This window comes from Janthinobacterium sp. AD80 (assembly GCF_002878455.1).
Classification (GTDB): Bacteria; Pseudomonadota; Gammaproteobacteria; order Burkholderiales; family Burkholderiaceae_D; genus Janthinobacterium.
In genome coordinates this window covers 1-55214 of sequence record NZ_NRDQ01000043.1, presented here as the reverse complement: position 1 = coordinate 55214, position 55214 = coordinate 1, and the positions used below count along the sequence as shown (strand labels likewise).

Sequence of the window (55214 nt, the reverse complement as noted above, 5' to 3'; positions counted from 1 at the left end):
TCGATCTGTCGCGCGTGCTGGCCGGCCCGTGGGCCGGGCAAATGCTGGCCGACCTGGGCGCCGACGTGGTCAAGGTTGAACAGCCGGGCCGCGGCGACGACACGCGTTCGTGGGGTCCGCCGTATCTGAAGGACGAGGACGGCCGCGACACGGCAGAAGCGGCCTACTTCCAGTGCGCCAACCGTAACAAGCGCTCCCTGTGCATCGACCTGGCCGCGCCGGAAGGCCAGGCGCTGGTGCGCCGGCTGGCGGCCGAATCGGACGTGCTGCTGGAAAATTTCAAATTGGGTGGCTTGAAGCAATACGGCCTCGACGCGGCCAGCTTGCTGGAGCTGAACCCGCGCCTCGTGTACTGCTCGATTACGGGCTTCGGCCAGGACGGGCCGTACGCGGCGCGCGCCGGCTATGACTTTTTGATCCAGGGCATGGGCGGCCTGATGAGCATCACGGGCGTGCCCGATGGCCAGCCGGGCGCCGGGCCGCAAAAAGTGGGCGTGGCGCAGACGGACATCCTGACGGGCCTGTACGCCACCATCGCCGTGCAGGCGGCGCTGGCCGAACGGGAACGCTCGGGCCTGGGCCAGCATATCGACCTGGCACTGCTCGACGTGCAGGTGGCGGCGCTGGGCAACCAGGCGGCCAATTATCTGTGCGGCGGCAAAGTGCCGCAACGCATGGGCAATGCGCACCCGAACATCGTGCCCTACCAGGACTTCCCGACGGCCGATGGCGACATGATTCTGGCGATCGGCAATGACGGGCAGTTTTCCCGCTTCTGCGCCGTCGCCGGGCACCCGGAATGGGCGCAGGATGAACGTTTCGCCACCAATCCGCAGCGCGTGGCACACCGGGCAATATTAATCCCCTTGATGCGCCAGACCACGGTCATGCGCACGACGGCCGAGTGGATCAGCGCCTTCGAGGCGCAAGCCGTGCCGTGCGGCCCCGTCAACCGCATCGACCAGGTGTTTGCCGATCCGCAAGTGGTGGCGCGTGGCTTGAAAGTGGACATGCCGCATCCGACGGCGGGCACGGTGGCGCTGGTGGCCAATCCCGTGCGTCTGTCGGCCTCGCCAGTGCAATACCGCTTGCCGCCGCCATTGCTGGGGCAGCATACGGGCGAAGTGTTGCAGCAGTGGCTGGGATTGGAGAGCGGGGAGATTGACGGCTTGCGTGAGCGCAAGGTGGTGTAACGATTGAGGGGAAGAACGTAGGTCATTAGCTGCTTGCGCGTAATCCGACTTGCACAGCCAACAATGTGTCGGATTACGCGGCGCTGCCGCTAATCCGACCTACTTCAGCAGCAGCTTCAACGCCGGCTTTTCGCCATAATCCTCATAGCGCTCATTGATGCCGGCAATGCAGAAGGTCATTTCTTCCAGCACATCCGGCGCCTGCACCTTCATGCTTTCCGCATCCTGCACCACGATCTCCAGCACTTCGTTTGGCTTCAGGCGGAACTGCGTCATGTTTTCATCATCGCGCAGGTAGCTGAGGCAATCGACCCAGGCATCCATGCTGTTGCCGTAAAACGCGGGAAAACCGAAGGCTTGCACGCATTGCGCGTGAAAACTGGCGTCGTCGGTGATATCTTTTCCATTCAGGATGGCAGTGGGCATGGTCTTCCTCAGTTCTTCAGCGACAACACGTCCTGCATGTCGAACAGGCCAGTCGGCTTGTCGGCCAGGAAACGCGCGGCGCGCAGGGCGCCGTGGGCGTAAGTGACGCGGCTGCTGGACTTGTGGCTGATCTCGATGCGCTCGCCGATGCCGGCAAACAGCACCGTATGGTCGCCCACGATATCGCCGCCGCGGATGGTCGCAAAGCCGATGGTCGACGGATCGCGTTCGCCCGTCACGCCTTCGCGGCCATACACGGCGCATTCTTTCAGGTCGCGGCCCAGGGCGCCGGCCACCACTTCGCCCATTTGCAGGGCCGTGCCCGATGGGGCATCAACCTTGTGGCGGTGGTGCGCTTCGATGATTTCAATGTCGTAGCCTTCGGACAGGCTTTTCGCGGCCAGTTCCAGCAGTTTCATGGTGACATTCACGCCTACGCTCATGTTCGGCGCGAACATGATGGCGGTCTTTTCGGCGGCGGCGGCAATGGCCGCCTTGCCCGCGTCATCGAAACCGGTGGTGCCGATGATCATCTTGATGCCGTGCTCGGCGCAGTACGCCAGGTGCTGCAAGGTGCCTTCGGGACGCGTGAAGTCGATCAGGTAATCGGCGCCGGCCAGGCCGGTGGCCAGGTCGGACTCGATCAGCACGCCGGCAGGCTTGCCGAGGAAAGCGGCGGCATCCTGGCCCACGGACGGCGCACCGGCGCGGTCGAGGGCGCCGGCCAGCACGGCGTCGGGGGCATTGCTGACGGCTTCGATCAGAATATGGCCCATGCGGCCGCTGGCGCCAGCGATGGCAATTTTCAGTTCAGTCATTTTATTCTCTTGCAACAACTTATTTGGTGGGTTCGACAGCAGGTGCAGGCTCGGCGGCAGGCGCCGGGGCTGGTGCCGGCTCAGGCTTGCTCACCGGAACGGCAGGCGTGGCTTCGGCCGGCACCGGCACGGCGCTAGGCGCCACGGGCGATGGCACGACGGCGGCAGGCACCTCGGCCTTGGCAACTTTCGCGAACGGCGACGGACCGGCGATGCGGTCGATGTATTCTTTCTCGGTCGGCAAGTTGCCGCCTTCGAAGCGTTCCACTTTGCCTTCTTTGTCGAAGTACACGACGACGCGGCTGCTGGTGGTTTCGCCGTTGCCGCGGGCCAGGCGGAATGGATAATCCCAGCGGTCGGCATGGAAGATATCGGTCAGCAGCGCGGTGCCGAGGATGAAGCGGACCTGGTCGCGCGTCATGCCGACTTTCAACTGGGCCAGCATCTCTTCGGAGATAAAGTTGCCTTGTTGAATGTCAGGGCGATACGGCGAGAAAAACCACATGAATTTCTGCAGCGGCGTCACCGTGGTGGTCTGCGCACCTTTTTCTGGCACGACTTCCGTGCCCTCTTTCTGGGTGATGGCCGGCTTTTCGCCGAGGATGCCACGGCTGGCACAGCCGGAGAAAGCCAGCGCGACACAGACCATGCCTGCCACGACTGGGGCTCGAAATGAAAGACGCTGCCAGAGAGATGGCAATACAGCCGGTGTTACGCGCATAAATGACCTCAATTTGATGAACAAAACGCCAGGAGTGACCGGCCAGCCAAAAAATGCATATTTTGGCACTCCCCGCTAAAACGCTATATGATAAAGCACCTGACCCACATACGAGCAACAAACATGAGTAACAATCCTAGTGATCTCAAGGCAAGCGGCCTGAAAGCCACCCTGCCACGGCTGAAGATACTCGATATCTTCCAGAGTAGCCCGGTACGCCACCTGACAGCGGAAGACGTGTACAAAATTCTGCTGGCCGACAATATGGATGTCGGTTTGGCAACTGTCTACCGTGTCCTGACGCAATTCGAACAAGCCGGCTTGCTTAACCGCAACCATTTTGAAACCGGCAAGGCGATTTTCGAACTCAATGAAGGTTCCCACCACGACCATCTGGTGTGCCTCGATTGTGGCCGGGTCGAAGAGTTCTTCGACGAAGACATCGAAATCCGCCAGCAAAAAGTAGCGGAAGAGCGCGGCTTCAAGATCGCCGAACACGCGCTGGCCATTTATGGCAACTGCATCAAGACGGCTTGCCCGCACAAAACCGCCTGAGGCATGCCGGCCGTTTCCACCAGGGAGCGGCTGGCATGGTCTTCAAAACCATCCATCCGCCGCTGCAGCGCCTAGTGCTGGCTGAGCGCGTTGGACAATAGTTTTGCCGTGATATCGACAATCGGAATGACGCGCTCGTAGGCCATGCGCGTCGGTCCGATCACTCCCAGGGTGCCCACGATCTTGCCGTTGACTTCATACGGCGCCGTCACCACGCTCATTTCATCCATCGGCACCAGGTTCGATTCGCCGCCGATGAAAATCTGCACGCCCGTCGCCTTGCTCGACACGTCGAGCAGCTGCATCAGTCCCGTCTTTTGCTCGAACATGTCGAACATCTGGCGCAGCGAACTCATGTTTGATGACAAATCGCTCACGCTAAGCAGGTTGCGCTCGCCTGAAATCACCATGTCGTCGCTGTGGTCGGCCATCGCTTCGCTGCCCGCTTCCACGGCCGCCTGCATCAGGCTGCCCATGTCGTCGCGCAACTGGCGCAGCTCGCCCTGCAGGCGCACGCGCACGGCGTCGAACGACAGGCCGCCATAATTCTGGTTGATGTAGTTGGCCGATTGCACCAGTTGCGCGGGCGTGTAGTCCGCTTCCGTCAGCAATAAACGGTTCTGCACGTCGCCGCCCGGGGCAACGATGACCAGCAGGATGCGCTTTTCCGACAGGCGCAGAAATTCAATTTGCTGGAACACGGATTCGCGGCGCGGGCTGAGCACGACGCCGGCAAATTGCGACAGCGATGACAGCATCTGCGCCGCATTGGCGATGGTGCGCTGCGGCTGCGGCGTCTGCAGGCGCATGCGCGACTCCACCATATGCTCGTCCAGATGCTTGACGGTGAGCAAGGTGTCGACAAAGATGCGGTAGCCGCGCGGCGTGGGGATGCGTCCTGCCGAGGTATGCGGGCTGGCCACATAGCCGAGTTCTTCCAGGTCGGCCATGATGTTGCGGATCGTGGCCGGCGACAGGTCGAGGCCGGAAATTTTCGACAGGGCGCGCGAACCAACCGGCAGGCCGTCGGCGATATAGCGCTCGACCAGGGCTTTCAGCAGTGTTTGGGCACGGGTATCGAGTTGCATGGTGTGTAGAGTTAAGCCAGTATTCTGTTAAGCAAGCGGCAACGAAAGTGGCCAAGCGTGCGTCAACTGCTTCTATTATGCACGTTCGACCGGCCCGCGGCGATCAATCTTCCAGTTGCTGCCGCAGCCAGAGCAGCAATTCATCAAAGTTGGCGCAGATGGCGTCGGGCTGCACGCCGGCCGCCAGGTGGGCATCGCTGCCCTTGCGGTTCATCCAGACGGCGCGCATGCCGGCCCCTTGCGCTCCTGTCACGTCAAAATACAAATCATCGCCCACATACACGGCCTCGCTCGGCGCCACGTCCAGCGCGGCGCATGCGGCCAGGAAGATGCTGGCATCGGGCTTGGCGACGCCGAAATCGCTGGCGGCGATGGAGACTTTAAAATGCTGCGCCAGACCGATGATGTCTAGATCCGCATTGCCATTCGAGATGGAACCGACCAGCATGCGCTGGCCCATCCAGGCCAGGCCGGGCAACACGTCGTCAAAGGGCTGCACGCGGTTGCGCGCGGCCAGGAACTGGGCAATGGCCTGGTCCACCAGTGCCGTATCCTCGCCCGCCGCCTCGAAGGCGGACAGCAGGCCGGCGCGGCGCAATTCGATCAGGTTGCCATGGTAATGCGGCTGCGCATTGAGCATGGCCAGGCGATGCTGGCGCAACACCTCGATGGAAAACTGCTGCGCCACCTTGGGCGCGTGCGTGGCCAGCCAGTCGTGCAGCAAGGTTTCGGCGGCGGCGATCACGGGCGCGATGGGCCACAGGGTATCGTCGAGGTCGAACAGGATGGCCTTGGGCGGCACGGCGGTATTGACAGGAGCAAGAGACATGGCTGATTCACAAAAGAGTGCCACGGCAAGGCGCGCGGCGGAAGGCTATTGTCGCACTGATCATCGCCGCCGACATGGCGGCTCGCCAGCAAAATGGGGCCAGGCCAGCGCTTCTCAAGGAAAATTTGTTACACGGAGATACAAGGCAAGATCAATCGGCATGCCAGATAGACTAAAATAGGCGCCATTCCAATGCGGCGCCAGCGTCCGTGTTGCGCTACCCTACCTAATTCGTTTTGGAGAATGTATGAAAAATTTGTACCTGCGCTCGATGCTGGCGGTGGCTTGCGCCGCCACACTGGCAGCCTGCGGCGGCAGCGGCGGCAATCTGTACCTGGGCGGCCAGGTGAGCGGCTTGTTCAAGGATGGCCTGATCCTTCAGAATGGCGACGAGAGCTTGCCGGTCGCATCGGGCGCGTCCAGCTTCTATTTCACCAAGCTGGTCAACACCGATGACCGCTACAACATCACCATCAAGGAACAGCCAAAAGGCGCCGTGTGCGAGATTAACAATGGCAGCGGCAAGGCATCGAGCTACTCCGTCACGACGGCCTATGTCACTTGCAAAACCAACACCTACCCGCTGAGCGGCGCCATCACGGGCCTGACCGGGGAAGGCTTGACTCTGGTGATCGGCAGCAACAGCGCCAGCCCGCTGAAAGGCAGCACCAGCTACACCTTCCCGGCGATCGCTGACGGTGCGCCCTACAATATTTCCATCTTGACCACTCCTGCGGGCCTGACTTGCCGGTTCGCCGGTTCGGCCAGCGCCGATGGCCACGATATCGTAGGCACCATGGGTTCCGCCGCCACGACCGGCGCCACACTGAACTGCACGCCGCAGCAGCAGTAAGCCTTGCTATCCGTCACTACCCCATTTTGGAGAAATACATGAAGTTATCCTGCCTGCGCCCTCTCGGCGCGCTGCTGCTGACCCTCGGACTGGCTGCCTGCGGCGGCAAGGCCTCGTATGATGTCAGCGGTACCATCGTTGGCTTGAACAATAATGGCCTGGTTCTGGCCAATGGCGGCGACACCGTATCGCCTGCCGCCGGTGCCACCAGCTTCACGTTTGCCAAGCGTATCGACTATGGCACCGACTACAACATCACCTTCCAGAAACAGCCGGCCCACATGACATGCACCATCAACGGCGGCTCCGGTTCGGCCGGCCACTACGTGAGCATCGACGCTATCGTGACGTGTGGCCAGAACGCCTATACCCTGGCCGGCACGATTACCGGCCTGACGGCGGACAACCTGGTACTGATTAACGGCAACACGCAAACGCCGATCACGAAGGATAGCAAGACGTTCACCCTGAACGGCACGGTTGCCGATGGCACCAGTTATGGCATCAGCGTGCTCACCCAGCCAACCGGCCTGACTTGCAGCGTGGTGCCAGGCACGGGTACCGGCACCATGGGCGAAGCCAACGTCACGACCGTGCAAGTGGTCTGCAATCCAGCCACCAAAAGCTAAGCCAAGCATGGCGCCGGCAGCCGCAGCGCGGCTGCCGGGAAGAGATATCATGAAAATCTATAATTGATATTTCAAAGATAAATTGGAGTTATATGTGGCGATGCAGCATAATGCATCTGTCTCCTCCAACTCTTCCAAGAATTGGATTTAGCCCGCTTTTACCAGCGGGCTTTTTTTTGCCCAAAATTCCTCAGGCGGCAGGTTTCTGCAATCCCGGCTGCAGCATCTGCACGATGCTGGAGAAATCCTGCTGCGCATAACCGGCTTGCGCATGCATCTGGTACATCTGGCGCACCAGGCCACCCAGGGGCGTTGGCGCATTTGCCGACAGCGCCGATTGCTGCGCCAGGCCCAGGTCTTTCAGCATCAGCGCCGTGCCGAAGCCGCCGCTGTAGTTGCGCGAAGCAGGCGTACCGTCCATGACGCCGGGCCACGGGTTGTACACTTCCAGGGTCCAGTTGCGGCCCGAGCTCTTGGCCATGATGTCGGACAACACTTTCGGATCAAGGCCATGCGCCACGCCCAGGTTCAGTGCTTCGGCCGTGCCTGCCATCAAGATCCCCAGCAGCATGTTGTTGCAAATCTTCGCCACCTGGCCCGCCCCCGCCTCACCTGCATGGAAAATATTCTTGCCCATTTTTTCCAGCAATGGCCGCGCCTGCTGCAAGGCCGCTTCGCTCCCACCGACGATGAACGTCAGCGTACCGGCCGCGGCGCCCGCCGTGCCACCCGAAACGGGCGCATCGATCATGGCAAAGCCCCGCTCGCCAGCCGCTTGCGCCACTTGCCGCGCCACATCGGCGGCGATGGTACTGCAATCGATGAATAGGGCGCCCGGCTTGGCCGAGTCGAGCACGCCGCCGGCCGCCAGGTACAGTTCCTGCACATGCTTGTTGGCAGGCAGCATGGTGATGACGGCATCGGCCGTCTGCACGGCCGCGCTGGCCGATGCAGCGGCCGTGGCACCCGCTTCAACGAGCGATGCCACGGCAGCTGGCGCCAGGTCGAAGACGGACACGTGGAAGCCGGCGGCCACCAGGTTGCGGGCCATCGGCGCGCCCATGTTGCCAAGGCCGATGAAAGCGATATGTTGCATGTATGTCTCCTGTAGCGCCTAAAAAAGCCCATGGCGTTGTTGCCTTGCCTCGTCGTACTAGTCGTACTGCCTTCGGCAAGGCGCCTAGCCCTGAGCATTTTTATGCACTACTTAAATGTTTAAATGGGTAAATCGGCCAATGGATGCTGTGTCCACGGCGCCGTGAAGTATTCATTCAGATACGCGTCCTTGACGTCGGCCAGGCTGGCCGGCTGCCACTGCGGCGCGTTGTCCTTGTCGATCAGCAAGGCGCGCACGCCTTCGCTGAAGTCCGCATGGGCACAGCACTGCACGGCCACGATGAGTTCCAGCTGGAACACCTGCGCCAGGCTCATGTGCCGCGTGCGCTCGCGCATGGCCCACACCAAAGCGGCCGAAGTAGGCGCACCTTTGGCCAGCGAGTGAGCCGCCTTTTGCAGCCACACCGAATCGCCGTCATACGCGGCAATGGCAGCCACCACTTCCGGCAAGGTGGGCGCTTGCGTCAGCACGGCGATGGCGTCGAAGTTGGCACGCACCTCCGAGGCGGGCAAGGACGTGGCTGGCGCCGAGAAGCCGCGCAGCAAGCGGTCCAGCTGCTCGCTGTTTGCCTGCGCACTGGCCTGCCATTGCGCCAGCGCCAGCGCGTCGAGCACCATGGCGCGCTCCTCCTGGCGCAGGAAATAGTCACCGAGACCCGTGTACAAGGCGTCGGCCGCGTTCATCGGCGCCCCCGTCAAGCCCAGGAACAGGCCGCTGCGGCCCGGCATGCGGCCCAGGAACCAGCTGCCGCCCACGTCGGGGAACAGGCCGATGGTAATTTCCGGCATGGCGATGCGCGTGCTTTCCGTCACCACGCGGTGGCTGGCGCCCGCCATCAGGCCCAGGCCGCCGCCCATGACAATGCCGCCGCCCCACACCAGCAGCGGTTTCGCATACGTATGGATGCGGTGGTCGAGCCGGTACTCTTCGGCAAAGAAAGCCAGCGCCTGCGGATTCGGCACCACGCCCGCTTGTTCGGCCACGGCCGTGCGCAGGCTGCGCACGTCGCCGCCCGCGCAAAAGGCCTTGTCGGTCGACGATTGCAGCACCACGCAGGCGACGGCGGCGTCATCGGCCCAGCGCACGAGGGCGCCATCGATGGCGCGTATCATCTCCAGGGTCAGCGCATGCAGGGATTTGGGCGCATCGAGCGTGATGACGCCCAGCTTCATGCCGCCGGGACAGTCGCGCTCTTCGATCTTCACCGCATCAATCAGGGTGCTTTCAGCCAAGATTTCAGCCATTCTTCCACTCCGCCGGACGTTTTTCCAGGAACGCTTGCACGCCTTCTTTCTGGTCCTGCGTGTCGAACAGACCGAGGAACAGGGTGCGTTCATCGGGCAGGGAATTGACGAGCGGATGGCTGCGCGCCCCCTGGATCAGGGTCTTGCACGCCGTCACGCTGCTGGGGCTCTGGCGCGCCACCTTGGCGGCCAGGGCCAGCGCCGTGGCCGCTCCCTTGCCGGTCGGCACGACTTCCTCGACCAGGCCGATGGCCAGGGCCTTGGCCGCATCGACCCGCTCGCCGCACAAAATCATGCGCTTGGCCCAGCCTTCACCTACCAGCCACGGCAAGTGCTGCGTGCCGCCCGCGCAAGGCAGCAGGCCGACGGACGCTTCCGGCAAGGCCATCTGCGCATGTTCCTCGGCGATGCGGATATCGCACGCCAGCGCGCATTCGAGCCCGCCGCCCATGGCATAGCCATTGATGGCGGCGATGCTGACGCCGCGAAACGCGGACAACGCCTCGAACGCTTCGCCAAAGGCGGCCGCCATATTGAAGGCCATGTCCTTGTCGCCATCGGCGAACACTTTCAGGTCGGCGCCGGCCGAGAAGAACTTGGCGCCGCCGCCCGTGATCACCAGCGCGTACACGTCGGCGTCAGCGTTCAGGTCGGCCACCAGTTCCTTCAGGGCGCGCAGGCTGGCCAGGGTCCACGTATGGGCGGGCGGATTATCGAGAGTCACCAGGGCCGTGTGGCCGCGGCGTTCCAGCAGCAAATTTGTATACACTTTAGTCATCGCAAGGTCTCCGTGGCGCCGTCTTTCAGAATCGCTCGCGCGACGATCAGGCGCATGATTTCATTCGTCCCTTCCAGGATTTGATGTACCCGCGTGTCGCGCACATGGCGCTCGAGCGGATACTCGCGGATGTAGCCGTAGCCGCCATGCAGCTGCAGCGCATCGTTGGCGACATTAAAACCCACATCCGTGGCAAACCGTTTTGCCATGGCGCAGTAGGCCGTGGCGTCCGGGCTTTCCTGGTCGAGTTTCCAGGCCGCCAGGCGCACCATCTGGCGCGCCGCCACCAGTTCCGTCAGCATGTCCGCCAGCTTGAATTGCAAGGCCTGGAATTGCGCCAGCTCGCGGCCGAACTGCGTGCGCTCCTTCATGTACGTCTGCGCCCGCGTGAGGGCCGCCTGCGCCGTGCCCACCGAGCACACGGCGATATTGATGCGTCCGCCGTCTATGCCCTTCATGGCAATGGCAAAGCCTTCGCCTTCCGCGCCCAGCAGGTTGGCAGCCGGCACTTTCACTTGGTCAAAGCTGATGATGCGCGTGGGCTGGCTGTTCCAGCCCATCTTTTCTTCCTTCTTGCCATACACGATGCCAGGCAGGTTGGCCGGCACGGCAAAGGCGGAAATGCCGGCCGCGCCCTCGCCGCCGGTCCTCGCCATGACGATCAGCATGTCCGTCTGGCCCGCGCCGGAAATGAAAGCCTTGGTGCCGTCGAGAACGTAAAAGTCGCCATCCCTGACGGCTTTCGTGCGCAAGGAAGCCGCGTCGGAACCCGATTGCGGCTCCGTCAGGCAATAGCTGGCCAGCTTCTGGCCGGCCGCCAGGGCTGGCACCCATTCGTCGCACAGGGCTTCCTGGCCCCAGCGCGACAGCATCCAGGTGGCCATGTTGTGGATGGTGATGTAGGCCGTGGTCGAGGTGCAGCCGCCGGCCAGCTCCTCGAAGACGACGGCCGCGTCCTGGCGCGACAGGCCCAGGCCGCCCCAGCGCTGCGGCGTGTACAGGCCGCAAAAGCCCATCTCGCCCGCCTTGGCGATGGTTTCTACCGGGAAGATCGATTCCGCATCCCAATGCGCCGCCTGCGGCGCCAGTTCGCCTTCGGCAAACGCGCGCGCCGCCTGCTGGAACTCGCGCTGCTCGTCGCTCAGTTCAAAGTCCATGCCAGCTCCTTATTTGAGGCTGATGGTGGTGTTGACCTTGCCCACCGAAGCCGCGTCCGTGAACCAGCGCTGGGTAATCGTCTGTGTCTGCGTATAGAACAGCACGACCTGCTTGCCGAACGGGCCCAGGTCGCCCAGCTTGGAACCGCGCGACCCCGTAAAGCTGAACAGCGGGACAGGCACGGGAATGGGCACGTTGATGCCGACCTGGCCCACGTCGATTTCTTCCTGGAAGTAGCGCGCGGCCGCGCCGCTTTGCGTAAACAGCGCCGTGCCATTGCCGTTCGGATTCGCGTTCACGAGGGCAATCGCTTCATCCAAAGTGTCGACTTCGACGACGATCAGCACGGGGCCAAAGATTTCCTGGTCGTACACGACCATGCCGGGTTTCACGCCAGACAGAATCGTCGGCCCGACGAAGTTGCCGTTCGGATAGCCATCGACCTTGACGTCGCGGCCATCGAGGGTCAGCACGGCGCCCTGTTCGATGCCTTTGGCGACCAGGCTGAATACGCGTTCCTTGGCTGCACACGAAATCACGGGTCCCAGGTCAGGATTGTCCTTGCCCGCGCCCACGGTCAAAGTTTGCGCCTTGGCGGCCAGTTCCGGCAGCCATTCGCGCGCTGCACCTACCAGCACGGCGACCGAGGCGGCCATGCAGCGCTGGCCGGCGGCGCCGAAGCCCGCGCCCAGCAACTGGTTCAGGGTTTGTTCTTTATTGGCATCCGGCAGCACCACGGCGTGGTTCTTGGCGCCCATCATGCATTGCGCGCGCTTGCCGTTCAGGCTGGCGCGCTGGTACACATGCGTGCCCACCTTGCTCGAGCCGACGAACGAGATGGCCTTGATGTCCGGATGGTCGCACAGGGCGTTGACCACGTCTTCGCCGCCGTGGATCACGTTCAGCACGCCAGCCGGAATACCCGCCTGCAAGGCCAGGCGCACGAGTTTTTCCGTCACCAGCGGATCCTGCTCCGATGGCTTCAAAACGAAGGTGTTGCCGCAGGCAATCGCCATCGGGAACATCCACAGGGGGATCATGGCGGGGAAGTTGAACGGGGTGATGCCGGCGCACACGCCCAGCGGCTGCATCACGCTGTAGGTATCGACGCCGCCGGCCACGTTTTGCGCATATTCACCCATCTGCAGGGTGCCGATATTGGCCGCGTGCTCCACCACTTCCAGGCCACGGAAGACGTCGCCTTCCGCGTCAAGCAGGGTCTTGCCCTGTTCCATGGTGAGCGTCGCGGCCAGGTCGGCCATGTTTTCGCGGATCAGCTGCTGGAGTTTGAGGAAAATGCGCGCGCGCGCGCCGATCGGCGTCTTGCGCCAGGTTTTGAACGCGCGCTGGGCCGAGGCAATGGCCGCGTTGACTTCGTCCGGCGTGGCGAACGGTACGCGGGCCAATACTTCCTGCGTGGCGGGGTTGACGACATCGCGCCAGACGGTGGTGCGGGATTCAACCCATTCACCGTTGATCAAGAGGGGAACGGTCGGAATTGCAGTTTGCGTGGTCACTCGGTGTCTCCTGGTGTGGGTATAAGTCTGTTTGCATTATTCGCACAATCGCCGCCGCAAACAAGGCGTGAAAATGCGAGATAATGCAAAGCTGAATCTGTTAATCTGCAAATATTGTAAATTTGCAGATTCCACAAACCACGCAAGGAGAAACGCGATGGCGAAGGTTTTCATGGGCGTGCGCCTGCAGCGCCTGCGCGAGGAACGGCGCATGACGCAGGTGGCGCTGGCCAAATCCCTGGGTATATCGCCCAGCTACCTGAACCAGATGGAACGCAACCAGCGCCCGCTGACGGTGCCGATCCTCTTGCGCATCGGCACGGTACTGGGAGTCGACCCGCAGATCTTTTCCGAGCACGACAGTGCCAGCCTGGTGGCCGACGTGCGCGATGTATTCGGCGAATTGCCCGATGCGCCGCCCACCTCGATGGCGGAATTGAAAATGCTGGTGGAAAACATGCCGGAACTGGCGCGCTCGATCCTGTTGCTGCAGCGGCGCTACCGGGTGATGGCGGAACGGGCCGATACCCTGGCGGCCCGCCTCGACGACGGCAGCCGCGGCGCCAGTTCGGCGGCGCCGTCCACGGACGAGGAAGTGCGCGAATACCTGAACCGGCGGCAAAACTACATCGATGAACTGGACCGGGCGGCGGAACTGGTGGCGGGCGAGTTCGATCCCGCCCTGCGCACGCTCGACGCGCTGCAAGGCCGCTTGCTGGAGCGCCACGGCATCGAAGTGCGCCTGTCCGACGGCGACGCGGGCATGGTGCGCAAGCACCGCTACGACGCCCAGCAACAGATTTTGTGGCTGCCCGACACCCTGACGGGCGGCCAGCGCGCCTTCCAGATGGCGGCGCAAATCAGCCTGCTCGAGCACAGCGACCTGATCGATGCCCTGGTGCTGGCGGCGGGACTCTCCGGCGCGGCCGCGCAAACGGGCGCGCGCCTGGCGTTTTCCAATTATTTTGCCGGCGCTTTGCTGATGCCGTATCAACGCTTTTTGCAGGCGGCGGAAACGCGCGCCTACGATATCGAGCGCCTGGCGCATCAGTTCGGCGTGGGTTTCGAAGCCGTATGCCACCGCCTGAGCACCATGCAGCGCCCCGAGGCGGCGGGGCTGCCGTTTTTCTTCGTGCGTGTCGACCGCGCGGGCAATGTCTCGAAGCGCCAGTCGGCCACGGACTTTCACTTTTCCAGGGTGGGCGGCACCTGTCCGCTGTGGATCGTCTACGATGCCTTCAGCCACCCGGGCCAGGTGCTCACGCAAGTGGCCAGCATGCCGGACGGCTGCACCTATCTGTGGATCGCGCGCCAGGTCAGCACGGCGTCGCCGGGTTTCAGGGCGCCGGGGAAAACCTTTGCCGTGGCGCTGGGCTGCGACATCTCGCAGGCGCACCGGCTGATCTATTCGAAGGGACTCGACTTGCACGACCCCACCAGCGCCACGCCGATCGGCACGGGCTGCAAGGTATGCGAGCGCCAAAGCTGCCCGCAGCGGGCGTTTCCATCCTTGCTGCTGGCCGTGCCTCCCGTATCTGCTTAAGACTCGTCGATCACGCGCGCGCGCAGCGCATCGAACTCGCGCGCAAATTGCGCGCGCCAGTCGCGCCGCACGCTGTCGTCGATCCAGGCCGCGTCCAGGCCATTCAGCATGAAGCCGCGCATGTCGTCCAGGCCGAAACCGAACTCGCGCATCATCATCCAGGCGCCCGTCGGCGTCACGTGGTGCAGGGTCGGATCGTCCGTGTTCGGATGCAGTTTCAGACCCAGCTTGGCCATGGCGCGGATCGGGTGGTCCAGGGCCCAGCGCTCGGGCGCCAGGGTGCGCAGATAATAGGAATTGGTTGGTACCACGGTAAACACCAGGCCGCGTTCCACGCAGCGCTGCGCCAGGGCCGGATTGTCGACGATGGTGTAGCCGTGGTCGACCCGGTCCACCTGCAGCTGCTCGATGGCCGTTTCCACGTTCATCCACGGCATGCCGAATTCACCCGCATGCGCCGTGCATTTGAAGCCGGCGGCGCGCGCGGCGCGGTAGGCGTCGATGAACAGCTCGGGCGGACGGTCGTTTTCGCGGTAGTCGATGCCGATGCCGATGACTTCCGGCGCACGGTAGGCCTTCATCCATTCCACCATCTGCACGGCTTCGGCGGGACTCGCTTCGCGGTCGATGCTGGGAATCAAACGGCCGATCACGCCGAAGTCGCGCTGCGCATCGCGGATGGCGGCGACGATGGCGTCTTGCGCCGACTCGTAGCGGATGCCCGACACGCGCACCGTGCCGGTCGGGTTCCAGAAGAACTCCGCATAGCGCACGCCATGCCCATGCGCGTCTTCCAGGTATTCATACGCCAGGCAATACAGGTCCGTGGGCGAAACGATCAGGTGCGCATCGAGCGCGCGCAGCACGCGCAGCACGCCGACGGGCTTGTCGCCGCGCGTGTAGAACGCGTCGATTTCTTCCGCGGTGACGACATTGCCCGTCTTCGCGGCCAGCGCGCGGAAAGTGGCTTGCCGCACCGTGCCGAACAAATGGCAATGCAGCTCCACTTTGGGCATGGCGCGTAAAAACTGTTCAATCGTCAGGGCAGGCACGGTGTCGACAAGGTTACTCATGAAGCTCGCTTCGCTAGTGGATAAACGCTAAAAATCAGTGCAGGATGGCCGTCAGGCGCTGCATCAGCAGCGCGATGGCGGCCGGGCCATCGGCCAGCATCGCCACCTGCGTGTTGATGGGCGCGCGGCGCGGCACGCGAAACTCGCACACCGTCATGCCGCGCGTCAGTTCGCCCGTCAATTCGATGGCCACGTGGGCGCTCTGGAACTGGAACAGCTGCGGCGCTTCCAGGTACAACGCCACCACGGGGTCGTACATGGGCATGGGCACGGAACCGTCCGCGCTGCGGATGCGCACATACGCTTCCAGGTAGCCGGCCAGACGCTGCGCGCGCGGCGTGCCGATGGCGCGCAACTGCTGCACTTCGGCGTTCGTCACCAGGAGCTGGCGGCACAGGTTCAGGCCGAACATGCGCAGCGGGATGCCGGCCTGGAAAACTTGCGCGGCCGCTTCCGGATCGGCATAGATATTGAATTCCGCCGCCGCCGTGTGGTTGCCCTGGTCGGTCGAGCCGCCCATCAAAATGATTTCGACGATTTTTTCGGCGATGTCCGGTGCACGGCTCAAGGCCGTGGCCAGGTTGGTCATCGGCGCAATGGCCATGATGGTGATCTGGCCAGGGTGGGCGCGCACGGCATCGATCAGCGCGTCGACGGCGTGACCAGAAGCATCAACGGCGGCACCCGGCGGCAGGATTTCTCCCGTCGTCGGCATGCCGCTGTCGCCGAGGATGCGCTGCGCCGTTTCGATGACGCCGGCCAGCGGCTTTTCGCAGCCGCGGTAGATCGGCACCGTCAAGCCATCATGGGCCTTGATGCGCAAGGCGTTGTCGTAGGTGATGTCGACGGGCGCATTGCCCGCCACCACGCTCACGCCCAGCCATTCGATGCCGGGGTTGCTGCCCAACAGCAGCATCGTCAGCCAGTCGTCGAAACCGGGATCGGTATCGAGCCAGATCTTTTTCAAACGCTTGTCCATGATGGTTCCAGTAGAAGTTAGGCAGCCAATCAAGCAGCCAAGCACAGGGCGCTATCGGCCGGCAGCACGAACGAGACAGCCGTGCCTTCACGCCAGGCGGCGCCACCGGCCGCGCAGATGCCCTTGACCTGGCCCAGCGGCGTTTGCAGCAGGTATTCGACGGTGTCGCCGAGGAAGCCGCGCGCCAGCACGGTGCCCGGATACTGGCCCGCCGCGTCGTCGGCCGCGCAGACGCGCACCTTGTCCGGACGCCAGCCCAGCACCGTGGTACCGCTGCTCACCGGCGCCGTGTACGGCAGGCTGGCGCCCGCATGGTGCAAGCCGCCGTCGCGATAGTCGAACAGGTTTTCAAAGCCCATGAAGTTGGCAACAAAGCGCGTCGACGGCGTATTGAAGACGGCTTCCGGCGCGGCCAGTTGCTCGATGCGCCCGCCATTCATGACGACGATGCGGTCAGACAGGGCCAGCGCTTCTTCCTGGTCGTGCGTGACGTACAGCATGGTGATGCCCAGCTCGCGCTGGATGCGGCGCAGTTCGGCGCGCATCTGCACGCGCAGCTTGGCGTCCAGGTTCGACAGCGGTTCATCGAGCAGCAGCAGGGCCGGTTCGACGACGATGGCGCGCGCCAGCGCCACGCGCTGCTGCTGGCCGCCGGACATCTGCGCCGGCAAGCGGGTTTCAAACCCCGTCAGTCCCACGGCGGCGATCACCGCTTCCACCTTGGTTTTCAGCAGGGCCGGCGCGACCTTGCGCAGGCGCAGCCCAAACGCGATGTTGTCGTAGACGTTCAGGTGCGGGAACAGCGCATACGACTGGAACACCATGCCGATATTGCGTTTATTCGGCGCCAGCTTGCCGATTTCGCGGCCGTCGAGCACGATGCGGCCCGACTGCAGCGGCATCAGGCCGGCAATGGCGCGCATAGTGGTGGTCTTGCCGCAGCCGCTGGGGCCCAGCAGGGAAATCAGCTCGCCCTGCTCGACGTGCAGGTCCAGGTCTTTGACGGACGTCGTGTTTTTGGCGTAGCCGAGGTTCAGCTTGTGCAGTTCCAGATAACTCATGGTGTGTTGCCTCTTACATGTATTTAGAAATGCCCAGCACCTTCTCGGTCACCATCACGAACGCCATGGTGAACAGGACCAGCAAGGTCGACAGGGCAGCGATCGACGGATCAAAACTGTTTTCCATATGGCCCAGCATCTCGATCGGCAAGGTGCTGATGCCGGGACCCGTCAGGAACAGCGAGACGGGCACCTGGTTGAACGAGGTGACGAAGGCGAGGAAGAAGGCGGCGATCACGGCATTGCGGATATTCGGCAGCACGATCATGAAGAAGGCGCGCAGGCGCGACGCGCCCAGGGTGATGGCGGCATCCTCGATATCCACGCGCAAATTCACCAGGCTGGCGTACACCACGCGCACCGAATACGGAATCAAGAGCGCGATATGGCCGATCAGCAGGCCCGCGTAGACGGGCGCGTTAATCGTCAGCACCAGGTGGTGCAGCAAACCCAGGCCAACCAGGATGGCGGGAATGATTAGCGGCGACGTCAGTACCTGGCGGATGGCACCGATGCCTGGCGGCGGCATGCGCGAAAACGCATACGCGACGGGTATGCCCAGGGCCAGGGCGATGACGGTGGCGATCAGGCCGATTTCAAGGCTGGTCTGGAAGGCGCGGCGGAACTCGGGCGCCGACCACACTTCGATGATCCAGCGCAGTGAATACGACTCGGGCGGGAAGGCCAGGGTTTCGCCGCCGGAAAAGCCCGCCAGCACGACAATGGCGAAAGGCCCCAGCAGGAACAAAAACACCAGCCACAGGACGGCGCGCGAGAACAAGCTTTCTTTCATACGGAGCTCCGGCTCGAGGAAATACGTTTAAGGCCGGCATTCACCAGCAGGGTCATGCAAACGAGGATGACGGCGATGACATTCGCCGCGCCGAAATCGCTCTCCACGCTGACCTTCTGATACAGCAGGGTTTCCAGCATCAGCACCTTGGTGCCGCCCAGCAGGGCAGGCGTCACGTAAGCCGTCACGCAGCCCGTAAACACCAAGGTGCCGCCAACGACCAGGCCTTCCTGCGTCAGCGGCAGGGTGACCTTGCAAAACACTTGCCATGGATTCGCGCCCAACGTTGCCGCGGCCGGTTCCACGTCGCGCGGCAGGTTTTCCAGCGCGCCCGCCAGCGACATCAGCATCAAAGGCAGCAGCAGTTGCAGCAGGCCGACAAAGACGGCGAACTCGCTGAACAGCAGGCGCAGCGGTTCTTCCGTGAAGCCCATGTTGACCAGCGCCGCGTTGACGGCGCCGTTACGGCCCAGCAGCACGATCCAGGCGTAGGTACGCGCGATCGGCGAGACCATCAGCGGCAGGATCATCATGCCGACCACCAGGCCGCGCCACTTCGGCGATACGCGCGCCACGGCCTGCGCGGCCGGGTAGCCGAGGATGACGGAGGCCAGGGTCACCAGCGCGGCGATGCGCAGGGTGCGCCAGAAGATGGTGCGGTTGAATTCCTGCGAGAAGAATTCAATGAAGCGGTCAAAGCCCCACTGCATGCCGTCGCCGACGCGGAAGGCGTCGACCAGCAAGGCCAGCACGGGCAACAGGAAGCAGACGACGATAAAGATCAGCGCGGGCAGGACCAGCAGCAGGCCCAGGCGCTTTTTTGGATCAGCAAACATGGTGTTTTCTCCTCGTCACCACTATTTGCTCATGGCCTTGTTCCACTGCGTCATCCAGTTGCTGCGCTGCTTGAGGATGGTTTCCGGCTTGACGAATTTGAGCGAATTGATCTGGTCAGGGCCGTAGGTATTGAATTGCGCGGCCGCCGTCGACAGGCGCACTTCCTTGTTGACGGGCGAATCGACCAGGTTGGTGGCCAGCTGCGTCTGCACTTCCTTGGACAGCCAGAAATCCATCAGCTGGTAGGCCAGGTCGGCGTTCTTCGAACCGGCGACGATGCCCATCACGTTCATGCCGGCCGCCTGGCCTTCGGCCGGGATGCTCCATTTCAGGGGCAGGCCTGTCTTGAGCATTTGCGACCAGGTAAAGCGCGCCACGGGCGCGGCCCAGATTTCATCCTGGGCAAACAGGGCCGCCAGCTGCGCGCTGTTTTTCGAGAAAGTGACGACGTTGCCCTTCATGCCGACGATCTTCGCAAAACCGGTGGCGTAGTCATCCGTCTTGCCGCCCCAGGCCGCATCGGCCATGCGCAGCATCAGCGGGCCCTGCGTGGTGCTGACGTCAGGGAAGGCGACGCGGCCTTTCAGTTCAGGGCGCCACAGGTCCTTCCACGACGTCAGCGGGGCAATCTTGTCGCTGCGGTACACCAGGCCCACGGAATACAGGGTGTAGCCAACGGCGTAGTTGCCGCCGACGGGGTTTTTCGCCACGTCGTACAGCTCCTTGTAATTACTCAGCTTGGCGTAATCCATGGGCTGGATGACGCCTTTCTGCGCCGCTTCCAGCATGCCGGAATCGGACAGCAACACCAGGTCGATCACCGGATTCTTGCTGTGTACCACCAGCTTGGCGATGCGGTCCGCGTTATTGCCCGTTTCCACCTTGATATCGCAACCGCATTTGGCCTTGAACGGCTCGTACACATACTTCATGAACAAGGGCTGGGCAATCGGATAAGCCGAGATAACCAGCGTGCGTTTTTCCGCGTGGGCGGCGCTAGCCAGCAAGCCTAGGCTCAACGCCAACATGAGGTGCTTTTTCAAGATGCTTCCTTTCAGGGGGCGGCGCTGGGGGACAGCGCCTGTAAAGATGTATCAGTATCAGAAATAATGTCGCATGCCAACGATCAGGACGCTCTGCGTCTTGCCGCCCGAGGCGCCGAAGCCGAACACGCGGGCAAACGTCGCATCGCCCGCCGCCTTCTGGTAGCTCCAGGTGATGGCGACATCGGTGCGCTTGGACAGGAAGTAATCGGCCTGGAAGTTGACCTGATGCCATTTCGGCGTCTTGTTGACCACATCATATTTACCGGTGGTAAAGAAATACGATGCGCCCAGGTTCAGCGCTTCCGTCAGCTTGTGGTTCATGTTCAGATCCACGTTTTGCAGGGTCAGATTGCTTTGATCCATGTAGTGGTAGCGCACGTTGGTGTACAGCGCGCCGAACTTGGTCCTGCCCACATTATAAAAGCCTCCCGTGCCGGCGATGGCCTGGTCATTCACGCCGGCGCCGCTGACGGCGCTCTTGTTGAAGATCAGCAAAGAACTGCCATAGTCATTGCCGATGGCGCCATTCGGCGCGTCCGGGGCATTCGGGTGATCCATCTTGGTATACGCGACGGCCCAGCTGAAGGCATCGACTTTGTAGCCGGCGCCCATGCTGTAGACACGGTTGCGGTTGGAATCTTCCGGATTTTCGCTGAAACCATACAAGCCCGTGAACGACAGGTTGCTGATGTTCGGGCTGACGTACTTGACGGCGTTTTGCACGCGCAAATTGTTGTAGCCATTGTCGTTGTCGCCGATGTGCACGCCGTTACTGGCGATGACGACCGGGCCCAGCAGATCCTTGACGGCTTCATACTGGCGGCCCAGGGTCAAGGTGCCCTTGTCGTTGCTGGACAGGCCCACGTAGGACTGGCGGCCAAACAGGCGGCCGCTTTGCGCCGCCGTGCCCGTCATGACATTGAAGCCGTTTTCCAGCACGAAGATCGCCTTGGTGCCGTTGCCCAGGTCTTCCTGGCCGCGGAAACCGATGCGCGGATTCTGGTTCGTGCCGCTCAACGCATGCGTGCGGCTGCCCTTGCCTTCATCCGAGACATAGCCGATGCCGGCCGACAGCAAGCCATACACCTGCACGCTGCTTTGCGCCTGCGCCACGCCGTGCGCCGCCAGCAAGCCCCCTACCACCATCGTTCCAGTCATCCATTTGTTCATCGCCGCCGCCCTAAAAAAGAATAAACCCTGAGTTTTTTTGGAATTATTTTTGATCGCTTGTGTCGCTTGCATGCTGGCTGCCGCGTGTGCCGGCGCCGCCCGGCAAGCACTTCCCTGAAAATTGTTGCCTTCAAGACAAGTAAAGACCAGTCCAGAATATGGTAAATTGCGGGATAAGAAAATTTGTTTATTTTTATAAATCCATTACTTTTTCTAATAAGCAAACCCATGCATGAGTTGAGCAAGAAAATTTCCTTACGACATTTACAAGCGTTTTCCACCCTAGCCCGGGTAAACAGCTTCAGCAAGGCTGCACAAGAATTGTGCGTGACCCAGCCGGCGCTCAGCGCCTCGATCAAGCTGCTGGAAAATCAATTGGGAAAAAAGTTGTTTAACCGCACAACCCACCAGCTGGAGCTGACGCGCGAAGGCAAACTGGCGCTCGACTACGCGACGCATTTGCTCAATACGGCGAGCAATACCTTTGCCGATATCCAGCGCGCCATCGGCAGCGGACGCCACCGCATCCGCATCGGCGCCATCCCGTCGGCCATGGCCATGACGGCGGCCGTGGTGGCCCGCTACAGCGAACAGCATGGCGATGAAGTGGAAATCGTCCTGTCCGACATGCCCAACGATGGCTTGCTGCACGCCCTGCATTCGGGCCAGCTGGACTTTTGCGTGGGCATTGACGTGCCCGGTTCCGTGTCGCTGGAAAGCGTCGGCCTGTTCGAGGACGAACTGGTACTGGTGACGGCGGGACGCCATGCGCTGGCGCCGCTGAAGCAAGTGCGCTGGGAACAGCTGGCGGGACAGGAAATCGTCGTGTTTACCAAGGGCAGCATCTGGGAATTCGCCTCCAGCGCGCTGCGCCAGCATGGCTTGAGTCCGTCGAGCCTGTACCAGATGATCCACAGCGAATCGCTGTACGGCGTGGTGCGCGCCGGCATCGCCGTGGGCATCATGCCCAGCCTGTACACGACTTTCCTCAACGACGAGGACCTGCACGTGGCGCCCCTGCGCCTGCCCACTTGCAAGCGCAAGATCGCCTTGATGCGGCGCAATGAAATCAGCCGCAACCACCACGTGGACGATTGCTTTTCAGCGCTGCGGCAGGATTTGCAGCAGGTCGACCAGTGGTTTTAAGTTAAGCCAGCACTGCCGGGGTCAGCCCCCCGCTCACGTCGGCGTCTGCTCAGACGCCGGTGGTGAAGAGGGTCTGCCCCCAGCCTTTGCGATTACTGCGGTGCCTTCAGCAAGTTCGCCAGCGCCACGTATTGCTCCAGCCCCACCGTTTCCGGACGCAACGTCGGGTCGATGCCGGCCGCCTTGATTTGCTCTTCCGTAAACATCCCGGCCAGGCAATTGCGGATCACCTTGCGGCGTTGCGAGAAGGCCTTCATGACCACCGCTTCCAGGGTGGCCTGGTCGCAGGCCAGGCGCTCGTGGACCGGGATCATGCGCACGATGGCCGACTCCACTTTCGGCGGCGGATCGAAGGCCGTCGGCGGCACGATGAACAGCAGCGACATGTCATAGCGCCACTGCAGCATCACGGACAAGCGGCCGTAGGCCTTGCTGCCCGGTTCGGCCACCATACGCTCGACGACTTCCTTTTGCAGCATGAAATGCTGGTCCTGCACCAGTGGCGCGAAGTCCGCCAGGTGGAACAGCAGCGGGCTGGAAATGTTGTACGGCAAGTTACCCACGATGCGCAGCTTCTGGCCGGCCGGCACGGGGATTTGCGCGAAATCGAATTTCAGCGCGTCGCCCGAGTGGATCGTCAGCTTGGCGGGATTAAACGTTTTTTCCAGGCGCACGATCAGGTCGCGGTCCAGTTCCACCACGTGCATCTGTTTCAGATGGCGCAGCAGCTGCTCCGTCATGGCGCCCAGGCCGGGGCCGATCTCGACCATGGCATCGTCCGGCTGCGGCCCGATGGCGGCCGTGATGTCGTCGAGGACGAAGCGGTCATGCAGGAAGTTCTGGCCAAAGCGTTTGCGGGCAACGTGTTTCATAATATGTTTTCTATTAATGCGGTAAAGCCGGCACAGGCCGGCGGAATCGGTTGGGCAGGCAGCGTCGGGTTACGCCGTACCGGCCAACCCGACCTGCGCCCTATGCTCTGGTCGGGGTGCTGGCGCGCAGCATGTCGAGCGCCGTTTGCAGGGCGTGCCGCATGCTGTGGTCGTCAGCCAGGCCCAGCCCTTGCGCGGCCAGGTCCAGCGCCGTGCCGTGGTCGACCGAGGTGCGTATCAGCGGCAAGCCCAGGGTGATATTGATGCCGCGCCCGAAGGTCGCGTATTTCAGCACGGGCAGGCCCTGGTCGTGGTACATGGCCAGCACGCAGTCGGCGTCCGCCAGGTATTTGTGCTGGAACAGGGTATCGGCCGGATACGGCCCCCGCGCATCGATGCCACGCGCTTGCGCCGCGGCAATCGCGGGCGCGATGACATCGATTTCCTCGCGTCCCAGATAGCCGCCCTCGCCCGCATGCGGGTTCAGGCCGGTGACCAGGATGCGTGGCGCGGCGATGCCGAATTTGCGCTGCAGGTCCGCCTGGAGGATGTCCAGCGTCGTCGCCAGGCTGGCTGGCGTGATGGCGGCGGACACGTCCTTCAATGGCAGATGCGTGGTGGCCAGCGCCACGCGCAGGGTCGGTTCGCCATGGCCGGGTTCGCCGGCCAGCATCATGACCACTTGCGGCGTGCCGGTTTTTTCCGCCAGGTATTCCGTGTGGCCGGAAAACGCCACGCCGGCGTCATTGATCGTGCTCTTTTGCAAGGGCGCCGTGACCATGGCGCCGAACCAGCCCGCCTTGATGCCTTCCACGGCCGCGTCCAGGGTATCGAGCACGGCGCGCCCGTTATCCTTGTCGAGTACGCCAGGGATGACATTGTTCACGGTGGGGATGTCGATCACGGCCAGGCGGCCGGGGCCGAATTGCGGCAAGCCGCTGTTGCGCACGGCTTGCAGCGACAATGCGGCCAGGCGGATCTCCGGATCGATCAGGCTGGCCGTCAGCGCGAGGAAGGCCGCGTCGCCCAGCAGGATGCAATTGACCTCGTGGCGCATGGCCCAGGCGGCGCGGATGGAAATTTCCGGGCCGACACCCGCCGGCTCGCCACAGGTGATGGCGATGGCGGGACGGTGTGGTGCAGTCTGGGTACTCATGCGCAAACGGTCACAATCACTGGTCTTCCGGACGGAATTCGACGTAGGCGCGGTCGCGCACTTCGCGCGCCCAGTTTTCCGTCGCTTCTTCCAGCTTGCGCTCGCGCAAGGCATTGCGCGCGGCACTGCGCTGCTTCTCTTTCGAGACGTCATCGCTCTTGCGTTCCAGCACTTCGATCAAGTGGAAACCAAAACTCGATTCGATCGGCTGGCTCACTTCGCCCGGTTTCAGCGCATTCATCGCCGCTTCGAATTCCGGCACGGTATCGCCAGGATACAGCCAGCCCAGGTCGCCGCCCTTGGCAGCCGAGCCGTCGTTCGAGAACAAGCGGGCCAGGTCTTCAAACTTGGCCGCCTTGTTGTCGAGACGCTCCTTCAATTCGGCCAGCTTGCGCTTGGCTTCGGCGGCCGACAGGGTCGGGGTCACTTTCAGCAGGATGTGGCGCGCATGCGTCTGCTGCACGGCGGCCACGGCTTGCGCCTCGGCGGCGCTGCGGCGGTCCACCAGTTTCAGGATATGGAAGCCCGTGTTGCTCTTGATGATGGGCGTGATCTGGCCCGGTTTCAGTTTCAGCAACTGTTCCGTGAACAGGGGCGGCAGGCGGTCGCTATTGCGCCAGCCGATATCGCCGCCGCTCAGCGCATCGCTGGCGTCGGAATACGTGGCGGCCATCTTGGCGAAATCGGCGCCCGTGCGCAGCTGGCGGCTGACTTCTTCGGCACGCGCGCGGCGCGCGGCGATCTGTTCCGGGCTGGAATTTTCCGGGATGCGCACGAGAATCTGCGCCAGGTTCAGCTCGACCTGTTCGCTGGCCGCCGCTTTTTCCGCTTCCAGGAAGTTGTCGACCTCGGAGTCCGAGATCTGGATCTTGGCGTCGACTTCATGCTCGCGCAGGCGCTGCATGATAATTTCATCGCGGATTTCTTCGCGGAAGGTTGCAAATGGCGTGCCTTCTTTTTCCATCTGGTTGCGCAAGTCCTGCACCGTCATCTTTTGCTGTTCAGCAATACGGCCAATCGCACGGTCGAGGGTCTGGTCATCGACGCGCACGCCCATTTCCTTGGCCAGCTGCATTTGTGCGCGCTCAACAATCATGCGCTCCAGCAATTGACGGCGCAAGTCGGCAGGATCGGGCAAGGGCACGTTCTGCGCCTTCATGCGCTGCTCCACGCTCTTGATGCGCGCCGCCACTTCATTGCGCGTGATCACATCGTCATTGACGACGACGGCGATGGAATCGATGGTCTGGCCACTGCTCGATGCTGGCGGCGTGAAACCTTTCACTGGCGCAGCTGCAGGTTTCGCCGCAGCGGCCGCAGGTGCGGCGGCGGTGGGCGCGGCGGCAGGCGCTGGCGCAGCCTGTTGCGCCCAGACACTACTGGTCGTGGCGCCGGAAATGGCGCACAACAGAACCGTTGCAATTTTGAGTTGGTGCATACTGGCATTACGCATAATGTGTAGAGCGCTCATGAGTTCAAGTGAATAAAAAAACCGGTTGGTGCCAGCGCCGGGGAGTCCGGCGGCGGCAACGGTGCCCATCTTAACGGAGTGGCTGGCTCAGTGCCTGATAACCAGGGATGGTTTTGGTAAAGGTATCCAGGCCATTCGCCCCCAGGCCCAGGCCGCTCGACAAGCCCGTCAATTCCAGCTGGAAGAAGATTGGCGTCGAGGCATCCTTGGTCGAGGTCACGAAACGCTGCGCGCCCATGCGGAACACCCAGCAGTCACCCTTGTATTCCAGGCCGATCAGGCCATCAAGCAAGCGCCGGTCCAGCAGGGAATAACTGATGCGGCCCACGCCATACAGGCGGTTCGTCAGCGGCCACTGGGTCGACACTTCCGCATTGCGCATGCTGCCACGCTGGAAGCGATTGCTAATATTTAATACTTTCTTCGGACCGGGCTGATATTGCAAGGTGTAGTTGTAGCTCATCAGCTGGCTGTCGCTGGGATTGTACTGCACCAGGCTGTCGACGGTCCAAGTCTCCGACACGCGGCCCGTTGCCGCCAGCAGGATGTCCGAACGCGACTGGTTGACCGGCGTGGTCGAATTGAGCTGCACGCGCTGGTCGGCAAAATAGAAGCGCTGGCCGAAGGTCAGGCGCAAGCGCTCGGCGCCATCCGGTTGCAGGAAGCGCGATACGACGGCCGCCGTCACCTGGTTGGCATCACCGATGCGGTCGCTGCCGACGAAGCGGTTCTCCGTGAAAATCTGCGTCAGGTTGAAGGTGCCGTTATCCGTATCGAATTTCGGGAACTGCGACTGGTCGCGGTAAGGCGTGTAGACATAGAACAGGCGCGGCTCCAGCGTTTGCGTGCCACCCTTGCTACCAAACAGATTCGTGTCGCGCTCGAACACCAGGCCGCTGTCGAGAGAGAACGTCGGCACGGCGCGTGTCAGCGAGGTCTGCGGGAACTGCGCCTTGGTCGTGGCGTCGGTGTCGAGCTGGTAGGCGCTGGCGTTCAGCATCAGCTTGGGCGTGATGAAATAGCCCGGACGCACGATGGGGAAGCTCACTTGCGGCACGACCACCAGGCGCGAGCCTTGTACATCGGTCGGGTGCGAGAAACGCGTCGCTTCCGCGTCGAAGGTCCAGTCGAAACCGCCCCAAACATCATATTTTCCAGCGTGGAAGTTAACCGCTGGCAACCGGTCGTACGGGCGTGGCACCACCACGCTGGGATCGGGATCCTGCAGCACCTGGTAGTTTTGCACACGCGCCGTCAGGGTCCAGTCTTCGGTACGGTAATCAGTACGCAATTCGCGCAACAACTGGCGCTCGGTGGCGCTGGCCACGTTCTTCGAGAAATCGTTTGGATAATTATTATCCGATGCGTCGCGCACATCCCAGCTGTAAGTCCAGTCCTTGGCCAATGCCTGTTCATGCTTGGACTTGATCATGTAGCGGTCGGTCTTGGTCTGCTTGTCGTTTGGCAGATACTCGATCGATGTCTCGCCTTGGTACAGGCCGGCGTCCGTCTCGCCCAGGTAGCGTCCGATGGCGCCGAGCTGGATACCGCGGCGCTGTATGTATTTAGGTAACAGGGTCAGGTCGCGGTTCGGCGCGATATTCACGTAGTACGGTACTGTCAGCTCGAAGCCATTCTTCGAGGCAAAGCCCGGCGTCGGCGCCAGCCAGCCCGAGCGGCGCGCGCCTGACAGCGAAAACGAAATGCCGGGCGTACCCAGGATAGGCACATCCTTGAAATAGATGATGGTCTTGCTGCCCGTGCCCACGTCGCGGCCCGTATCGAGGTTCAAGGTGCTCGATTTCAGGTACCAGTCCGGGTTCGGCCCTTCGCAGGTACTGTAGGTACCCTCGATAACATTGGCCTCGTCTGGATTGATGAAGTCGACACGCTCGGCCTTGCCTTGCCCGCCGCCCACTTCAAAACGGTAGGTGGGATTGAGCAGGAAACCCTTGCCCGTCTCCATGTTCAGCTTCAACACGTCGCCCGTGTAGTAATTGCCAAAACGCCACATCTTGATATGGCCTTCGGACTCAAACTGATCCTCAACTTGTTTGTAACAAGCTGTATCGGAAGTCATTTTTGTGGTTTTTCCGCGCTCAATCACGACATTTTTGTCGAGATTGATCTCCCTTTCCGGTCGGCCGTTCATGCTTTCCGCCGTCATGACAGTAGGTGCGTCCGGATCTTCCACATGAACCGGGCGCGGGGCTTTTTGGGCGTGAACAGGCACCGTCGTGGCGGCGACGAGCGCGCTGATGGCGAAAGCCCAGCGCTGCGAAGGGGGGGAGGCCGAAAACCAGCTCATGAATTGGAAGGGGCAAGCACCATTGACAGGCGATTTTTTGATTTGAATCCCTTATTATATGGGAATCTGCACCATCAACCCGATTCCACAGGCCGCTTAATGTCATTCTCTTCCAATTCCTCCACCGCGACGGCCTCGGCCGACGCTCGCCTGACCCTGTTGAAAGCCTGGTTGACCTCGCTGAACCTCGTCGTGCCCGATTCCGCCCGTCCCGCTTCCAGCGACGCCAGCTTCCGCCGCTACTACCGGCTCGACGTGCTGCCCGGCACTGCAACATTGCCAGGAAAGACACTGATCGCCATGGACGCGCCGCCGGAGCGCGAAAACGTGCCCGCCTTCGTCAAGGTCGCCGGCTTGCTGAAAGGCGCCGGCGTGTCCGTGCCCGAAATCATTGCGCAAGACCTGGACAACGGCTTCCTGCTGCTGTCCGACCTGGGCACGACCACCTACCTGGACGCCCTGAACCACGACAACGCCAGCGTGCTGTACGCCGAAGCGCTGGAATCGTTGATGAAAATCCAGCTGGCCAGCCAGCCGGACGTCTTGCCCGAATTCGACCGCGCCTTCATCCTGCGCGAAATGCATCTGTTCCCGGAATGGTTCATCGGCAAGCACCTGGGCGCCACCTTGACGGATGTGCAACAAACCCAGCTGGACAAGGTCTTTGAAGCCATCACGGCGAACATCTTGTCGCAGCAACAAGTATTCATGCACCGCGACTACCACTCGCGCAACTTGATGCACATCAACGATGGGTCCATCCCGAATCCCGGCATCCTCGACTTCCAGGACGCCGTCTTCGGCCCCGTCACCTACGACATCGCCTCGCTGCTGCGCGACGCGTATATCCAGTGGGATGAAGAACTGGTGCTCGACTGGGTGATCCGCTACTGGCAGCGCGCCAAGCAGCTGGGCTTGCCGGTCAATCCCGATATCGACGCCTTCTACCGCGATTTCGAATTCACGGCCCTGCAGCGCCACCTGAAAATCCTCGGCCTGTTCGCGCGCCTGAATTACCGCGACGGCAAGGATCTGTACATGGGCGACCTGCCAACCGTGCTCGACTACGTGCGCAAGACGGCCAACCGCTATACCGAACTCAAGCCGCTGGTGCGTTTGCTCGATGCCTTGGAGAATAAAACGCCGCAAGTCGGCTACACCTTCTGAGGACACCGGCCAAATCCTGCTGCGCGTCGCGCTTTGCGGCCGGCGATGCTCACCGTACTAGAGTACGGTTGCGCTTCTCGGCCACACATCATCGCCGCTCGCTACGGTTTTGTCCGGTGTCGTGACTGCAGAATTAACTTATTGCGCGGCTCGCGCCAGGCAACCTTTACCGAACGACACAGAAAACGAGTTCCACCATGAAAGCCATGATCTTTGCCGCAGGCCGCGGTGAACGGATGCGTCCGCTTACCGACACCTGTCCCAAACCGCTGCTGAAAGTGCGCGGCCGCCCGCTGATCGTCTGGCATGTACTGAATCTGGTGCGCGCCGGCATCACGGACATCGTCATCAACCATTCGCACCTGGGCCACCTGATCGAGGAAACCCTGGGCGACGGCAGCGCGTATGGCGCGCGCATCGCGTATTCGCCCGAGACCACGCCGCTGGAAACGGCCGGCGGCATCGCGCAGGCGCGCCACCTGCTGGGCGATGAACCCTTTCTCGCCATTTCCGGCGACATCTATTGCCCGTATTTCGATTTCACGCAAGTGCTTGACGTGCTGGCCGACAAGGATGTGCTGGGCACGCCCTACCCGGCCGACCAGCGCGACATCGCCTGGACCTACCTGGTGCACCAACCCCGACTTCCACCCCAACGGTGATTTCGGCCTGACCTTGTTTGCGATTAATAATACGGACGAGACCAAGTGGACCTTCGCCAACATCGGCGTGTACCGTCCCGAGATGTTCGACGGCATCGCGCCGGGCAGCCACGCCAGGCTGGGTGATTTGCTGCGCCAGTACGCGGACCAGGGCCGCGTGGGGGGCGAAGTCTATCCGGGCGAATGGACCAATGTCGGCACGCCACAGCAGCTCGACGCACTCAACGGCGTGGCGGCGAAGGTACCTGCGGCATGATGGCCAACTACGCGGCGCGGCGCGCGGCGCTGCTGGCGCAGATGCTGCCCGGCAGCGTGGCCATCCTCGCCACGGCGCCGGAAGTGCCGCGCAACAGCGATTGCGACTACCCGTACCGCCACGACAGTTATTTTTATTACCTCAGCGGTTTTACGGAACCCGACAGCGCCGTGGCCCTGGTGGCCGCCAGCGCCACGGCGCCCGCGCGCGCCATCCTGTTTTGCCGCGCCAAGAACACGGAACGTGAAATCTGGGACGGCTTTCGCCACGGCCCCGAGGCGGCGCGCGCCACCTTCGGCTTCGACGCGGCCTTTCCCATCGAGAAACTCGATGCGGAAATGACGCGCACCCTGGCCGACGCGCCGGCCATCTACTATGCGCTGGGCGGCAGCCTCGATGCGCAAGTCAAAGTCTGGCTGCACAATGTGCGCCAGAAGGCGCGCAGCGGCGTCACGGCGCCGGCTATCGCGCATGACATCAACGGCATGCTCGACGCCATGCGCCTGCTGAAAGACACGCAGGAACAGCAACTGATGCGCCGCGCCGCCGCCATCTCCAGCGCGGCGCACGTGCGCGCCATGCGCGCCACGCGGCCCGGCATGCATGAATACGCGCTGGAAGCGGAACTGCTGTACGAATTTCGCCGCAGCGGCGCGCAATTCCCCGCGTATTCCTCCATCGTGGCAGGCGGCGACAACGCCTGCATCCTGCACTACAGCGCCAACAACGCCGTCCTGCAAGAGGGCGACCTGGTGCTCATCGACGCCGGCTGCGAACTCGATGGCTACGCGTCCGACATCACGCGCACCTGGCCCGTCAACGGCCGCTTCAGCGGCCCGCAGCGGGCCCTGTATGAACTGGTGCTGGCGGCGCAGCAGGCATCGCTGGACATGGTGCGCCCCGGCCTGCCGCACAGCGCCATCCATGAAGCGGCCGTGCAGGTACTGGCGCAGGGCATGCTGGATCTGCAATTGCTGGACCGGCAAAAAAGCGGCAGCGTGCAGGACGTCATCGCCGACAAGAGTTATCTGCCCTTCTACATGCACGGCACCAGCCACTGGCTGGGCATGGACGTGCACGACGTGGGCGCCTACCGCGACACGAGCGCGCCCGGCAAGCCATGGCGACCGCTGGAAGCGGGCATGGTGCTGACGGTGGAGCCGGGCATCTACGTGCGCCCCGGCGCCGGCGTGCCGGAACAGTTCTGGCATACGGGCATCCGCATCGAGGACGATGTGCTGGTCACGCCGCAAGGCCATGAAGTGTTCAGCACGGCGCCAAAAAGCGTGGCTGAAATCGAACAACTGATGTCACAGGATTAACCCAGCAGCATGCACACACCGCCCACTTTCGATCTCGCCATCTGTGGCGCCGGCCCCGTCGGCATGGCGCTGGCCGCCCTGCTGGTGCAGCGCGGCGCGCGTGCCGCCGGCATCGCCTTGCTCGACGCCAAATCCATCGAGCAAGCCAGGCGCGATCCGCGCGCCATCGCCCTGTCGCACGGCAGCCGCCAGATCCTCGAGGAAGCGGGCGCCTGGCCCGTCGAAGCGACGCCTATCCATGCAATCCACGTCTCGCGCCGCGGCCAGTTGGGCCGCAGCCTGCTGCACCGCGAGGAACACGGCGTCGAGGCGCTCGGCTATGTGGCCCGCTATGGCGCCGTGGTCAGCGTGCTGGCCGACGTCTGCGAACGCCTGGGCGTGGCCAGCCTGCGCCCGGCCCTGGTCACGGGCAGCGTGGAGGATGCCGATGGCGTGTCCGTGCAGATCGACCAGGCGGGCGCCGCGTCGAGCCTGCGCGCCAGATTGCTGGTGCAGGCTGAAGGCGGCCTGTTCGGCCAGCAGCAGGAACGCGCCGTCAGCCGCGACTATGGCCAAAGCGCCATCATTGCCCACGTGCGTACCAGCGCCCCCATCGCGCACCGCGCCTTTGAACGCTTCACCGACGAAGGGCCGCTGGCACTGCTGCCGCAGGACGACGGCTACGCGCTGGTCTGGTGCGTGCCGCCGACGCGCGCGGAACAGCTGCTGGCACTCGACGACGCGGCCTTCCTGGACCGCCTGGGCAGCGCCTTTGGCAGCCGCCTGGGACGCTTTACCCAGACGACGCCGCGCCTGGCGTATCCGCTGGGCCTGAACGCCCAGGCGGGCGGCACGGCCCGCACGGTCGCCATCGGCAATGCGGCGCAAACCCTGCACCCGGTGGCGGGACAAGGCTTGAACCTGGGCTTGCGCGACGCCGCCGTGCTGGCCCGCGTACTGGCGCAGGACAGCAGCCCGGCCGGCCTGGAACGCTATGTGGCCCTGCGCCAGGCCGACCGCGGACTGACCGTGCGCGTGACCGATACCATGGCGCGCATCTTCACGGGCAGCGCGCCCACGCAAGGTTTGCTGGGCCTGTCGCTGGGCCTGCTGGACGTCGTCAGCCCCGCGCGCAAGACGCTGGCCGGACTGATGATGTACGGCCGCCGCTAAGTCTTGACAATAAGGAAAGAGCTGGGGCAAAAAAGAAACACGGAACCTCTCCGGCATGGAGTAAACGGCCCGCGGATGCGACAATGTCTGTCACCTGGATTTTGGCGACCGTTCCATGACAGATGCATTGCCCGCAGCACCGCCTGCCGCTCTTCCCGAAGTCCTCTTTTCCCGCCTGCTGGAAGACGCCCTCGACGCCGTCATCATCATCGACGAGCAGTGCCGCATCCGCTACATCAATGGCGCCATGCAGGCACTGTCGGGCTACGCCAGCGGTGAACTGCTGGGCCAGACCCTGAACGGCCTGCTGCCGGACGCCGTCGCCGCGCAGCACGACAACCACGTGATCAACTATATCCGCAGCTCGCGCACCTCCAGCGTGCTGGGGAAAATACGCGAATTTGCCATCCGCCACCGCAATACGCAGATGATCCCCATCGAGATGAAGGCAATGGATCTGGGCGTGGTGGACGGCATGCGCTATTTCGGCGCCTTTTTGCTCGACGTGCGCGAACGGCGCGAACTGGCGGCGAAAAACGCCAGCCTGCTGGCGCAGCTGGAACAGCAGGCGCTGTACGATGCGCTGACGGCGCTGCCGAACCGGCGTGCCTATGAAGCCCAGGCCGAGCAGGCGATGGCGCGCGCCGCGCGCAGCGGGGCGGCACTCACGGTAGGCGTGGCCGACCTCGATCATTTCAAGAAAATCAACGACCGCTACGGCCATGCCGTAGGCGACGCCGTGCTGCGCAACGTGGCGCAGGTGCTGCGCGACACGGGCCGCGTCACCGACGTGGCGGCACGCCTGGGCGGCGAGGAATTCGGCCTGCTGTTTCCCGACGCGACACTGAAGCAGGCCTACAAGGTGGCCGAACGCATCCGCGCGGCCGTGGCCGCCGCCGTCACCGTGCTGCCCGACGGCACCCCGCTGCACGTCACCATCAGCATCGGCCTGGCGCCGCTGGTCAAGGGCATCACCCTGGACGCGGCCATGTCGGAAGCGGACAAGGCCCTGTATGCGGCCAAGCACCAGGGTCGCAACAAGGTCGTGGCGGCCTGAAAACAAGCGCAGGTCGGATAAGGCGGGGCGGCAAGCCGGCACGCCGGCACGCTCGGTCAACACTGTTGTCGGATTACGCACGGCGGCGCCGCGCTAATCCGACCTACCACCGCTGTCACGTTTGACGCCATACCCAATAAAAACGGCCCGCGCAAGGCGGGCCGTCCGGTCGCTGCAAGCCGTCCTTATTCGACGGCCTTGAGCATATCCTCGATTACCTTCTTCGCGTCGCCGAACACCATCATCGTGTTCGGCTGGTAGAACAGTTCGTTGTCCAGGCCCGCATAGCCGGAAGCCATCGAGCGCTTGTTGACGATGATGCTCTTGGCTTTATACGCTTCCAGGATCGGCATGCCGGCGATCGGCGATTTCGGGTCTTTCGCCGCCGGGTTGACGACGTCGTTCGCGCCCAGCACCAGCACCACGTCCGTCTGGCCGAATTCACCGTTGATGTCTTCCATCTCGAAGACCTGGTCGTACGGCACTTCCGCTTCGGCCAGCAGCACGTTCATGTGGCCCGGCATGCGTCCGGCCACCGGATGGATCGCATACTTGACGGTGACGCCCTTGTGCGTGAGCTTTTCCACCAGTTCCTTGAGCGAGTGCTGCGCGCGCGCCACGGCCAGGCCGTAGCCAGGCACGATGATGACGGTTTCCGCATTGCCCATGATGAAGGCGGCGTCGTCGGCCGAACCCGATTTCACGGGGCGCTGCTCCTGCGTGCCCGCCGCCCCGGCTACCGGCGCATCGCCGCCGAAGCCGCCGAGGATGACGTTGAAGAAGGAGCGGTTCATGGCCTTGCACATGATGTACGACAGGATCGCGCCCGAAGAACCCACGAGCGAGCCGGCGATGATCAGCATCGAGTTATTCAGCGAAAAACCGATGCCGGCCGCGGCCCAGCCGGAGTAACTGTTGAGCATCGAGACCACCACAGGCATGTCGGCGCCGCCGATGGGGATGATGATCAGCACGCCCAGCGCAAAGGCGATGACGGTCATGACGATGAACGGCGTCCATGCGGGCTGCACGCCATCGGCGAAGCAGAAGGCCAGGCCCAGGCCCACCATCACCAGCGCCAGCACCAGGTTGAGCAGATGCTGGCCCTTGAAGCTGACCGGCGCGCCCTGGAACAGACGGAACTTGTACTTGCCCGACAGCTTGCCGAAGGCGATCACCGAACCGGAAAAGGTGATGGCGCCGACAAAGGTGCCGATGAACAGCTCGAAACGGTTCCCGATCGGCAGCGCCTGGCCCTGCTGGGCGATATTGAAGGCCCACGGCTCCGACACGGCCGCCACGGCGATGCACACAGCGGCCAGGCCGATCAGCGAGTGCATGGCCGCCACCAGTTCCGGCATCTTCGTCATTTCCACGGTCTTCGCCAGGTAGGCGCCGATGGCGCCGCCCGTGACGATGCCGATGATGACGAGGGTCAGGCCCATGCCGCCCGTCTGCTGCTCCTTCAGTTTCAGGATCAGCGCCACGGTGGTGACGGCGGCAATCGCCATGCCGCTCATGCCGAAGGCATTGCCGCGGCGCGCCGTCGATGGCGACGACAGGCCTTTCAGGGCCTGGATGAAGCATACGGAGGCGATCAGGTACATCATCGTCACCAGGTTCATGGTGACGAAGCTCATGGCATGGCTCATTCTTTCGCTCCTTGCTTGGCCTTCGGTTCTTTTTTACGGAACATCTCGAGCATGCGCTGCGTGACGAGGAAGCCGCCAAACACATTGACGGCGGCCAGCGCCACGGCCAGGGTGCCGGCCACTTGCGCCAGCGGGCCATCCGTCAGGCCGGCAGCCAGCATGGCGCCGACGATGATGATGGCGGAAATGGCGTTGGTGACGGCCATCAGCGGCGTATGCAACGCCGGCGTGACGGTCCAGACGACGTGGTAGCCGACATAAATGGCCAGCACGAAGATGATCAGGTTGGTGATGGTGTGACTGATTTCCATGATGTTGTTCTCTCCGGCGCCGCGTTATTTTCTGAGGATGTCATTGCCCGCGCAAACCAGGCTGGCCTTGATGATTTCATCCTCGCGGTCGATCAGCAATTGATCGTCCTTGTCGATGATGAGCTTTAAAAAGTCCAGCACGTTGCGCGCATACAGGGCCGACGCATCGGCCGCCACCAGGGTCGCCAGGTTCGGCTCGCCCACGATGTACACGCCATGCTTGACCACCGTCTTGCCCAGTTCCGAGAGCGGGCAGTTGCCGCCCTGCTCCACGGCCAGGTCGACGATGACGGAGCCGGGCTTCATGGCTTTCACCGTTTCCTCGGAAATAAGCACGGGCGCGGCGCGGCCGGGAATCAGTGCGGTGGTGATGATGATGTCGGCCAGTTTCGCCCGTTCATGCACGAGTTCGGCCTGGCGGCGCATCCAGTCGGCCGGCATGGCGCGCGCGTAGCCGCCCGAGCCCTTGGCGATCTCTTTTTCTTCGTCCGTGAGGAAAGGCACGTCGAGGAACTTGGCGCCCAGGGACTCCACTTGCTCCTTGACGGGCGGGCGCACATCGGACGCCTCGATGACGGCGCCCAGGCGCTTGGCCGTGGCGATCGCCTGCAAGCCGGCCACGCCCACGCCCATGATCAGCACGCGCGCTGCCTTCACCGTGCCGGCCGCCGTCATCAGCATCGGCATGAAGCGCTGGTAGGTATTGGCCGCCATCAGCACGGCCTTGTAGCCGGCGATATTCGCTTGCGACGACAGTACGTCCATCGACTGCGCGCGCGTGATGCGCGGCACGGCTTCCAGGGCGAAGGCGGACAGCCCGGCCGTGGCCATGGCGGCGATATTGTCCGCGTCAAACGGGTTCAACATGCCGATCAGCACCGTGCCGCTGGCCATCAGGGCCCGCTCCCCGGCATCCGGTGCGCGCACCTTGAGCACGATGGCGCAGCCATAGGCTTCCTGGGCAGTGCCGATCTGCGCGCCGGCGGCCGCATAGGCATCGTCGGGGATCGACGCCTGCAGGCCCGCCCCCGCCTGCACGATGATCTGATGCTTGGCTGCCAGTTTCTTGACTGTCTCGGGCGTCGCTGCCACCCGGGTCTCACCGGGCCGCGTTTCGGCCGGTATGCCTATCCTCATGATGCCTCCGATAATTGATAAACTGACTAGAATCTAACACGGAAAGCCGTGCGTTAAACGTTTGTGAACCAGCAACTTTTAGTCGTACGACACTAATTTCTCCGCTGCAGCATCATTCGTTTCACCATGCGGCGCGGCGACCGTATTGTGGGAAAGGTGTGTCAATCTCACCACAGTCCAGTGCGCGTGCGTGCTTGTTTTGACCACGGGGAAAGCCTATATTAGCGGGCGCTTCCTGCCATCTTGCCGCCCCAGCCCCCCATGCTAGTGCGCGCCCAGGGAAAGACGTAAGTACCTCCCACCGCTATTTGCTAAAACGTTGTCATTTATCAATATGTCCGCGCAACAGAAGGCCGGCTTCAAACCGCGCGCGCAGAACAAGATAAAATGTCGGCTCTTTCAAGGATGGAATCATGCCGAGAATCTGGAAACCCTCTGTCACCGTTGCTGCCATCGTCGAGCGCGACGGCCTGTTTTTACTGATTGAAGAAGAGACCAGCGAAGGCATCAAGATCAATCAGCCGGCCGGCCACCTCGACCCGTTCGAGTCGCTGGAGCAGGCGGTGATCCGCGAAACGCTGGAAGAAGCGGCCTACGATTTCATCCCCACGGCACTGGTCGGCATGTATATGTCGCGCTACCAGTCGCAGCGCACGGGCGAGGATGTCACTTATCTGCGCTTCACCTTTTGCGGCACGGCTGGCGCCGAGCATGACCGGCCGCTGGACGAAGGCATCCTGCGCACCCTGTGGATGACGCGCGACGAACTGGCGGCGTGCCAAGAACGCCACCGCAGCCCCCTGGTGCTGCAGTGCGTGGACGAATACCTGGCTGGCCGGCGCGCGCCGCTGGCCCTGCTGCACACGCATGCGTCGGTTTTCAATAGCGCATAGCAATACGCATTGCCATATTATTAAAGTACACTGGAAAGCAAGATGAGCAAGAAGAAAGTCGTTATCGGCATGTCGGGCGGGGTCGATTCCTCGGTCGCGGCATGGATGCTGAAGGAACAAGGCTATGAAGTCATCGGCCTGTTCATGAAAAACTGGGAAGATGACGACGATTCGGAATACTGCTCCACGCGCCAGGACTGGATCGACGCGGCCAGCGTGGCCGACGTCATCGGCGTCGACATCGAAGCCGTCAATTTCGCCTCCGAATACAAGGACCGCGTGTTCGCCGATTTCCTGCGCGAATACCAGGCCGGCCGCACGCCGAACCCGGACGTGCTGTGCAACGCCGAGATCAAGTTCAAGGCCTTCCTCGACCACGCCATGACCCTGGGCGCCGACCTGATCGCCACCGGCCACTATGCGCGCGTGCGCCAGGCGCCGACGGATGCGGGCCGCTTCGAGTTATTGAAAGCGGTCGACGCCAGCAAGGACCAAAGCTATTTCCTGCACCGTTTGAACCAGGCGCAACTGTCCAAGACCTTGTTCCCGCTCGGTGAAATCCCGAAAACCGAAGTGCGCCAGATCGCCGAGAAACTGGCCCTGCCGAACGCGCAGAAAAAGGATTCGACGGGCATCTGCTTCATTGGCGAGCGCCCGTTCCGCGAATTTCTGAACCGCTACCTGTCGTACAAGCCGGGCCCGATGAAAACGGCCGACGGCAAGACCGTGGGCGAACATGTGGGGCTGAGTTTTTATACCCTGGGCCAGCGCAAGGGCATCGGCATCGGCGGCGTGAAGTCGTACCAGAACGCGGACGGCAGCAGCGACGCCTGGTACGTGGCGCGCAAGGATATCGCCAACAACACCCTGTACGTGGTGCAGGGCCATGACCATCCGTGGCTGCTGTCGCCATCGTTGACGGCCGACCAGGCCAGCTGGATCGCCGGCGTCGCGCCGCAGGCGGGCGCCTTGAGCGCCAAGACGCGCTACCGCCAGGCCGACGTGGCTTGCCAGCTGCTGCCGGACGGGAATGAACACTTCAGCCTGGCCTTCGACCAGGCGCAGTGGGCCGTCACGCCGGGCCAGTCGGCCGTGCTGTACGATGGCGACGTATGCCTCGGTGGCGGCATTATCGCCAGCGCCACGGGCATGCCCTGATCATAGACTGTTGACTGAAAGGATACGCTGATGCGCGCACTGCACGCCCGGATCACCACCGCATGGAATACGCTCCCCGTGTTCCTGCAGGCCAGTATGCTGCTGGGCGTCACAGCATACTTTTTGCTGCATCTCGGTCAATCAGTGGGCCAGGCGCTGTACTATCTGACCCATTAAGCATCAAGCGCTTCGCTGCATCAATCGGTGGGGTTCGACGATTGGGCGGCGGCGGCCAGGGCCTGCTGCTTGCGGACCATGGCAATGACCGTGTTGCGCACGGTTTTCAGGACCGTGTCGGCCATGAACGGTTTCACGATGAAGCCCGACACGCCCATGGCGTGCGCCGCCTGCAGCGAGGCGGCGTCGATGCCGCCCGAGATCATGAAGATCAGCGTCTTCGGATACTGCTCGCGGATGGCTTGCACCACATTCGTTCCATCTTCCACCTGTTCGCGCGCGATACACACGAAATGCGGCCGATGCTTGACCAGCAGCGCCAGTCCCAGCGTACTGGTATGCGTCTGGCCGCAGACATCGTAGCCGCCATCGGTCAGGACCGTGTTCAGCAGGCCGCGCGCCACGGCGCTGCTATCGATCAGGACTGCCTTTAACATCATGATTTACTTCCCTTGCTTGATTTAATCCGAGTGCTGGTCAGGAGAGCGTCGAACAAAAGGTCCGGGGCCAGGCGCGTTGCCGCAGGCAGTACGAATGTACGACAAGGCAAGGCAAGGCAACGACGCCATGGGCTTTTTGTTTGGCGCGCTATTTTTCCCACACCAGCTTGTTCCAGGTCACGCCCAAGGTCACATCCGTCTTGAGCGCCACTAACTTTCTTGAAAGATACAGTATTTCCCGGTCTTTTCGCAGGCTTTCGCCCAGCGTACCCGGCAAAATGCCCGCGCCGGCCATCACGGCGTCGATATTGCCGTAGGCGCGCAACAGTTTGGCGCCCGTTTTCAGGCCGATCTTCGACACGCCGGGAATGCTGTCGGTGACGTCGCCCATCAGCGCCAGCAGGTCGGGCAGCAGTTCCGGCGGCACGCCGAACTTTTTCTCGACCCAGGCATGGTCGTGCCAGACGCCCTTGAAATGGTCCCACACCAGCGCGCCGTGGGCGATCAGGCCATGCAAGTCCTTGTCGGTGGTGGCGATGACGGCCGCGCCGCGCCCTTCGTGCAGCCAGCGCATGACGGCCGTGCCGATCACGTCGTCAGCCTCGACTTCGGGAATGCTCACCACGTGCATGCCAAAGCTGGCCAGGGTGGCGTAAAAGCCGGGCAAGGCGTCGCGTAACACTTGCGGCATGGGCTGGCGCCCCTCGCGGTAGCCCGCATACAGGGCGTGGCGCCAGGTCGGGCCGCCGAAATCGAAGGCCGGCAGGATGTGCGTCGGCTCGTGATCGTTGATGAGGGTGCGGAACGACGACAGCGCATGGCGCAGCGCGATCTCCGCCTTCAGATCGGAATCGGGTTCAGGACTGGCTTCGTAGACGCGGCGTACGATATTCAAGCCGTCGATAGCGAGGAGTCTGGCCATGCGGTAAGTAGGACTATTGATGCTTGTTCAAGCGCGCATTCTACCGCATGGAGGTGGCCATTAGCAGTTTCAGATCCCCGCGCCGCCCGGGAAAAGCTGATTCACCAATTCGCTGATTTTTTTATCCGCATCGATGAATTTGGCCGTATTCATGCCGGCGCGGTTGGCGTCGTACTTGGCTTCGCCGATTATCTTGCCGTTGTTGTACACCTTGATATTCGCATAGTTCATGTACATCGCCAGGTCCCAGCGCCAGTTCGCCGTGTAGGTGGACGTCAGCGGACATTCGATGATCGAGGCGGCGGCCGGCAGCTGGCGTGCCACATATCCCTTGCCTTCGAGCGCACGCTTATACGACGTCATGAAACCGGCGCGTACATCCGGGTTCTCCAGGATGCATACTTCCTTACTGGCGAAATGCTCGACCGGCTTGACTGTCTGCGTAATGGCGCAACCGGTGAAGAGGAACGTCACGGAGGTGAGCAGCACAATTTTTTTGATCATGGGGGAAGAGCGCATTGCAGCGCGGTCAGGTGGTTGCATAAAGGAAAATATTTTATAGCAAAACCATGCATAAAAGTAATATTACTTTCCATGCATGCCATCGTCCCCAAGCGCCCTTACTTGGCGAAGTCGTAAGGCCCGCCCCGCTCCAGCGCCCGCTGATAGGCAGGCCGCGCATGAATGCGCTGCAAAAAGGCCGTCAGCTTCGGCAGGCGCGCATCAAGGCCGCCGCGGGAAGCGGCCGCTTCCAGGGGAAAGCTCATCTGGATGTCCGCCGCAGAGAACTCGTTGCCGGCAAACCATTTTTCCTTTTCCAGCTCCGCCTCCATATACGCGAGCTGGCTGTCGATGTTCGGCATGATGAAGCTATGTTTCACCTTGCTGGCGATGCCGCGCGCGATCGGTTTCACGAAGAACGGCATGGGCGACGATTCGACCTTGTCGAACACCAGCTTCATCAGCAGAGGCGGCATGGCCGAGCCTTCCGCGAAATGCAGCCAGTAAGTCCAGCGCAGCTTTTCAGGCGTGCCCGCCGCCGGGATCAGCCGGCCCTGGCCATAACGCTCGACCAGGTACTCGATGATGGCGCCCGATTCGGCGATGGTGTTGGCGCCGTCCGTGATCACGGGCGACTTGCCCAGCGGATGCACAGCCTTCAGCGAAGCGGGCGCCAGCATGGTTTTCGGGTCGCGCTGGTAGCGCTTGACCTCATACTCCAGGCCCAGCTCTTCAAGCAGCCACAGCACGCGCTGCGAGCGGGAATTGTTCAGATGATGGACGACGATCATGGCGATTTCCGTTAAACGATGGTTGAGTTCCAGTATAGCCGGACGCCGCGCCCCGGACGCGCGCCGCGTCGATTTGCCCATCCATGCGAAAATATATTACGCCTGAACAATATTTTTATTGACAACTTATTGACGATCATGCATCTTAATTCTTTTTCAACTGCAAGGATTCCTGGCGTGGATATCGACACCAACACCCCGAACACCCAGCGCGAAGCGATCACCTTCAGCGCCACGGGCAGCGAATACTTCCGTATCTGGATCGTCAACCTGCTGCTGAGCATTGTCACCCTGGGCATTTATTCGGCCTGGGCCAAGGTGCGCCGCAACCGCTATTTCTATTCCAGCACCCACCTGGCTGGCAGCAGCTTCGAATATCACGGCAATGCCGTGGCCATCCTGAAGGGCCGCATCGCCGCCGTGGTCTTGATCGGCGGCTACAACATCGCCTTCCAGGTCTCGCCCATCATCGGCCTGATCATGCTCGTGCTGATGATGGCCGTGCTGCCATGGCTGGTCTGGAAAAGCCTGCAATTCAAGCTGTACAACACCAGCTACCGCGGCATCCGCTTCGGCTTCGGCGGCAGCGCCAAGGAAGCCTATAAATACTTCCTGTGGCTGCCCATCCTGAACACCTTCACGGCTGGCCTGATGACGCCGTTCCTGCATCAGCGCCTGAAGCGCTTCCAGCACACGCACAGCCGTTTCGGCAGCAGCAATTTCAGCTTCGACGCCACGGTCGGCAGCTTCTACAAGACCTATCTGCTGTTCTTCGCCCTGCTGCTGGCCGGTTTCCTGGTGCTGATCTTTGTCGTCTTCGCCAGCGTCTTCGCCACGTTTGCGACCGATGCCAACGATGTCACCAAGGCCGGCAGCATCTTCGGCGCCGTGGCCGCCCTGTATGCCTGGGCCTTCATCGTGCTGCCGCTGTTCCTGACCATGATCCAGAACCTGATCTGGAACCACACGCGCTTGCAGCAGCACCAGTTCCAGTCGCAGCTGACCTGGGGCCGCACCACCTTCATCATGCTGACCAACCTGCTGGGCATCGTCGTCACCCTGGGCCTGTTTTCGCCATTCGCCCACGTGCGCTGGCTGAAATACCGCCTGGAAGCGACGTCCATGCTGGTGCATGGCAGCCTCGATGAATTTGTCGCCGCCACCGGAGAGCAGGTCTCGGCCACCGGCGAAGGCGTGGTCGACCTGCTGGACTTCGACCTGTCGATGTAAGCATGGGCGCCGACAAGCAAGAAGACCACGCCAGCCTGGCCGCCCGCTATTTCGACGGCCAGACCTCGCGCCTGTACCACGTCACGCTGAGCGTGCGCGATGGCGTGGCGATGCTGGCCGGCGACATCGAACGCAGCTGCCCGCTGGGCGAGCTGCACGTGTCCGAACGCAGCAGCCACGCCGTGCGCAAGGTCAGCTTTCCCGATGGCGCCTACCTGGAAATCGCCGACCAGGCGGCCTTCAACGCGCTGCTGCACGACACGGGCCACCGCGACGGCTGGGTGGTGCGGCTGCAACAAAGCTGGCGCGGCGCCCTGCTGGCGACAGTGGCCACCGTGCTGGCCCTGTGGCTCAGTTATCAGTACCTGCTGCCCGTGGTGGCGAAGGGCGTCGCGTATGCGATTCCCCAGTCCGTCGAGCGCCAGCTGGGCCAGGGCGTGCTCGATTTCCTCGACCAGCACGTGTTTGAAGCCAGCAAGCTCGATAACGCGCGCCAGCAAGCCTTGCGCGCCCGGTTCGCGCGCCTGTCCACACCCGGCGACAGCACGCCCGAGCACCGCATCCTCTTCCGCAAGAGCAAGATCGGGCCGAACGCCTTCGCCCTGCCGTCCGGCGACATCGTGCTGACCGATGAAATGGTGGAACTGATGCCGGACGACGACGCCATCATGGGCGTGCTGGCGCATGAACTGGGGCATTTGCAGCAGCGCCACCTGACGCGCCGCCTGATCCAGACCTCGGCCGTGGGCGCCGGCGCGGCGCTGCTGTTCGGCGACGTGTCGACGGTGGTGGCAACCTTGCCGCCGCTCCTGCTGGACTTGAAATATTCGCGCGATGTCGAGCGCGAGGCGGACGACTACGCGATCGCCATGCTGCGCCAGAACGGCATTGCGCTGGAACACCTGGCGCAGGTGTTTGTCGCCCTGGGCAAGCTGGGCGACGGCACGCCGTACCTGTCGAGCCATCCGGCCAGCAGTGAACGCATCGAGCGCATCCGCGCGGCACAGCGCTAAGCACCTCACGCGGCGCCCCTGGGTGCCGCGTTCTTTCCAGCCAGCACGTTCCGTGAATCAAAGGTAGACTCGGCAGTATCAGTCTGACCTCACCGGAGTGCCCATGCACCTAGTACCATTTCGCTACCTGACCTTCATTGCGACGGCCGCCATCTTTGTCCTGTCCCTGTTTTACTACGATCATTACTGGCTGCCCGTGCTGGCCGGTGCGCTGACCCTGCTGGGCATCAGTGATCTGCTGCAAACCAAGCGCGCCCTGCGCCGCAACTACCCCATCCTCTCGCACTTCCGCTTTTTCTTCGAGAGCATCCGCCCCGAGATCCGCCAGTATTTCCTGGAAAGCGATACGGAGGCGACGCCGTTCTCGCGCAGCCAGCGCAGCATCGTCTATCAGCGCGCCAAGGAGCAGACGGACAAGCGCCCGTTTGGCACCCAGCTCGACGTGTATGAGGCGGGCTATGAGTGGATCAACCATTCCATCGCCCCCGCCAAGGTGACGGGCCACGACTTCCGCATCGAGATCGGCAACCATCCCGACTGCCCGCGTGAAAAACCGTATTCGGCCAGCGTCTTCAATATTTCGGCGATGAGCTTTGGCGCCCTGTCGGCCAACGCCATCCTGGCCCTGAACGGCGGCGCGCGCAGCGGCGGCTTCATGCACGACACGGGCGAAGGCAGCATCAGCCCCTACCACCGCGAAAACGGCGGCGACCTGGTATGGGAAATCGGCTCCGGCTACTTCGGCTGCCGCAATCCGGACGGCACGTTTTCGGAAGAACGCTTCGTCGCCAACGCCAGCTCCGAGCAAGTGAAAATGATCGAGCTGAAGATGTCGCAAGGCGCCAAGCCGGGCCACGGCGGCGTGCTGCCGGGGCCGAAAGTCACCATCGAGATCGCCACCACGCGCGGCGTGATGGTGGGCGAGGATTGCGTCTCGCCGGCCGCGCACAGCGCCTTTTCCACGCCGCTGGAAATGCTGCACTTTATCGACCGCCTGCGCACGCTGTCGGGCGGCAAGCCGACGGGCTTCAAGCTGGCCATCGGCCACCCGTGGGAATTTTTCGGCATCGTGAAAGCCATGCTGGCCACCGGCATCACGCCCGACTTCATCGTCGTCGACGGCAGCGAAGGCGGCACCGGCGCCGCCCCGGTGGAATTTACGGACCACGTCGGCACGCCGCTGCAGGAAGCGCTGGTACTCGTGCATAACACCCTGGTGGGCGCCAACCTGCGCGAGAAAATCAAGATCGGCTGTTCCGGCAAGATCATCACGGCGTTCGATATCGCCCGCCTGCTGGCGCTGGGCGCCGACTGGTGCAATTCGGCGCGCGGCTTCATGTTCGCGCTGGGCTGCATCCAGTCGCAAAGCTGCCACACGGACCGCTGCCCGACGGGCGTGGCCACGCAGGATCCGCAACGCCAGCGCGCGCTGGTGGTGCCCGACAAGATCGCCCGCGTGGCGCACTTCCACCAGAACACCATGAAGGCGCTGGCCGAACTGATCGCCGCCGCCGGCCTCGAACATCCGCAGGAACTGCGCCCGCATCACCTGGTGCGGCGCATTTCGCCGAACCAGGTGAAACTGGCGTCGGCCCTGCTGCCCTTCCTGGAAGCGGGCCAGCTGCTCGACCCGAGCCAGCTGCCGCAACTGCCGCCTGTGTTCGGCCTGTACTGGCCCAAGGCGCAGGCCGAGTCGTTCAAGCGCCTCGCCTGACGAGTTATCGCGAAGCTGTTGCGCAAGTGGTGACAAGTGGAGCAATACCACTTAATAACCACTTGCGCAAAAATCCAAATCCAATACAATACCAAAACAAGTAAAAAACAAGGCAGCTTTTCCGCTGACCGCCACGCTGCGGCATCACGGGCCACAATACGGGCTTGCCGTCATCAACACGAATACCGGAGGAGTTGCAGCATGGAGCAGGGTTTGCGCGAAAAAGTAGGACAGTTGTTCATGGTGGGCTTTGACGCCCTGCAGGCGGACGAGCATATCAAGACCTTGATACGCGAAAAGAAGGTCGGCGGCGTGATCCTGTTCCGCCGCAATGTGCACACGCCGGCGCAAGTGTCGGCCCTGTGCCGCGAACTGCAGGAGATCAACGCGGAAGTGTCCGACACGCCGCTGCTCATTTCCATCGACCAGGAAGGCGGCATGGTGATGCGCATCGAGCAGGGCGTGACGCCGATTCCCGCCGCCATGGCCTTCCAGGCGGCCGGCTCGCCGGAAGACTGCGAGCGCATGAACCAGATCAGCGGCGACGAGATGCGCCAGGTGGGCATCAACATGCTGCTGGCCCCCGTGCTGGACGTCAACAACAACCGCAACAACCCCGTCATCGGCGTGCGCGCGTATGGCGAAGATGCCGATACCGTCATCGAATACGGCATGGCCGCCATGCGCGGCCAGCGCGCCAGCGGCCTGGCCGTCACCGCCAAGCATTTCCCCGGCCACGGCGACACGGCGATCGACACGCACTACGCCATGGCCCTGGTGCCGCACGACAAGGAACGCCTGCGCGCGGTGGAACTGGCGCCGTTCCGCGCGGCCATCGCCGGCGGCGTCGACGCCATCATGACGGCGCACGTGGTCTTCCCCGCCTTCGAAGCCGACACCAAGGTGCCAGCCACCCTGTCGAAAGGCGTGCTGACCGACCTGCTGCGCGGCGAGATGAAATACCAGGGCGTGGTCATCACCGACTGCCTGGAAATGGCGGCGATCGCCGACGGCATCGGCATCCCCAGGGGCGCCATCGCCACCTTGCAGGCGGGCGCCGACATCGTCCTCATTTCGCACCGTGAAGCGCAGCAGACGGCAGCCATCGACGCCGTCATCGCCGCCGTGGAAAGCGGCGAGATCGCCATGGCGCGCATCGACGCAGCGCTTGCCCGCGTGACTGAACTCAAGCGCAACCGCGCCGTGCGCGACTGGCGCGAACGTCCCGTCACGCCGCCCGCGCTGATGCAGCCGGCCGCCATGGCCCTGTCGCAGCTGCTGCAAAAAGCGGCGCTGCGCGTGCAGGGCGATTACCGCGCGCTCGATGCCAGCCTGCCCGTGACCCTGCTGACGGTGGAAGTGCGCTCGCGCAGCGAGATCGATGAAGTGGCGCTGGGCCGCAACAAGGAAGCGCGCAGCTCCATGCTGCCGGCGCTGCTCGAAGCGGGCCTGGACGTGCGCGAATATGCGCTGTCGGCCGAAGCGCTGGACGACGAAGTCAATGAAGCCATCGCCTTTGCGCAAGGCGCGCAGCAAATCGTGCTGCAAACGTATAACGCCATGTTCGTCGATGGCCAGCGTCGCCTGGTCGACGCCCTGCCGCAGGATAAACTATGGCTGGTAGCGGGCCGCCTGCCGTACGACCTGGACTTGGCGCCCGGTGCGCAAGGCCGCCTGGCCGCCTTTGGCTGCCGCCCGGCCGCGCTGGCGCCCGTGGTGGAAAAGCTGGCCGGCCAGGCGTAAGCGCGGCGCCGCAGACGTAAAAAAACCCGCTCGCGCGGGTTTTTTTCATTCAGGGCTGCGTAGCCGGCGGCACGGGCGGCAGCGCCGCCACCGCCAGCAAGGCAAAGGGTCCGAGGAACAGGCCGATGCCGAACCAGACGCCGCCATGGCGGCCGCGCCGGCTGGCCAGCAGCCAGGTGGCGACCGCAAACAAGAACATGAAGATCAACAGTATCGCCATTGCCACTCCTTGCCATCTGGAAAGCCCAGTGTAGCCCAGGGACGCGCCCGTGGCTACACTGAAATGCAGGCCCTAGCGCTGCACCTGCATCAGGATCACGCGCTTGCTGCTGCCGTCTGCGGGCGGCGTGGCGGACGGTGGCGGCGGGCTGTCGCAGGAGCCGCAGGAACCGCAGCCGCTGCCGCAGCCGGGCGCCACCTTGAAGAAGGTCGACAGCTTGGCCTCATCGAGGCCGCAGCGCACCAGCCCACGCACGATGGCGCGGCGCACGCCGGCCGGCAGGTACTTGGTCGAAAAATGCAGCAGCGCGGCTGCGACGATGAGGGCGACGATGATGGTTTGCCACATGCTGCTCTCCTATGCGCCGGCCATCAGGGCGACACGGTACGTGATGAACGAGGCGGCGTACGCCAGCGCGAACATGTAGCCGGCCATCAGCAGCGGATAACGCCAGCCGCCCGTCTCGCGTTTCACCACGGAGAGGGTCGACAGGCACTGCGGCGCGAAGACGTACCAGGCCAGCAGGGACAGCGCGGTGGCCATCGACCACGAGTGGGCGATCAGCGGTTCCAGAGTGGACGCCAGCGCATCGCCCGTTTGCGACAGCGCGTACACGGTGCCCAGGGCGCCGACGGCCACTTCACGCGCCGCCATGCCCGGCACCAGCGCGATGCAGATCTGCCAGTTGAAGCCGATTGGCGCGAAGATCACTTCCAGTCCGCGGCCCAGGATACCGGCCAGGCTGTAGTAGATCGGCGGGTGGATGGCGTTGTCCGGCGGGCCGGGGAAGGTGCTGAGGAACCACAGGATGATCATCAGGCTCAGGATGATGGTACCGACGCGCGTGAGGAAGATCTTCGCGCGTTCCCACAGGCTGACGGCCAGGTTGCGCAGGTGCGGCCAGTGGTAGGCGGGCAGTTCCAGCATCAGCGGCTGGTTGCCGCGCACGCCCATGCCGCGCTTCATGACCCAGGCCACGGCCATGGCCGAGATGATGCCGGCGAAGTACAGCACGAACAGCACCAGGCCCTGCAGGCTCAGGTAGCCCCACACTTCACGCTCGGGAATGAAGGCGGCGATGATCAGCGCATACACGGGCAAACGCGCCGAGCACGTCATCAGCGGCGCGATCATGATGGTGACCAGGCGGTCGCGCGGGTTCTGGATGGTGCGCGCCGCCATCACGCCGGGAATGGCGCAGGCAAAGCTCGACAGCAGCGGAATGAAGGCGCGGCCCGACAGGCCCACGCCGCCCATCAGGCGGTCCAGCAGGAACGCGGCGCGCGGCAGGTAGCCGCAGTCTTCCAGCGCCAGGATGAAGAAGAACAGGATCAGGATTTGCGGCAGGAACACCAGCACGCTGCCGACGCCGCCGATGATGCCTTCCACCAGCAAGCTCTTCAGGTGGCCGTCAGGCATGTTCGCCGTCAGCATGGCGCCCAGGTGGCCCACGCCGTCGGTGATCATTTCCATCGGCGTGGCGGCCCACGCAAACACGGCCTGGAAAATCAGGAACATCAGCACCGTCAGGATGATGGGGCCGGCGACAGGGTGCAGCACCACGTCGTCGATCTTCTCCGTCAGGTTGCCGCGGTCGCCAGCGTCATTGCTGACGGCAGACAGGATGCGGCGCACTTCGCGCTGGGTCTCTTCGACGCTGACAGCGTCGATGGCCGCCAGCGGTTTCGCTTCCACGGCCGGCAGCGGCAGCATGGCGTCGATGGCGTCCAGCAGGGCTTTTTCGCCATCGTGCTGCACCGCCACGGTTTCCACCACGGGCATGCCCAGTTCCTGCGACAGCTTGGCCGTGTCGATGAGCATGCCGCGCTTGCGCGCCACGTCCGTCATGTTCAGCGCCAGCAGCATGGGCAGGCCCAGGCGCTTGACTTCCAGCACCAGGCGCAGATTCAGGCGCAGATTGGTGGCGTCGACGACGCAAATGATCGCGTCCGGACGCGGATCGCCGCGGCGAAGCCCGCCCACCACGTCGCGCGTGATGGCTTCATCGGGCGTGGTGGCCGACAGGCTGTAGGCGCCTGGCAAGTCGAGGATGCGCACGGGTTTGCCGGCCGGCGAAGTAAAATGGCCTTCCTTGCGTTCGATGGTCACGCCGGCGTAGTTCGCCACTTTCTGGCGCGCGCCCGTCAAGCGGTTGAACAGGGCGGTCTTGCCGCAGTTCGGATTGCCCAGCAGGGCGATTTGTGGCTGATGCGGCGGCTTGTGCGTGCCCGCATCGACGATAGTTTCTACAGCGCCCATGGTCATTCCGGTTGAGTCAACGGTTGAATCGTAATCAGCGCCGCTTCGAAGCGGCGCAGTGCGAACGTGGCATTGCCGACCTTGATGGCCAGCGGGTCGCCACCGGGAATGCCGCGCTTGAGCATGCGGATGCGTTCGCCGGGAACGAATCCCAGCTCCATCAAGCGGCGGGCCAGGTCGACGCCGTCCTCCGTCTGTCCTGCCGCGTGGGGCGTGATATGCAACACAGTGCCGCTCTGGCCGACTGCCAGGGCGTCGAGCGTCATCAAGGGTGGAACTAGAGTCATGAGCAAATTCCGTTCAAATGAAGAACACCCGGGAACAGCAGCGGCGCAGGGCGCCCTGCGCTGATCCCGGGTTTGTGAGGTAAATCGCAACTGTTGCGCATTACCGACAAGCGGCCTTTCCATATGTCCAGACGGTGGCCGTCCGAGACAATACCAGCATTATAAACATGAATGCGAATTGTTTTTATTTAGCCCGGAGAGCCGCCGCCGGCAAGGGCCGCGTCATTCGGGCGCACGGCTTGCCGGCGCTTTGCCGCAGCACCGTGCCAGCCCGCCAACTGCCGCACGCTTCATCAAAATCGCTTGCATTGTCCTGCACTTTGCGCGACAATGAAACGTAATGATAATGATTCTCATTAAAACACTAACAACAATGCCTCGCAGCACTAGTGTATTTTCATCCTCCAGCCAGAAGGTGTATCAATGATTGTATGTGTCTGCAACAACATATCTGATCGTGAAATCCGTCAAGCCGTTGATCTTGGCCTGTCCAGCATGGCCGAACTGCGCCGCGACCTGGGCGTGGCCACGTGCTGCGGCAAATGCCATACCTGTGCACGCGAAGTGCTGAACGATCACCTGAACGCCAGCGTGGTGCTGCAAGAAACCGTATTGATGCGAGCTGTACTGACAAACTAAGGAAAGTGATGAACGCCATGACGATGATGCCCCCGCCCGTAACGGTGCAGGCCGTGGAACAATTTGCCGATTTCGACAAGAAACGCAGCAAATTCGTGCCGCTGATGGCCATCGTCGTGCTGCACATCGCCGGCTTTTACGCGATCCAGAGCGGGCTCTTGAGCCGCGTCGTCACGGCCGCCATGCCGACCATTACCACCATCAGCATCATCGCCCCGCCAGCGCCGCCCAAGCCGCCTGCACCGTCCGTGCCGAAAACCGTGGAGCTGAGCGCCCCCGTGCCGCGCGCCGTCATTCCGCCGCTGCCGCTGATCGCCGTGGCCCCGAGCGAACCGACGATCACGCCGCCACAGCCGACGCGCTCCGAAGCGGCGCCTGCCGCCACCGCCGCGCCTACGGCGCCATCGGCACCCGCACCTTCGCCGCCGGCTCCATCAGCGCCGCGCACCGTCAGCAGCGTGGAATACATCAAGGCACCGCAGCTGATCTACCCGAACCTGTCGCGCCGCCTCGGCGAGAGCGGCACCGTGGTGCTGCGCATCCTGATCAATGAAAAGGGCTTGCCAGAGCAAATCCTGATCCATAAATCGACCGGCTACAACAACCTCGACGAAGCGGGCCGCCAGGCCGCGCAACGCGCGCTGTTCAAGCCGATGGTGGAAAACGGCAAGGCCGTGCCCGTCTACGTCTTAGTACCACTGACCTTCCAACTGAGCTAGCCCACGGCGGCGCCCTGCGCCGCTGCCAGCCCGCAAGCACCGCACCGCACCGCGTGCCCTGCTTGCTTTTTTGCGCCCTGTTTTTAGTCAAGCGATTTGCTTGTTTCAGTCTGCCAGCCTACATCCCCGGGCCCGGCAGACTTTTTTTTGCCTGCTATGGGGTCAGACCCTCAACACCGCCAACGCCCAGTTCAGCGCCAACGTCACCGGGGGTCTGACCCCAGCCTTACATCTCCGCCCACATCCGCAGCAGGTTGTGATAATGCCCCGTCAAGCCCACGGTCGCCGGCGAATCGCCATGTTCGCCGCGCACGCTCTGGATATTCTGGTCCAGCTCGAACAGCATGCTGCGTTTCCAGTCCTCGCGCACCATGCTTTGCGTCCACAGGAATGAGCAGATGCGCTCGCCGCTGGTGACGGGCAGCACTTGGTGCACGCTGCTCGACGGATACACGATGACGTCGCCGGCCGGCAGCTTCACTTCATGCGTGCCGTAGGAATCGACCACCACCAGTTCGCCGCCTTCGTATTCGTCCGGCTCGCTCAGGAAAACCGTCGACGACACGTCGGCGCGCATCGACTGCATGCCGTTTTTCGGCGTGCGGATGGCGCCGTCGATATGCAGGCCATAGTGCTCGCCGCCCGCGTAGCTGTTGAAGAACGGCGGCAGGATGCGCAGCGGCAGCACGGCAGCGAAGAACAGGGGATTGGCCATCAGCGCGCGGCTGACGGTCTCGCCCAGTTCCAGCGCCAGCGGCGAACCTTCAGCCAGCTGGCGGTTGCGCTTGACTTGCGCGCCCTGCGCGCCCACGCTGGCGCGCCCGTCGACCCAGTCTGTCTGCGCCAGGCGCTGGCGAAAGTGCGTGACCTGTTCCGGCGTCAGCACGCCGGGTATGTGCAGCATCATCTTGCGATCCTTTGTAGTGAATTCTTCTGAGGATTATCGCACCGCCGCCAGCGACCAAGAAGGCATAAAGGCAAGAACCACGCAAACATTTTCCACCTGTTTCACGCGCCCGCCCGAGCATGCCGGACATGCAAAAAAGACAGCAGGAACGCGAATGAGAATACCCTCCATTTGCCTTAACAAATAAAAAACGGAGAAGTGTAGTGATTTACTTGAGAATGGGTTTTATTCGCACGGTATTTACGTTAAAAAGACGGAAAAATGCCATTTCGCAGCAAAAACCGCGCACATTTTGCGCTATCATGCGGGCATAGCGAAACCGGCAAGCTGCGCGCCACCAGGCAGCCTGCGCCACCCGGCAGTGAACGCCAGCAGCCCCCGGTTTCATCATCGAACGCGACACCGAACAAAGGAAATCCCATGAAGGGCGATAAAGAAGTCATCCGCATGCTCAACGCACAGCTCACCAACGAACTGTCCGCCATCAACCAGTACTTCCTGCATGCGCGCATGTACAAGCACTGGGGCCTGGAAAAGCTGGGCAAGAAGGAATACGAAGAATCGATCGGCGAAATGAAACACGCCGACAAGCTGATCGACCGCATCCTGATGCTCGACGGCCTGCCGAACCTGCAAGCGCTGCACAAGCTGCTGATCGGCGAGAACACGCCGGAAATGCTGGAATGCGATTTGAAGCTGGAACGCGCCGCGCACGCCACCGTCAAGGAAGGCATCGCCATCAGTGAAAAAGCGGGCGACTACGTTTCGCGCGACCTGTTCCTGATGATCCTGGAAGACACGGAAGAGCATATCGACTGGCTCGAAACGCAGATCGACCTGATCGCCAAAGTCGGCATCCAGAACTACCTGCAAAGCCAGATGGCACTCGAAGAGTAATTGTTCTTCGAGGCAGATAAAAAAACCGGCAAAGCCGGTTTTTTTACGCCTGCCATCAAGCCTTGCCGGTCTGCGGCGGGCGCAGCTTGACGAACAGCACCGCCACCGCCGCGCACAGCAACAGGGCGCCGGCCAGCCGGATGACGTTCTCCGGATTGCCGCCCAGCCAACTGCGGTAATACAGGGGCAAGGTGAAGATCTGGATGATCATCGGGATGACGATGAACATATTGAAAATACCCATGTAGACGCCCGTGCGCTCGGGCGGAATGCAGCCGGCCAGCATGATGTAGGGATTGCCCATGATGCTGGCCCAGGCCAGGCCCACGCCCAGCATCGGCAGCAACAGCAGCGCCGGGCTATGGATCAGCGGGATGCTCAGCATGCCCACGCCGGCCGCGCACAGGCACACGCTGTGCATGCGCTTGGGGCCGAAACGGCGCGTGAACGGCACCAGCGCAAAGGCGGCGACAAAGGCGACGAAGTTATAGAAGGCGCCCACCTGCCCGTTCAGCAGGCCCGCGTCGCGAAAGCCTTGCGAGGCCGGATCCGTCGTGTGAAACAGGGTCGCCGACAGCGACAGCGCAATGTACTGCCAGTAGCAGAACAGCGCGTACCACTGGAACAGGTTGACGAGGGCCAGCTGCTTCATCGTCGGCGGCATGTCGCGCAGGGCCGCGCCGATATCGGCCAGCGTGTGGCGCCAGCCCGCCGGACGGTTGCGGATAGCCGCCAGCTCGGCCGCCGTGAGCGGGTTTTCCGGCGTCGTCTTCAAGGTCCACAGCACCGAGGCGAGCGAGAACACGGCGCCGATCATGAAGGCGGCGATGACGATGTGCGGGATATGGCTGCCATTGACGGCATCCTTGTTCATGCCCAGCATGACCAGCAGCGACGGCGTCAGGTAGGCCAGCGTCTGCCCCAGTCCCGTAAACGCGCTTTGCGTGAGAAAACCCAGCGAGTGCTGCTTCTTGTCGAGCTTGTCGCTGACAAAGGCACGGTACGGTTCCATCGTCACATTGTTGGCCGCGTCGAGTATCCACAGCAGGCTGGCCGCCATCCATAAAGTCGGACTGAACGGCATGGCCAGCAGGCCCAGGCTGCACAGGATGGCGCCGATCAGGAAGTACGGCGTGCGGCGGCCCCAGCGCGTCACCGTGCGGTCGCTCATGGCGCCGATCAATGGCTGCACGAGCAGCCCTGTCATGGGACCGGCCAGCCACAGGTAGGGCAGGCTCGCCTCGTCGGCGCCCAGGTATTTGTAGATGGGGCTCATGCTGCTTTGCTGCAGCCCAAAGCTGAACTGGATGCCGAAAAAGCCGACATTCATGTTGACGATCTGCCAGAACGACAGGTGCGGACGGTGCGCGCTGGCGTCGCTCATGCTGCTTCCCGTTCTTGTTCTTGCTCTTGCTCCCGCTCCAGCCACAGCATATGCCATGGCTGCAAGCCCACCGTGCCGGCCAGTACGCTGCCATCGAGACTGTTGCGCCATTCGCCTGCCGGTAAAGTGAAACGCTGGCTGGCGCCGCTGAAATTGCTCAGGTTGAGAAACGCCTCGCCGCGCAGCAGCGCCAGCACGGCCGGCGTATCGGCGGGCAGCACGC

Annotated in this window: 54 protein-coding genes and 2 pseudogenes (1 of these 56 running past the window's edge); 21 read left to right on the top strand and 35 right to left on the bottom strand. The window is 62.8% G+C overall.

Features of this window, described 5'->3' with window-relative positions; all coding sequences use genetic code 11:
• Positions 1 to 1193: the 3' portion of a CaiB/BaiF CoA-transferase family protein gene (locus tag JaAD80_RS10540; protein ID WP_102294122.1), read on the top strand. Its footprint begins 55 nt before the window's first position; 1193 of the gene's 1248 nt are visible here — the last part of the coding sequence; its start codon lies off the left edge, out of view; the stop codon is at positions 1191 to 1193.
• Between the two features lie 99 nt (positions 1194 to 1292).
• Here JaAD80_RS10540 and JaAD80_RS10535 read toward each other — a convergent pair whose 3' ends face one another.
• Genes JaAD80_RS10535 through JaAD80_RS10525 form a run of 3 tightly spaced genes read right to left on the bottom strand, consistent with a single transcriptional unit; the run spans position 1293 to position 3182 of the window.
• Positions 1293 to 1619, bottom strand: a complete 327-nt coding sequence (locus JaAD80_RS10535) for a barstar family protein (RefSeq protein ID WP_102294121.1) — start codon at positions 1617 to 1619, stop codon at positions 1293 to 1295.
• Positions 1620 to 1627: 8 nt separating this feature from the next.
• Positions 1628 to 2437, bottom strand: a complete 810-nt coding sequence (dapB, locus tag JaAD80_RS10530) for a 4-hydroxy-tetrahydrodipicolinate reductase (RefSeq protein ID WP_102294120.1) — start codon at positions 2435 to 2437, stop codon at positions 1628 to 1630.
• Between the two features lie 19 nt (positions 2438 to 2456).
• Positions 2457 to 3182 (bottom strand): outer membrane protein assembly factor BamE, encoded by a 726-nt coding sequence (locus tag JaAD80_RS10525; protein ID WP_374755237.1) that lies wholly within the window; start codon positions 3180 to 3182, stop codon positions 2457 to 2459.
• A gap of 99 nt (positions 3183 to 3281) precedes the next feature.
• Between JaAD80_RS10525 and fur the strand changes: the two genes are divergently transcribed.
• A complete protein-coding gene (gene fur, locus JaAD80_RS10520) occupies positions 3282 to 3713 on the top strand; it encodes a ferric iron uptake transcriptional regulator (RefSeq protein ID WP_071075246.1) in 432 nt (143 codons plus the stop codon).
• 71 nt (positions 3714 to 3784) lie between these two features.
• Here the strand turns inward: fur and hrcA are convergent, their stop codons facing one another.
• Together hrcA and JaAD80_RS10510 are read right to left on the bottom strand one after the other, a co-directional pair.
• Positions 3785 to 4801: a heat-inducible transcriptional repressor HrcA gene (hrcA, locus tag JaAD80_RS10515; protein WP_102294118.1), complete on the bottom strand. Its 1017-nt coding sequence runs from the start codon at positions 4799 to 4801 to the stop codon at positions 3785 to 3787.
• A 103-nt stretch (positions 4802 to 4904) separates the two neighbouring features.
• Positions 4905 to 5630, bottom strand: a complete 726-nt coding sequence (locus JaAD80_RS10510) for an HAD family hydrolase (RefSeq protein WP_180979370.1) — start codon at positions 5628 to 5630, stop codon at positions 4905 to 4907.
• Positions 5631 to 5877: 247 nt separating this feature from the next.
• Here JaAD80_RS10510 and JaAD80_RS10505 point away from each other — a divergent pair, with 247 nt between their 5' ends.
• Both JaAD80_RS10505 and JaAD80_RS10500 read left to right on the top strand, forming a co-directional pair.
• The gene (locus JaAD80_RS10505) at positions 5878 to 6483 is read left to right on the top strand and encodes a hypothetical protein (RefSeq protein ID WP_102294116.1); all 606 of its coding nucleotides are present in this window, start codon (positions 5878 to 5880) and stop codon (positions 6481 to 6483) included.
• Positions 6484 to 6521: 38 nt separating this feature from the next.
• Positions 6522 to 7112 carry a DUF4369 domain-containing protein gene (locus tag JaAD80_RS10500; RefSeq protein ID WP_102294115.1) on the top strand — a complete coding sequence of 197 codons (591 nt, stop codon included), beginning with the start codon at positions 6522 to 6524 and terminating at the stop codon, positions 7110 to 7112.
• A 190-nt stretch (positions 7113 to 7302) separates the two neighbouring features.
• On the opposite strand, the gene mmsB is transcribed toward JaAD80_RS10500, so the two are convergent.
• The 5 genes from mmsB to JaAD80_RS10475 form a co-directional block, all read right to left on the bottom strand.
• The gene (gene mmsB / locus JaAD80_RS10495; protein ID WP_102294114.1) at positions 7303 to 8208 is read right to left on the bottom strand and encodes a 3-hydroxyisobutyrate dehydrogenase; all 906 of its coding nucleotides are present in this window, start codon (positions 8206 to 8208) and stop codon (positions 7303 to 7305) included.
• Positions 8209 to 8327: 119 nt separating this feature from the next.
• Complete coding sequence (locus tag JaAD80_RS10490) at positions 8328 to 9473, bottom strand: enoyl-CoA hydratase/isomerase family protein (protein WP_102294113.1); 1146 nt, start codon at positions 9471 to 9473, stop codon at positions 8328 to 8330.
• Positions 9466 to 10251, bottom strand: coding sequence for an enoyl-CoA hydratase (locus JaAD80_RS10485; protein ID WP_102294112.1), 786 nt, complete (start codon positions 10249 to 10251; stop codon positions 9466 to 9468). Before JaAD80_RS10485 ends, JaAD80_RS10490 begins: the two co-directional genes overlap by 8 nt.
• On the bottom strand, positions 10248 to 11408 hold the full coding sequence (locus JaAD80_RS10480; RefSeq protein WP_102294111.1) for an acyl-CoA dehydrogenase family protein: 1161 nt from the start codon (positions 11406 to 11408) through the stop codon (positions 10248 to 10250). The genes JaAD80_RS10485 and JaAD80_RS10480 overlap by 4 nt, the downstream gene beginning before the upstream one ends.
• A gap of 9 nt (positions 11409 to 11417) precedes the next feature.
• A complete protein-coding gene (locus tag JaAD80_RS10475; RefSeq protein ID WP_102294110.1) occupies positions 11418 to 12926 on the bottom strand; it encodes a CoA-acylating methylmalonate-semialdehyde dehydrogenase in 1509 nt (502 codons plus the stop codon).
• 157 nt (positions 12927 to 13083) lie between these two features.
• Between JaAD80_RS10475 and JaAD80_RS10470 the strand changes: the two genes are divergently transcribed.
• Complete coding sequence (locus tag JaAD80_RS10470) at positions 13084 to 14469, top strand: short-chain fatty acyl-CoA regulator family protein (protein WP_102294109.1); 1386 nt, start codon at positions 13084 to 13086, stop codon at positions 14467 to 14469.
• Here the strand turns inward: JaAD80_RS10470 and JaAD80_RS10465 are convergent.
• The 7 genes from JaAD80_RS10465 to JaAD80_RS10435 are packed head-to-tail and all read right to left on the bottom strand — an operon-like array spanning position 14466 to position 21428.
• Positions 14466 to 15542: an adenosine deaminase gene (locus JaAD80_RS10465; RefSeq protein WP_102294108.1), complete on the bottom strand. Its 1077-nt coding sequence runs from the start codon at positions 15540 to 15542 to the stop codon at positions 14466 to 14468. The genes JaAD80_RS10470 and JaAD80_RS10465 overlap by 4 nt on opposite strands.
• Positions 15543 to 15576: 34 nt before the next feature.
• A complete protein-coding gene (locus tag JaAD80_RS10460) occupies positions 15577 to 16521 on the bottom strand; it encodes a nucleoside hydrolase (protein ID WP_258002918.1) in 945 nt (314 codons plus the stop codon).
• Between the two features lie 29 nt (positions 16522 to 16550).
• Positions 16551 to 17582, bottom strand: coding sequence for an ABC transporter ATP-binding protein (locus JaAD80_RS10455; RefSeq protein WP_102294107.1), 1032 nt, complete (start codon positions 17580 to 17582; stop codon positions 16551 to 16553).
• 13 nt (positions 17583 to 17595) lie between these two features.
• Complete coding sequence (locus JaAD80_RS10450; RefSeq protein WP_102294106.1) at positions 17596 to 18375, bottom strand: ABC transporter permease; 780 nt, start codon at positions 18373 to 18375, stop codon at positions 17596 to 17598.
• Positions 18372 to 19211, bottom strand: a complete 840-nt coding sequence (locus JaAD80_RS10445; RefSeq protein WP_102294105.1) for an ABC transporter permease — start codon at positions 19209 to 19211, stop codon at positions 18372 to 18374. The genes JaAD80_RS10450 and JaAD80_RS10445 overlap by 4 nt, the downstream gene beginning before the upstream one ends.
• A 21-nt stretch (positions 19212 to 19232) precedes the next feature.
• On the bottom strand, positions 19233 to 20255 hold the full coding sequence (locus tag JaAD80_RS10440) for an ABC transporter substrate-binding protein (protein ID WP_258002917.1): 1023 nt from the start codon (positions 20253 to 20255) through the stop codon (positions 19233 to 19235).
• A 57-nt stretch (positions 20256 to 20312) separates the two neighbouring features.
• Entirely contained in the window at positions 20313 to 21428 is a 1116-nt protein-coding gene (locus JaAD80_RS10435; RefSeq protein WP_258002916.1) for a porin, read from the bottom strand.
• A gap of 228 nt (positions 21429 to 21656) precedes the next feature.
• Here JaAD80_RS10435 and JaAD80_RS10430 point away from each other — a divergent pair, with 228 nt between their 5' ends.
• Complete coding sequence (locus JaAD80_RS10430; RefSeq protein ID WP_102294103.1) at positions 21657 to 22574, top strand: LysR family transcriptional regulator; 918 nt, start codon at positions 21657 to 21659, stop codon at positions 22572 to 22574.
• A gap of 92 nt (positions 22575 to 22666) precedes the next feature.
• On the opposite strand, the gene rsmA is transcribed toward JaAD80_RS10430, so the two are convergent.
• The 4 genes from rsmA to JaAD80_RS10410 form a co-directional block, all read right to left on the bottom strand.
• Complete coding sequence (rsmA, locus tag JaAD80_RS10425) at positions 22667 to 23446, bottom strand: 16S rRNA (adenine(1518)-N(6)/adenine(1519)-N(6))-dimethyltransferase RsmA (RefSeq protein WP_102294102.1); 780 nt, start codon at positions 23444 to 23446, stop codon at positions 22667 to 22669.
• 100 nt (positions 23447 to 23546) lie between these two features.
• Positions 23547 to 24602, bottom strand: a complete 1056-nt coding sequence (gene pdxA, locus JaAD80_RS10420) for a 4-hydroxythreonine-4-phosphate dehydrogenase PdxA (protein ID WP_102294101.1) — start codon at positions 24600 to 24602, stop codon at positions 23547 to 23549.
• Positions 24603 to 24618: 16 nt separating this feature from the next.
• Positions 24619 to 26040 (bottom strand): peptidylprolyl isomerase, encoded by a 1422-nt coding sequence (locus tag JaAD80_RS10415; protein WP_258002915.1) that lies wholly within the window; start codon positions 26038 to 26040, stop codon positions 24619 to 24621.
• A 103-nt stretch (positions 26041 to 26143) separates the two neighbouring features.
• A complete protein-coding gene (locus JaAD80_RS10410) occupies positions 26144 to 28381 on the bottom strand; it encodes an LPS-assembly protein LptD (protein ID WP_102294099.1) in 2238 nt (745 codons plus the stop codon).
• 99 nt (positions 28382 to 28480) lie between these two features.
• Between JaAD80_RS10410 and JaAD80_RS10405 the strand changes: the two genes are divergently transcribed.
• From JaAD80_RS10405 to JaAD80_RS10385, 5 genes and pseudogenes are all read left to right on the top strand, one after another.
• Positions 28481 to 29548: an aminoglycoside phosphotransferase family protein gene (locus tag JaAD80_RS10405; RefSeq protein WP_102294098.1), complete on the top strand. Its 1068-nt coding sequence runs from the start codon at positions 28481 to 28483 to the stop codon at positions 29546 to 29548.
• 197 nt (positions 29549 to 29745) lie between these two features.
• A pseudogene (gene murU / locus JaAD80_RS10400) lies at positions 29746 to 30466 on the top strand (N-acetylmuramate alpha-1-phosphate uridylyltransferase MurU).
• Entirely contained in the window at positions 30466 to 31788 is a 1323-nt protein-coding gene (locus JaAD80_RS10395) for an aminopeptidase P N-terminal domain-containing protein (RefSeq protein ID WP_180979374.1), read from the top strand. Before murU ends, JaAD80_RS10395 begins: the two are co-directional and overlap by 1 nt.
• A gap of 9 nt (positions 31789 to 31797) precedes the next feature.
• Complete coding sequence (locus JaAD80_RS10390) at positions 31798 to 32940, top strand: UbiH/UbiF/VisC/COQ6 family ubiquinone biosynthesis hydroxylase (RefSeq protein WP_102294096.1); 1143 nt, start codon at positions 31798 to 31800, stop codon at positions 32938 to 32940.
• A 115-nt stretch (positions 32941 to 33055) separates the two neighbouring features.
• Positions 33056 to 33997 carry a sensor domain-containing diguanylate cyclase gene (locus JaAD80_RS10385; protein ID WP_102294095.1) on the top strand — a complete coding sequence of 314 codons (942 nt, stop codon included), beginning with the start codon at positions 33056 to 33058 and terminating at the stop codon, positions 33995 to 33997.
• A 185-nt stretch (positions 33998 to 34182) separates the two neighbouring features.
• Here JaAD80_RS10385 and JaAD80_RS10380 read toward each other — a convergent pair whose 3' ends face one another.
• Genes JaAD80_RS10380 through JaAD80_RS10370 form a run of 3 tightly spaced genes read right to left on the bottom strand, consistent with a single transcriptional unit; the run spans position 34183 to position 37097 of the window.
• Positions 34183 to 35637: an NAD(P)(+) transhydrogenase (Re/Si-specific) subunit beta gene (locus JaAD80_RS10380; protein WP_102294155.1), complete on the bottom strand. Its 1455-nt coding sequence runs from the start codon at positions 35635 to 35637 to the stop codon at positions 34183 to 34185.
• Between the two features lie 8 nt (positions 35638 to 35645).
• Positions 35646 to 35960: an NAD(P) transhydrogenase subunit alpha gene (locus JaAD80_RS10375; protein ID WP_034745644.1), complete on the bottom strand. Its 315-nt coding sequence runs from the start codon at positions 35958 to 35960 to the stop codon at positions 35646 to 35648.
• Between the two features lie 24 nt (positions 35961 to 35984).
• A complete protein-coding gene (locus tag JaAD80_RS10370) occupies positions 35985 to 37097 on the bottom strand; it encodes a Re/Si-specific NAD(P)(+) transhydrogenase subunit alpha (protein ID WP_102294094.1) in 1113 nt (370 codons plus the stop codon).
• Between the two features lie 413 nt (positions 37098 to 37510).
• Here JaAD80_RS10370 and JaAD80_RS10365 point away from each other — a divergent pair, with 413 nt between their 5' ends.
• Genes JaAD80_RS10365 through JaAD80_RS30655 form a run of 3 tightly spaced genes read left to right on the top strand, consistent with a single transcriptional unit; the run spans position 37511 to position 39325 of the window.
• Positions 37511 to 37990 (top strand): NUDIX hydrolase, encoded by a 480-nt coding sequence (locus JaAD80_RS10365; RefSeq protein WP_102294093.1) that lies wholly within the window; start codon positions 37511 to 37513, stop codon positions 37988 to 37990.
• Between the two features lie 42 nt (positions 37991 to 38032).
• Positions 38033 to 39148 (top strand): tRNA 2-thiouridine(34) synthase MnmA, encoded by a 1116-nt coding sequence (gene mnmA, locus JaAD80_RS10360; RefSeq protein ID WP_102294092.1) that lies wholly within the window; start codon positions 38033 to 38035, stop codon positions 39146 to 39148.
• Between the two features lie 30 nt (positions 39149 to 39178).
• Entirely contained in the window at positions 39179 to 39325 is a 147-nt protein-coding gene (locus JaAD80_RS30655) for a hypothetical protein (RefSeq protein WP_180979369.1), read from the top strand.
• 20 nt (positions 39326 to 39345) lie between these two features.
• Here JaAD80_RS30655 and JaAD80_RS10355 read toward each other — a convergent pair whose 3' ends face one another.
• The 4 genes from JaAD80_RS10355 to JaAD80_RS10340 form a co-directional block, all read right to left on the bottom strand.
• Positions 39346 to 39762, bottom strand: coding sequence for a response regulator (locus JaAD80_RS10355; RefSeq protein WP_102294154.1), 417 nt, complete (start codon positions 39760 to 39762; stop codon positions 39346 to 39348).
• 151 nt (positions 39763 to 39913) lie between these two features.
• Positions 39914 to 40687, bottom strand: coding sequence for a 5'-3' exonuclease H3TH domain-containing protein (locus JaAD80_RS10350; protein WP_102294091.1), 774 nt, complete (start codon positions 40685 to 40687; stop codon positions 39914 to 39916).
• Positions 40688 to 40756: 69 nt separating this feature from the next.
• Entirely contained in the window at positions 40757 to 41230 is a 474-nt protein-coding gene (locus tag JaAD80_RS10345; protein ID WP_146012341.1) for an Sbal_3080 family lipoprotein, read from the bottom strand.
• Positions 41231 to 41307: 77 nt separating this feature from the next.
• Positions 41308 to 41979, bottom strand: a complete 672-nt coding sequence (locus JaAD80_RS10340) for a glutathione S-transferase (RefSeq protein ID WP_102294089.1) — start codon at positions 41977 to 41979, stop codon at positions 41308 to 41310.
• 177 nt (positions 41980 to 42156) lie between these two features.
• On the opposite strand from JaAD80_RS10340, the gene JaAD80_RS10335 reads away from it, so the two are divergent.
• From JaAD80_RS10335 to nagZ, 4 genes are all read left to right on the top strand, one after another.
• A complete protein-coding gene (locus JaAD80_RS10335; protein ID WP_258002914.1) occupies positions 42157 to 43209 on the top strand; it encodes a YjgN family protein in 1053 nt (350 codons plus the stop codon).
• A gap of 2 nt (positions 43210 to 43211) precedes the next feature.
• A complete protein-coding gene (locus JaAD80_RS10330) occupies positions 43212 to 44222 on the top strand; it encodes a M48 family metallopeptidase (protein WP_102294088.1) in 1011 nt (336 codons plus the stop codon).
• Positions 44223 to 44325: 103 nt separating this feature from the next.
• Positions 44326 to 45936 carry an FMN-binding glutamate synthase family protein gene (locus JaAD80_RS10325; RefSeq protein ID WP_102294087.1) on the top strand — a complete coding sequence of 537 codons (1611 nt, stop codon included), beginning with the start codon at positions 44326 to 44328 and terminating at the stop codon, positions 45934 to 45936.
• Between the two features lie 201 nt (positions 45937 to 46137).
• A complete protein-coding gene (nagZ, locus tag JaAD80_RS10320) occupies positions 46138 to 47679 on the top strand; it encodes a beta-N-acetylhexosaminidase (protein ID WP_102294086.1) in 1542 nt (513 codons plus the stop codon).
• Positions 47680 to 47728: 49 nt separating this feature from the next.
• Here nagZ and JaAD80_RS30650 read toward each other — a convergent pair whose 3' ends face one another.
• The 4 genes from JaAD80_RS30650 to JaAD80_RS10305 all read right to left on the bottom strand — a co-directional run bounded on the left by JaAD80_RS30650 (position 47729) and on the right by JaAD80_RS10305 (position 50445).
• On the bottom strand, positions 47729 to 47899 hold the full coding sequence (locus JaAD80_RS30650) for a hypothetical protein (protein WP_180979368.1): 171 nt from the start codon (positions 47897 to 47899) through the stop codon (positions 47729 to 47731).
• Positions 47900 to 47971: 72 nt separating this feature from the next.
• Positions 47972 to 48247 (bottom strand): hypothetical protein, encoded by a 276-nt coding sequence (locus tag JaAD80_RS10315; RefSeq protein ID WP_102294085.1) that lies wholly within the window; start codon positions 48245 to 48247, stop codon positions 47972 to 47974.
• Between the two features lie 9 nt (positions 48248 to 48256).
• Complete coding sequence (locus tag JaAD80_RS10310) at positions 48257 to 50158, bottom strand: ferrous iron transporter B (protein ID WP_102294152.1); 1902 nt, start codon at positions 50156 to 50158, stop codon at positions 48257 to 48259.
• Between the two features lie 2 nt (positions 50159 to 50160).
• Positions 50161 to 50445 (bottom strand): FeoA family protein, encoded by a 285-nt coding sequence (locus JaAD80_RS10305; protein ID WP_092802906.1) that lies wholly within the window; start codon positions 50443 to 50445, stop codon positions 50161 to 50163.
• A 423-nt stretch (positions 50446 to 50868) separates the two neighbouring features.
• On the opposite strand from JaAD80_RS10305, the gene JaAD80_RS10300 reads away from it, so the two are divergent.
• Together JaAD80_RS10300 and JaAD80_RS10295 are read left to right on the top strand one after the other, a co-directional pair.
• Positions 50869 to 51084 (top strand): bacterioferritin-associated ferredoxin, encoded by a 216-nt coding sequence (locus JaAD80_RS10300; RefSeq protein WP_102294084.1) that lies wholly within the window; start codon positions 50869 to 50871, stop codon positions 51082 to 51084.
• A 17-nt stretch (positions 51085 to 51101) separates the two neighbouring features.
• A complete protein-coding gene (locus JaAD80_RS10295; protein WP_102294151.1) occupies positions 51102 to 51803 on the top strand; it encodes an energy transducer TonB in 702 nt (233 codons plus the stop codon).
• A 226-nt stretch (positions 51804 to 52029) separates the two neighbouring features.
• On the opposite strand, the gene JaAD80_RS10290 is transcribed toward JaAD80_RS10295, so the two are convergent.
• Positions 52030 to 52710, bottom strand: coding sequence for a Fe2+-dependent dioxygenase (locus JaAD80_RS10290; RefSeq protein WP_102294083.1), 681 nt, complete (start codon positions 52708 to 52710; stop codon positions 52030 to 52032).
• A 420-nt stretch (positions 52711 to 53130) separates the two neighbouring features.
• Here JaAD80_RS10290 and bfr point away from each other — a divergent pair, with 420 nt between their 5' ends.
• Positions 53131 to 53607 (top strand): bacterioferritin, encoded by a 477-nt coding sequence (gene bfr, locus JaAD80_RS10285; RefSeq protein WP_102294082.1) that lies wholly within the window; start codon positions 53131 to 53133, stop codon positions 53605 to 53607.
• A 55-nt stretch (positions 53608 to 53662) separates the two neighbouring features.
• On the opposite strand, the gene JaAD80_RS10280 is transcribed toward bfr, so the two are convergent.
• Positions 53663 to 54991 carry an MFS transporter gene (locus JaAD80_RS10280; RefSeq protein ID WP_102294081.1) on the bottom strand — a complete coding sequence of 443 codons (1329 nt, stop codon included), beginning with the start codon at positions 54989 to 54991 and terminating at the stop codon, positions 53663 to 53665.
• A pseudogene (locus tag JaAD80_RS30645) lies at positions 54988 to 55214 on the bottom strand (hypothetical protein); the annotation flags it as partial. The gene JaAD80_RS10280 and the pseudogene JaAD80_RS30645, both read right to left, overlap by 4 nt.

What these genes read in the sequence shown, in the direction of transcription:
- JaAD80_RS10535 (WP_102294121.1), bottom strand. Translation starts at nt 1,619, where the DNA reads ATGCCCACTGCCATCCTGAATGGAAAAGATATCACCGACGACGCCAGT.
- dapB (WP_102294120.1), bottom strand. Translation starts at nt 2,437, where the DNA reads ATGACTGAACTGAAAATTGCCATCGCTGGCGCCAGCGGCCGCATGGGC.
- fur (WP_071075246.1), top strand. Translation starts at nt 3,282, where the DNA reads ATGAGTAACAATCCTAGTGATCTCAAGGCAAGCGGCCTGAAAGCCACC.
- hrcA (WP_102294118.1), bottom strand. Translation starts at nt 4,801, where the DNA reads ATGCAACTCGATACCCGTGCCCAAACACTGCTGAAAGCCCTGGTCGAG.
- JaAD80_RS10510 (WP_180979370.1), bottom strand. Translation starts at nt 5,630, where the DNA reads ATGTCTCTTGCTCCTGTCAATACCGCCGTGCCGCCCAAGGCCATCCTG.
- JaAD80_RS10505 (WP_102294116.1), top strand. Translation starts at nt 5,878, where the DNA reads ATGAAAAATTTGTACCTGCGCTCGATGCTGGCGGTGGCTTGCGCCGCC.
- JaAD80_RS10500 (WP_102294115.1), top strand. Translation starts at nt 6,522, where the DNA reads ATGAAGTTATCCTGCCTGCGCCCTCTCGGCGCGCTGCTGCTGACCCTC.
- mmsB (WP_102294114.1), bottom strand. Translation starts at nt 8,208, where the DNA reads ATGCAACATATCGCTTTCATCGGCCTTGGCAACATGGGCGCGCCGATG.
- JaAD80_RS10490 (WP_102294113.1), bottom strand. Translation starts at nt 9,473, where the DNA reads ATGGCTGAAATCTTGGCTGAAAGCACCCTGATTGATGCGGTGAAGATC.
- JaAD80_RS10485 (WP_102294112.1), bottom strand. Translation starts at nt 10,251, where the DNA reads ATGACTAAAGTGTATACAAATTTGCTGCTGGAACGCCGCGGCCACACG.
- JaAD80_RS10480 (WP_102294111.1), bottom strand. Translation starts at nt 11,408, where the DNA reads ATGGACTTTGAACTGAGCGACGAGCAGCGCGAGTTCCAGCAGGCGGCG.
- JaAD80_RS10470 (WP_102294109.1), top strand. Translation starts at nt 13,084, where the DNA reads ATGGCGAAGGTTTTCATGGGCGTGCGCCTGCAGCGCCTGCGCGAGGAA.
- JaAD80_RS10465 (WP_102294108.1), bottom strand. Translation starts at nt 15,542, where the DNA reads ATGAGTAACCTTGTCGACACCGTGCCTGCCCTGACGATTGAACAGTTT.
- JaAD80_RS10460 (WP_258002918.1), bottom strand. Translation starts at nt 16,521, where the DNA reads ATGGACAAGCGTTTGAAAAAGATCTGGCTCGATACCGATCCCGGTTTC.
- JaAD80_RS10455 (WP_102294107.1), bottom strand. Translation starts at nt 17,582, where the DNA reads ATGAGTTATCTGGAACTGCACAAGCTGAACCTCGGCTACGCCAAAAAC.
- JaAD80_RS10450 (WP_102294106.1), bottom strand. Translation starts at nt 18,375, where the DNA reads ATGAAAGAAAGCTTGTTCTCGCGCGCCGTCCTGTGGCTGGTGTTTTTG.
- JaAD80_RS10445 (WP_102294105.1), bottom strand. Translation starts at nt 19,211, where the DNA reads ATGTTTGCTGATCCAAAAAAGCGCCTGGGCCTGCTGCTGGTCCTGCCC.
- JaAD80_RS10435 (WP_258002916.1), bottom strand. Translation starts at nt 21,428, where the DNA reads ATGAACAAATGGATGACTGGAACGATGGTGGTAGGGGGCTTGCTGGCG.
- JaAD80_RS10430 (WP_102294103.1), top strand. Translation starts at nt 21,657, where the DNA reads ATGCATGAGTTGAGCAAGAAAATTTCCTTACGACATTTACAAGCGTTT.
- rsmA (WP_102294102.1), bottom strand. Translation starts at nt 23,446, where the DNA reads ATGAAACACGTTGCCCGCAAACGCTTTGGCCAGAACTTCCTGCATGAC.
- pdxA (WP_102294101.1), bottom strand. Translation starts at nt 24,602, where the DNA reads ATGAGTACCCAGACTGCACCACACCGTCCCGCCATCGCCATCACCTGT.
- JaAD80_RS10415 (WP_258002915.1), bottom strand. Translation starts at nt 26,040, where the DNA reads ATGCACCAACTCAAAATTGCAACGGTTCTGTTGTGCGCCATTTCCGGC.
- JaAD80_RS10410 (WP_102294099.1), bottom strand. Translation starts at nt 28,381, where the DNA reads ATGAGCTGGTTTTCGGCCTCCCCCCCTTCGCAGCGCTGGGCTTTCGCC.
- JaAD80_RS10405 (WP_102294098.1), top strand. Translation starts at nt 28,481, where the DNA reads ATGTCATTCTCTTCCAATTCCTCCACCGCGACGGCCTCGGCCGACGCT.
- JaAD80_RS10395 (WP_180979374.1), top strand. Translation starts at nt 30,466, where the DNA reads ATGGCCAACTACGCGGCGCGGCGCGCGGCGCTGCTGGCGCAGATGCTG.
- JaAD80_RS10390 (WP_102294096.1), top strand. Translation starts at nt 31,798, where the DNA reads ATGCACACACCGCCCACTTTCGATCTCGCCATCTGTGGCGCCGGCCCC.
- JaAD80_RS10385 (WP_102294095.1), top strand. Translation starts at nt 33,056, where the DNA reads ATGACAGATGCATTGCCCGCAGCACCGCCTGCCGCTCTTCCCGAAGTC.
- JaAD80_RS10380 (WP_102294155.1), bottom strand. Translation starts at nt 35,637, where the DNA reads ATGAGCTTCGTCACCATGAACCTGGTGACGATGATGTACCTGATCGCC.
- JaAD80_RS10375 (WP_034745644.1), bottom strand. Translation starts at nt 35,960, where the DNA reads ATGGAAATCAGTCACACCATCACCAACCTGATCATCTTCGTGCTGGCC.
- JaAD80_RS10370 (WP_102294094.1), bottom strand. Translation starts at nt 37,097, where the DNA reads ATGAGGATAGGCATACCGGCCGAAACGCGGCCCGGTGAGACCCGGGTG.
- JaAD80_RS10365 (WP_102294093.1), top strand. Translation starts at nt 37,511, where the DNA reads ATGCCGAGAATCTGGAAACCCTCTGTCACCGTTGCTGCCATCGTCGAG.
- mnmA (WP_102294092.1), top strand. Translation starts at nt 38,033, where the DNA reads ATGAGCAAGAAGAAAGTCGTTATCGGCATGTCGGGCGGGGTCGATTCC.
- JaAD80_RS30655 (WP_180979369.1), top strand. Translation starts at nt 39,179, where the DNA reads ATGCGCGCACTGCACGCCCGGATCACCACCGCATGGAATACGCTCCCC.
- JaAD80_RS10355 (WP_102294154.1), bottom strand. Translation starts at nt 39,762, where the DNA reads ATGTTAAAGGCAGTCCTGATCGATAGCAGCGCCGTGGCGCGCGGCCTG.
- JaAD80_RS10350 (WP_102294091.1), bottom strand. Translation starts at nt 40,687, where the DNA reads ATGGCCAGACTCCTCGCTATCGACGGCTTGAATATCGTACGCCGCGTC.
- JaAD80_RS10345 (WP_146012341.1), bottom strand. Translation starts at nt 41,230, where the DNA reads ATGCAACCACCTGACCGCGCTGCAATGCGCTCTTCCCCCATGATCAAA.
- JaAD80_RS10340 (WP_102294089.1), bottom strand. Translation starts at nt 41,979, where the DNA reads ATGATCGTCGTCCATCATCTGAACAATTCCCGCTCGCAGCGCGTGCTG.
- JaAD80_RS10330 (WP_102294088.1), top strand. Translation starts at nt 43,212, where the DNA reads ATGGGCGCCGACAAGCAAGAAGACCACGCCAGCCTGGCCGCCCGCTAT.
- JaAD80_RS10325 (WP_102294087.1), top strand. Translation starts at nt 44,326, where the DNA reads ATGCACCTAGTACCATTTCGCTACCTGACCTTCATTGCGACGGCCGCC.
- nagZ (WP_102294086.1), top strand. Translation starts at nt 46,138, where the DNA reads ATGGAGCAGGGTTTGCGCGAAAAAGTAGGACAGTTGTTCATGGTGGGC.
- JaAD80_RS30650 (WP_180979368.1), bottom strand. Translation starts at nt 47,899, where the DNA reads ATGGCGATACTGTTGATCTTCATGTTCTTGTTTGCGGTCGCCACCTGG.
- JaAD80_RS10315 (WP_102294085.1), bottom strand. Translation starts at nt 48,247, where the DNA reads ATGTGGCAAACCATCATCGTCGCCCTCATCGTCGCAGCCGCGCTGCTG.
- JaAD80_RS10310 (WP_102294152.1), bottom strand. Translation starts at nt 50,158, where the DNA reads ATGGGCGCTGTAGAAACTATCGTCGATGCGGGCACGCACAAGCCGCCG.
- JaAD80_RS10305 (WP_092802906.1), bottom strand. Translation starts at nt 50,445, where the DNA reads ATGACTCTAGTTCCACCCTTGATGACGCTCGACGCCCTGGCAGTCGGC.
- JaAD80_RS10300 (WP_102294084.1), top strand. Translation starts at nt 50,869, where the DNA reads ATGATTGTATGTGTCTGCAACAACATATCTGATCGTGAAATCCGTCAA.
- JaAD80_RS10295 (WP_102294151.1), top strand. Translation starts at nt 51,102, where the DNA reads ATGACGATGATGCCCCCGCCCGTAACGGTGCAGGCCGTGGAACAATTT.
- JaAD80_RS10290 (WP_102294083.1), bottom strand. Translation starts at nt 52,710, where the DNA reads ATGATGCTGCACATACCCGGCGTGCTGACGCCGGAACAGGTCACGCAC.
- bfr (WP_102294082.1), top strand. Translation starts at nt 53,131, where the DNA reads ATGAAGGGCGATAAAGAAGTCATCCGCATGCTCAACGCACAGCTCACC.
- JaAD80_RS10280 (WP_102294081.1), bottom strand. Translation starts at nt 54,991, where the DNA reads ATGAGCGACGCCAGCGCGCACCGTCCGCACCTGTCGTTCTGGCAGATC.